50 protein-coding genes and 1 tRNA gene (2 of these 51 cut by a window edge) are annotated in these 57,671 nt (G+C 61.8%); 33 read left to right on the top strand and 18 right to left on the bottom strand.

From position 1 onward, the window contains the following. The 3 genes in view from kdpC to AC1DWZ_RS16540 are tightly spaced (at most 16 nt apart) and all read left to right on the top strand, a layout consistent with a single transcriptional unit that may run on beyond the window. On the top strand, positions 1-474 hold the 3' portion of the coding sequence (gene kdpC / locus AC1DWZ_RS16530) for a potassium-transporting ATPase subunit KdpC (RefSeq protein ID WP_477170017.1). The gene continues 96 nt to the left of window position 1, outside the view; only the last 474 of its 570 coding nucleotides appear in the window; its start codon lies off the left edge, out of view; the stop codon is at positions 472-474. A 16-nt stretch (positions 475-490) separates the two neighbouring features. Beyond that, positions 491-3,178, top strand: a complete 2,688-nt coding sequence (locus tag AC1DWZ_RS16535; RefSeq protein ID WP_477170018.1) for a DUF4118 domain-containing protein — start codon at positions 491-493, stop codon at positions 3,176-3,178. Further along, positions 3,175-3,870, top strand: a complete 696-nt coding sequence (locus tag AC1DWZ_RS16540; protein WP_477170019.1) for a response regulator transcription factor — start codon at positions 3,175-3,177, stop codon at positions 3,868-3,870. The genes AC1DWZ_RS16535 and AC1DWZ_RS16540 overlap by 4 nt, the downstream gene beginning before the upstream one ends. Before the next feature lie 37 nt (positions 3,871-3,907). Here AC1DWZ_RS16540 and AC1DWZ_RS16545 read toward each other — a convergent pair whose 3' ends face one another. Then, a complete protein-coding gene (locus AC1DWZ_RS16545; RefSeq protein ID WP_477170020.1) occupies positions 3,908-4,768 on the bottom strand; it encodes a TauD/TfdA dioxygenase family protein in 861 nt (286 codons plus the stop codon). Positions 4,769-4,783: 15 nt separating this feature from the next. After that, the gene (locus AC1DWZ_RS16550; protein WP_477170021.1) at positions 4,784-6,289 is read right to left on the bottom strand and encodes a xylulokinase; all 1,506 of its coding nucleotides are present in this window, start codon (positions 6,287-6,289) and stop codon (positions 4,784-4,786) included. Positions 6,290-6,444: 155 nt separating this feature from the next. Here AC1DWZ_RS16550 and AC1DWZ_RS16555 point away from each other — a divergent pair, with 155 nt between their 5' ends. From AC1DWZ_RS16555 to AC1DWZ_RS16575, 5 genes are read left to right on the top strand one after another with little or no spacing between them, the layout of a single operon-like run. Then, positions 6,445-7,077, top strand: coding sequence for a glucose-6-phosphate isomerase (locus AC1DWZ_RS16555; RefSeq protein ID WP_477170022.1), 633 nt, complete (start codon positions 6,445-6,447; stop codon positions 7,075-7,077). Then, positions 7,074-8,027, top strand: a complete 954-nt coding sequence (locus AC1DWZ_RS16560) for a shikimate dehydrogenase family protein (RefSeq protein WP_477170023.1) — start codon at positions 7,074-7,076, stop codon at positions 8,025-8,027. The genes AC1DWZ_RS16555 and AC1DWZ_RS16560 overlap by 4 nt, the downstream gene beginning before the upstream one ends. Positions 8,028-8,032: 5 nt before the next feature. Continuing rightward, on the top strand, positions 8,033-8,998 hold the full coding sequence (locus AC1DWZ_RS16565) for an NAD(P)-dependent oxidoreductase (RefSeq protein ID WP_477170024.1): 966 nt from the start codon (positions 8,033-8,035) through the stop codon (positions 8,996-8,998). Continuing rightward, complete coding sequence (locus tag AC1DWZ_RS16570) at positions 8,988-9,857, top strand: MBL fold metallo-hydrolase (RefSeq protein WP_477170025.1); 870 nt, start codon at positions 8,988-8,990, stop codon at positions 9,855-9,857. The genes AC1DWZ_RS16565 and AC1DWZ_RS16570 overlap by 11 nt, the downstream gene beginning before the upstream one ends. A 32-nt stretch (positions 9,858-9,889) precedes the next feature. After that, positions 9,890-10,750: an SIS domain-containing protein gene (locus AC1DWZ_RS16575; protein WP_477170026.1), complete on the top strand. Its 861-nt coding sequence runs from the start codon at positions 9,890-9,892 to the stop codon at positions 10,748-10,750. Here the strand turns inward: AC1DWZ_RS16575 and AC1DWZ_RS16580 are convergent. Continuing rightward, on the bottom strand, positions 10,747-11,415 hold the full coding sequence (locus AC1DWZ_RS16580; protein ID WP_477170027.1) for a cysteine hydrolase family protein: 669 nt from the start codon (positions 11,413-11,415) through the stop codon (positions 10,747-10,749). The two genes, AC1DWZ_RS16575 and AC1DWZ_RS16580, sit on opposite strands and share 4 nt — an antisense overlap. Next, positions 11,412-12,212 (bottom strand): N-formylglutamate amidohydrolase, encoded by an 801-nt coding sequence (locus AC1DWZ_RS16585; RefSeq protein WP_477170028.1) that lies wholly within the window; start codon positions 12,210-12,212, stop codon positions 11,412-11,414. Before AC1DWZ_RS16585 ends, AC1DWZ_RS16580 begins: the two co-directional genes overlap by 4 nt. Before the next feature lie 163 nt (positions 12,213-12,375). On the opposite strand from AC1DWZ_RS16585, the gene AC1DWZ_RS16590 reads away from it, so the two are divergent. From AC1DWZ_RS16590 to AC1DWZ_RS16600, 3 genes are read left to right on the top strand one after another with little or no spacing between them, the layout of a single operon-like run. Further along, positions 12,376-13,260 (top strand): MurR/RpiR family transcriptional regulator, encoded by an 885-nt coding sequence (locus AC1DWZ_RS16590; RefSeq protein WP_477170029.1) that lies wholly within the window; start codon positions 12,376-12,378, stop codon positions 13,258-13,260. Continuing rightward, entirely contained in the window at positions 13,257-14,576 is a 1,320-nt protein-coding gene (locus tag AC1DWZ_RS16595; protein WP_477170030.1) for a glutamine synthetase family protein, read from the top strand. The genes AC1DWZ_RS16590 and AC1DWZ_RS16595 overlap by 4 nt, the downstream gene beginning before the upstream one ends. Positions 14,577-14,606: 30 nt before the next feature. Next, positions 14,607-17,651, top strand: a complete 3,045-nt coding sequence (locus AC1DWZ_RS16600; protein WP_477170031.1) for an aminotransferase class III-fold pyridoxal phosphate-dependent enzyme — start codon at positions 14,607-14,609, stop codon at positions 17,649-17,651. Positions 17,652-17,812: 161 nt separating this feature from the next. On the opposite strand, the gene AC1DWZ_RS16605 is transcribed toward AC1DWZ_RS16600, so the two are convergent. Beyond that, positions 17,813-18,562, bottom strand: a complete 750-nt coding sequence (locus AC1DWZ_RS16605; protein ID WP_477170032.1) for a cupin domain-containing protein — start codon at positions 18,560-18,562, stop codon at positions 17,813-17,815. Between the two features lie 193 nt (positions 18,563-18,755). Here AC1DWZ_RS16605 and AC1DWZ_RS16610 point away from each other — a divergent pair, with 193 nt between their 5' ends. From AC1DWZ_RS16610 to mgrA, 3 genes are all read left to right on the top strand, one after another. Continuing rightward, positions 18,756-19,220 carry a nuclear transport factor 2 family protein gene (locus AC1DWZ_RS16610; protein ID WP_477170033.1) on the top strand — a complete coding sequence of 155 codons (465 nt, stop codon included), beginning with the start codon at positions 18,756-18,758 and terminating at the stop codon, positions 19,218-19,220. A gap of 285 nt (positions 19,221-19,505) precedes the next feature. Further along, complete coding sequence (locus tag AC1DWZ_RS16615) at positions 19,506-20,870, top strand: sensor histidine kinase (RefSeq protein WP_477170034.1); 1,365 nt, start codon at positions 19,506-19,508, stop codon at positions 20,868-20,870. Between the two features lie 84 nt (positions 20,871-20,954). Further along, the gene (mgrA, locus tag AC1DWZ_RS16620) at positions 20,955-21,992 is read left to right on the top strand and encodes an L-glyceraldehyde 3-phosphate reductase (protein WP_477170035.1); all 1,038 of its coding nucleotides are present in this window, start codon (positions 20,955-20,957) and stop codon (positions 21,990-21,992) included. Here the strand turns inward: mgrA and AC1DWZ_RS16625 are convergent, their stop codons facing one another. Both AC1DWZ_RS16625 and AC1DWZ_RS16630 read right to left on the bottom strand, forming a co-directional pair. Further along, a complete protein-coding gene (locus AC1DWZ_RS16625; protein ID WP_477170036.1) occupies positions 21,993-22,799 on the bottom strand; it encodes a DUF72 domain-containing protein in 807 nt (268 codons plus the stop codon). It lies immediately after the preceding gene. 35 nt (positions 22,800-22,834) lie between these two features. Beyond that, positions 22,835-23,479: a TetR/AcrR family transcriptional regulator gene (locus AC1DWZ_RS16630; protein ID WP_477170037.1), complete on the bottom strand. Its 645-nt coding sequence runs from the start codon at positions 23,477-23,479 to the stop codon at positions 22,835-22,837. A 178-nt stretch (positions 23,480-23,657) separates the two neighbouring features. Here AC1DWZ_RS16630 and AC1DWZ_RS16635 point away from each other — a divergent pair, with 178 nt between their 5' ends. The 11 genes from AC1DWZ_RS16635 (at position 23,658) to AC1DWZ_RS16685 (ending at position 38,272) form a co-directional block, all read left to right on the top strand. Further along, entirely contained in the window at positions 23,658-24,821 is a 1,164-nt protein-coding gene (locus AC1DWZ_RS16635) for an efflux RND transporter periplasmic adaptor subunit (protein ID WP_477170038.1), read from the top strand. A gap of 19 nt (positions 24,822-24,840) precedes the next feature. Continuing rightward, positions 24,841-27,993: an efflux RND transporter permease subunit gene (locus AC1DWZ_RS16640; RefSeq protein ID WP_477170039.1), complete on the top strand. Its 3,153-nt coding sequence runs from the start codon at positions 24,841-24,843 to the stop codon at positions 27,991-27,993. A 1-nt stretch (position 27,994) separates the two neighbouring features. After that, entirely contained in the window at positions 27,995-29,425 is a 1,431-nt protein-coding gene (gene adeC / locus AC1DWZ_RS16645; protein ID WP_477170040.1) for an AdeC/AdeK/OprM family multidrug efflux complex outer membrane factor, read from the top strand. Positions 29,426-29,578: 153 nt separating this feature from the next. Further along, entirely contained in the window at positions 29,579-30,718 is a 1,140-nt protein-coding gene (locus AC1DWZ_RS16650) for an MHYT domain-containing protein (protein ID WP_477170041.1), read from the top strand. 173 nt (positions 30,719-30,891) lie between these two features. Then, positions 30,892-31,764, top strand: a complete 873-nt coding sequence (locus AC1DWZ_RS16655; protein ID WP_477170042.1) for an FAD binding domain-containing protein — start codon at positions 30,892-30,894, stop codon at positions 31,762-31,764. 2 nt (positions 31,765-31,766) lie between these two features. Further along, complete coding sequence (locus AC1DWZ_RS16660) at positions 31,767-32,279, top strand: (2Fe-2S)-binding protein (protein ID WP_477170043.1); 513 nt, start codon at positions 31,767-31,769, stop codon at positions 32,277-32,279. Beyond that, positions 32,276-34,690 carry an aerobic carbon-monoxide dehydrogenase large subunit gene (locus AC1DWZ_RS16665; protein ID WP_477170044.1) on the top strand — a complete coding sequence of 805 codons (2,415 nt, stop codon included), beginning with the start codon at positions 32,276-32,278 and terminating at the stop codon, positions 34,688-34,690. The genes AC1DWZ_RS16660 and AC1DWZ_RS16665 overlap by 4 nt, the downstream gene beginning before the upstream one ends. Beyond that, positions 34,683-35,573: an AAA family ATPase gene (locus tag AC1DWZ_RS16670; RefSeq protein ID WP_477170045.1), complete on the top strand. Its 891-nt coding sequence runs from the start codon at positions 34,683-34,685 to the stop codon at positions 35,571-35,573. The genes AC1DWZ_RS16665 and AC1DWZ_RS16670 overlap by 8 nt, the downstream gene beginning before the upstream one ends. Position 35,574: 1 nt before the next feature. After that, positions 35,575-36,762, top strand: coding sequence for a vWA domain-containing protein (locus AC1DWZ_RS16675; protein WP_477170046.1), 1,188 nt, complete (start codon positions 35,575-35,577; stop codon positions 36,760-36,762). A gap of 11 nt (positions 36,763-36,773) precedes the next feature. After that, positions 36,774-37,604: an XdhC family protein gene (locus AC1DWZ_RS16680; RefSeq protein ID WP_477170047.1), complete on the top strand. Its 831-nt coding sequence runs from the start codon at positions 36,774-36,776 to the stop codon at positions 37,602-37,604. A 17-nt stretch (positions 37,605-37,621) separates the two neighbouring features. Then, positions 37,622-38,272, top strand: a complete 651-nt coding sequence (locus tag AC1DWZ_RS16685; protein ID WP_477170048.1) for a CoxG family protein — start codon at positions 37,622-37,624, stop codon at positions 38,270-38,272. Here the strand turns inward: AC1DWZ_RS16685 and AC1DWZ_RS16690 are convergent. Continuing rightward, complete coding sequence (locus AC1DWZ_RS16690) at positions 38,269-39,087, bottom strand: SDR family NAD(P)-dependent oxidoreductase (RefSeq protein WP_477170049.1); 819 nt, start codon at positions 39,085-39,087, stop codon at positions 38,269-38,271. The genes AC1DWZ_RS16685 and AC1DWZ_RS16690 overlap by 4 nt on opposite strands. Before the next feature lie 32 nt (positions 39,088-39,119). Then, positions 39,120-40,310: an acetyl-CoA C-acyltransferase gene (locus tag AC1DWZ_RS16695; protein WP_477170050.1), complete on the bottom strand. Its 1,191-nt coding sequence runs from the start codon at positions 40,308-40,310 to the stop codon at positions 39,120-39,122. Positions 40,311-40,464: 154 nt separating this feature from the next. On the opposite strand from AC1DWZ_RS16695, the gene AC1DWZ_RS16700 reads away from it, so the two are divergent. Beyond that, positions 40,465-41,028, top strand: coding sequence for a TetR/AcrR family transcriptional regulator (locus AC1DWZ_RS16700; protein WP_477170051.1), 564 nt, complete (start codon positions 40,465-40,467; stop codon positions 41,026-41,028). Here the strand turns inward: AC1DWZ_RS16700 and AC1DWZ_RS16705 are convergent. Beyond that, positions 41,025-41,921, bottom strand: coding sequence for a LysR family transcriptional regulator (locus AC1DWZ_RS16705; protein ID WP_477170052.1), 897 nt, complete (start codon positions 41,919-41,921; stop codon positions 41,025-41,027). The genes AC1DWZ_RS16700 and AC1DWZ_RS16705 overlap by 4 nt on opposite strands. A gap of 110 nt (positions 41,922-42,031) precedes the next feature. Between AC1DWZ_RS16705 and AC1DWZ_RS16710 the strand changes: the two genes are divergently transcribed. After that, positions 42,032-42,772: an SDR family oxidoreductase gene (locus AC1DWZ_RS16710; protein ID WP_477170053.1), complete on the top strand. Its 741-nt coding sequence runs from the start codon at positions 42,032-42,034 to the stop codon at positions 42,770-42,772. 62 nt (positions 42,773-42,834) lie between these two features. On the opposite strand, the gene AC1DWZ_RS16715 is transcribed toward AC1DWZ_RS16710, so the two are convergent. Continuing rightward, positions 42,835-44,997, bottom strand: coding sequence for a methyl-accepting chemotaxis protein (locus AC1DWZ_RS16715; RefSeq protein ID WP_477170054.1), 2,163 nt, complete (start codon positions 44,995-44,997; stop codon positions 42,835-42,837). 410 nt (positions 44,998-45,407) lie between these two features. On the opposite strand from AC1DWZ_RS16715, the gene AC1DWZ_RS16720 reads away from it, so the two are divergent. The 3 genes from AC1DWZ_RS16720 to AC1DWZ_RS16730 all read left to right on the top strand — a co-directional run bounded on the left by AC1DWZ_RS16720 (position 45,408) and on the right by AC1DWZ_RS16730 (position 47,812). After that, positions 45,408-46,466, top strand: a complete 1,059-nt coding sequence (locus AC1DWZ_RS16720; RefSeq protein WP_477170055.1) for an isopenicillin N synthase family dioxygenase — start codon at positions 45,408-45,410, stop codon at positions 46,464-46,466. A 200-nt stretch (positions 46,467-46,666) separates the two neighbouring features. Beyond that, on the top strand, positions 46,667-47,041 hold the full coding sequence (locus AC1DWZ_RS16725) for a hypothetical protein (protein WP_477170056.1): 375 nt from the start codon (positions 46,667-46,669) through the stop codon (positions 47,039-47,041). 219 nt (positions 47,042-47,260) lie between these two features. Further along, positions 47,261-47,812, top strand: a complete 552-nt coding sequence (locus tag AC1DWZ_RS16730; protein WP_477170057.1) for a Spy/CpxP family protein refolding chaperone — start codon at positions 47,261-47,263, stop codon at positions 47,810-47,812. Between the two features lie 3 nt (positions 47,813-47,815). On the opposite strand, the gene AC1DWZ_RS16735 is transcribed toward AC1DWZ_RS16730, so the two are convergent. Then, on the bottom strand, positions 47,816-48,046 hold the full coding sequence (locus AC1DWZ_RS16735) for a hypothetical protein (protein WP_477170090.1): 231 nt from the start codon (positions 48,044-48,046) through the stop codon (positions 47,816-47,818). On the opposite strand from AC1DWZ_RS16735, the gene AC1DWZ_RS16740 reads away from it, so the two are divergent. Further along, the gene (locus AC1DWZ_RS16740) at positions 47,989-48,189 is read left to right on the top strand and encodes a DUF2933 domain-containing protein (protein WP_477170088.1); all 201 of its coding nucleotides are present in this window, start codon (positions 47,989-47,991) and stop codon (positions 48,187-48,189) included. The two genes, AC1DWZ_RS16735 and AC1DWZ_RS16740, sit on opposite strands and share 58 nt — an antisense overlap. Then, positions 48,186-50,504, top strand: a complete 2,319-nt coding sequence (locus tag AC1DWZ_RS16745; protein WP_477170058.1) for a heavy metal translocating P-type ATPase — start codon at positions 48,186-48,188, stop codon at positions 50,502-50,504. The genes AC1DWZ_RS16740 and AC1DWZ_RS16745 overlap by 4 nt, the downstream gene beginning before the upstream one ends. A gap of 19 nt (positions 50,505-50,523) precedes the next feature. Here AC1DWZ_RS16745 and AC1DWZ_RS16750 read toward each other — a convergent pair whose 3' ends face one another. After that, the gene (locus AC1DWZ_RS16750; protein ID WP_477170059.1) at positions 50,524-50,952 is read right to left on the bottom strand and encodes a MerR family transcriptional regulator; all 429 of its coding nucleotides are present in this window, start codon (positions 50,950-50,952) and stop codon (positions 50,524-50,526) included. Between the two features lie 169 nt (positions 50,953-51,121). Here AC1DWZ_RS16750 and AC1DWZ_RS16755 point away from each other — a divergent pair, with 169 nt between their 5' ends. Then, positions 51,122-53,449, top strand: coding sequence for a heavy metal translocating P-type ATPase (locus AC1DWZ_RS16755; protein ID WP_477170060.1), 2,328 nt, complete (start codon positions 51,122-51,124; stop codon positions 53,447-53,449). A 76-nt stretch (positions 53,450-53,525) separates the two neighbouring features. Here AC1DWZ_RS16755 and AC1DWZ_RS16760 read toward each other — a convergent pair whose 3' ends face one another. The 5 genes from AC1DWZ_RS16760 to AC1DWZ_RS16780 form a co-directional block, all read right to left on the bottom strand. Continuing rightward, entirely contained in the window at positions 53,526-54,308 is a 783-nt protein-coding gene (locus AC1DWZ_RS16760) for a VWA domain-containing protein (RefSeq protein ID WP_477170061.1), read from the bottom strand. A gap of 9 nt (positions 54,309-54,317) precedes the next feature. Further along, on the bottom strand, positions 54,318-55,772 hold the full coding sequence (locus AC1DWZ_RS16765) for a TerD family protein (protein ID WP_477170062.1): 1,455 nt from the start codon (positions 55,770-55,772) through the stop codon (positions 54,318-54,320). A gap of 62 nt (positions 55,773-55,834) precedes the next feature. Then, on the bottom strand, positions 55,835-56,995 hold the full coding sequence (locus AC1DWZ_RS16770) for a hypothetical protein (RefSeq protein WP_477170063.1): 1,161 nt from the start codon (positions 56,993-56,995) through the stop codon (positions 55,835-55,837). A gap of 355 nt (positions 56,996-57,350) precedes the next feature. Continuing rightward, positions 57,351-57,442 (bottom strand) — tRNA-Ser (locus AC1DWZ_RS16775). Positions 57,443-57,587: 145 nt separating this feature from the next. After that, on the bottom strand, positions 57,588-57,671 hold the 3' end of the coding sequence (locus AC1DWZ_RS16780) for a glutathione binding-like protein (protein ID WP_477170064.1). It continues 624 nt past the right edge of the window; only the last 84 of its 708 coding nucleotides appear in the window; the start codon falls outside the window, past its right edge; it ends in the stop codon at positions 57,588-57,590.

The following is a 57,671-nucleotide window of genomic DNA, read 5'->3' on the forward strand; positions in this document are numbered from 1 at the left end:
CTGCTGTTTCCAACCAAGGCGGATGGCAGCCTCGTCACCCGTGATGGCAAGGTCATCGGTGCTGCGATGATCGGCCAAAAGTTTGCCAGCGCCACTTATTTCCACAGCCGCCCGTCGGCGGCAGGTGCCGATGGCTATGATGCCGCCGCCTCATCGGGCTCCAATCTTGGGCCGACCTCGAAGGCGCTCATTGACCGTATCGCGCAATCGACGGCGGCCGAGCAGGGCACGTCAACCGACAAGGTGCCGGTCGATCTGGTGACCACTTCCGGCAGCGGGCTCGATCCGGACATTACGCCCGCCGCCGCCTATTTCCAGGTGGACCGTGTGGCGACCGCACGCGGCATCGACGCGGCGAAGGTCCGGGAATTGGTTGATAGCCATGTTACCGGCCGCACCTTCGGTATTCTTGGCGAGCCGCGGGTCAATGTGCTAACGCTCAACCTGGCCCTGGACGACCTGGCGGCCAAATGATGGACCCATTGACCCGATGGCCAACGCGCCTGAACCGATAGGCAGACCGTCCGCCGACGCCCTTCTGGACTCGGCCAAGCGGGAACAACAGGGCCGCCTCAAGATTTTCCTGGGGGCGGCCCCTGGCGTTGGCAAGACCTATGAAATGCTGCTGGCGGCCAAGAAGCGGCGGGCTGACGGCGTCGATGTCGTCATCGGCATCGTCGAGACTCATGGCCGCGCCGAGACCGAGGCACTGATCGAGGGCGCCGAAATCATTCCGCGGCAATCGATCGTCTATCGCGGCCACGCTTTGCCGGAGATGGATATCGACGCGATCCTGGTGCGCAGGCCGCAACTGGTGCTGGTCGATGAACTGGCGCACACCAATGCCGAGGGCAGCCGTCACACCAAGCGCTATCAGGATGTCGAGGAATTGCTGGCGCATGGCATCGACGTCTATTCGACTCTTAACATCCAGCATCTGGAAAGCCTCAACGATGTCGTGGCGCAGATCACCCATGTGCGGGTGCGCGAGACCCTGCCCGACCGCATCGTCGACCGCGCCGATGAGGTCGAGCTCATCGATCTCACGCCCAAGGACCTCATCCAGCGCCTGAAGGAAGGCAAGGTCTATATGCGCGACGCCGCCGACCGCGCGTTGCAGCATTACTTCTCCGAAGGCAATCTCACGGCGCTGCGCGAGCTGGCCCTGCGCCGCACCGCCCAGCGCGTCGACGACCAGATGCTCAATTACATGCAGGCCCATGCCATCGCGGGGCCTTGGGCCGCCGGCGAGCGGGTGTTGGTGTGCATCAACGAGCATCCAGCATCCTTCGGCCTGGTGCGCTATGCCAAGCGCGCGGCCGACCGCATGCAGGCGCGCTGGACAGCCGTCTATGTCGAGACGGTGCGCTATCATCATCTGTCGGAGAAGGAGCGCGACCGGGTCGACGAAGCACTGCGCCTGGCGGAGCGGCTGGGTGGCGATGCTGTCACCCTGCCCGGCAACCAGATCGCCACCGACCTCATCGACTATGCGCGGGCCAACAACATCACCCAGATCATCATCGGCAAGTCGACACGGTCGCGCTGGTTCGAACTGCTGCACGGCTCCGTGGTGCGGGACCTGGTACGCGCCTCCGGCAATATCGGCATCCATGTCGTGGCCGGCGCGCAGGTGAAGGAGGAAGGCCAGGCGCGCGATGTGGCTGAGGCGACGGCGTCCTTCTCCCTCACACCCTATGTCGGCAGTGCGGTCACCGTGGGGCTGGCGCTGATTGCCAGTCTCGCCATCGATCATTTCATCGATCTTCCCAACATTTCGATGATGTTCCTGGCAGCGGTCCTGTTCTCGGCCGTGCAATATGGCCTGCTGCCCTCGCTCTTCGCGTCGATCCTCAGCACCTTGGCCTATAACTATTTCTTCCTGGACCCGATCCACACCTTCACGGTGGCCGATCCTTCCAATGTCATCGCCCTGTTCTTCTTCCTGATGGTGGCGATCCTTACCAGCAACCTCACGGCCAAGGTCCGGGCCGAAGCACGCGCCTCGCGCCAGCGTGCTGCTTCCACCACCGCGCTCTATAATTTCAGCCGCAAGGTGGCAGCGATCGGTGAGATGGACGATCTCCTTTGGGCAGTCGCGCATCAGATCGCGCTCATGCTGCGGGTCCATGTCATCCTGCTGCTGCCGGATGAGGCGGGCGAGATCATTGTCAGGATCGGCTACCCGCCGGATGACGAACTCAACGATGCCGACCTCGCCGCGGCGAAATGGGCTTGGGACCATGGCAAACCGGCCGGCCGCGGTGCCGGCACCCTGCCCGGCGCCAAGCGCCTGTTCATCCCGCTTGCCACCGAGCGCGGCAAGATCGGCGTCATGGGGTTGGACCAGGAAGAGACCGGTCCGATGTTCACGCCGGACCAGAAACGACTATTGGATGCGCTCTGCGATCAGGCGGCGGTGGCCATCGAGCGCATCAGCCTGATGCAGGATATCGACAAGGCGCGGGTGGTGAGCGAGACTGAACAGCTGCGCAATGCACTTTTGAATTCGATCTCTCATGATTTCCGCACGCCACTTGCCTCGATCATCGGATCGGTCTCGAGCTTGCGATCGTTGTGGCAGAAATTTCCCGAAGAGACGCGGGAAGAGCTGCTGCGCACGACCCAGGACGAGGCCGAACGGCTCAACCGCTTCATCGGCAATATCCTCGACATGACACGGCTGGAAGCTGGCGCATTGGCGCCACGCAAGCAGCCGGCCGATCTCGGCGACATTGTCGCCGGTGCCCTGGGCCAGGCGAAACCGCTGCTCTCGCAGCATCAGATGAAGGTCGAGATCGCCAAGGATCTGCCGATGCTCGCGATCGATGCCACCTTGACCGGGCAGATATTGATCAACATGCTCGATAACGCGGCGAAATATGCCCCGGCAGGAAGCGAGATCGGCTTGCGCATCGGACAGGATCAGGACGGCATCACGGTAAGCGTGCGCGACGAAGGCCCCGGTATCCCAGCGGCTGACTTGACACGCATCTTCGACCGCTTCTTCCGTGTCGAGGGGGGCGATCGGCGCCGGGCCGGGACCGGATTGGGCCTGGCTATCTGCCGCGGCTTTGCCGAGGCGATGGGCGCCAGCATTCTTGCCGCCAACCGCACCGACCGCAGCGGCGCTCTTTTTACGCTGCGATTTCCGAAAGGCCTGCAGGTGACGGCGTGAGCGGACCTCCGGAAATCCTGGTGATCGACGACGAGCCGGCAATCCGCCGCTTCCTCAAAAGCAGCCTGCTCGCCCATGATTTCGCGGTGACCGAGGCGGAAACCGGCAAGGCGGCACTTGCGGCGCTCAGCCGCGGGAATTTCGTTCTCGCCGTGGTCGATCTGGGTCTGCCTGACATGGACGGCCATGAATTGGTGCAGGCCATCCGCGCGCTGTCGCCCATCCCCATCATCGTGCTGTCGGTGCGCGACGATGAGGCCGGCAAGGTAGCGGCCCTCGATGGTGGTGCCGACGATTACGTGACCAAGCCGTTCGGCATCGAGGAATTCATGGCGCGCATCCGCGCCGCGCTCCGGCACCGGCTGCAGCAGCAGGGCCGTGCCGCCTTGTTCCGGAATGGTGATCTTTCCATCGACATACTGGCGCGCGAGGTGAAGGTGCGCGGGGAAACGGTCAAGCTGTCACGGCGTGAGTTCGACCTGCTGCTCTATCTTGCGGAACATGTCGGCAAGGTGGTGACCCACGGCCAAGCCCTCTCCCACGTTTGGGGTGCGGCACATGGCGAGGATGTCGAATATCTCCGTGTCTATGTCCGCCAGCTCCGGCAGAAGGTTGAGGCCGATCCACAGCAGCCAGCGATGATCCTGACCGAAGCGGGCGTGGGATATCGGATGAAGCTGGTGGAACCCTAATCGTCATGGTTGGCGAAGGCCGACCATGACGAATCGGTTACACCACCCCTACTGGCACAGTGCCCTTCACGGTGGTCCGGTGCAGCAGGCGGCGATGGCCGTCATAATCGTTGATCGCGAGATGCATGGTGCTGCGATTGTCCCACATCACCAGCATGCCATCCTGCCATTTGAGGCGGCACTGGAATTCCGGCCGCGTGCAGTGGGTATGCAGGAAATCCAGCAGCGGTTTCGATTCCGCGGCACTCATGTCAGCAAAGCGCTGGGTATAGACCGGGTTGACGAAGAGTGCCTTGCGGCCCGTCACCGGATGCACGCGCACCACCGGGTGCAGCACTTCCTGATCCGCGCTGGGATCGTTGCGGGTCATCTTGATCGAGCGGCTGACGGCAGCATCTGGTCCGGGACCCATCGTGCCATGCGGCCAACCGGTATGAACCGCGCGCAACGGGTCGAGCAGCTTCTGTAGGCCAGCGGACAAGGATTCATAGGCGAGATACTGATTGGCCCAGATCGTGTCGCCACCCACCGGCGGCAATTCGATCGCCTGCAGCAGAGTGGCATCCGGCGGTTCGGGCAGAAATGAGAAATCCGTGTGCCAGGTACCGCCGAAGGTCGAAATGCGCTTTTCATCCGCCTGTTTCAGCACGGCGATAATGTCGGGATGGCTGTCCATGCCCTTCACATAAGGGACACGGAGCACATCGCCGAAGCGACCGGTCACATAGAGGAGTTCGTCCGGCGCCAGCTTCTGGTCCGGGAAGAATAGCACCGAATGATCGGCAAATGCCGCTCGCACCGTGTCCATCATCGTCTCCGGCGCATCGCGGAGGTCGATGCCGGTCACTTCGGCGCCGAGATGCGGCGTGATGGGGCGGATATGAAGGTCGTTTCTCATGATCCCCTACCCTAATCAGTCCACAGCCAGTCTGTCGAGATCGTCATAAAGTGATTGGGCATAGACATACAGCTTGTCGAACACCGGCTGCATACGGGCATAAGTATCGGCCCAGATGGGATCGGGCAGAATTTCGCCAGCATATTGGACGAAGGCGGCGGCGGCATCGGCAGCCTGTGCGAAACGGCCGGTCGCTGCAGCAGCCATGGCGGCGCAACCGACGATGCCACACTCGGCTTCCTGCGGTACCAGGATCGGGATGTTATAGGCGCTGGCCTTGATCTTCATCCACAGCTCTGTCTTGACGCCGCCCCCCGACGCGATGACGCGTTCCAGCTTGCGACCCGCTGCCTGCTCCATGATGCGCATCTGCCGTGTGACCGCAAAGGCAACCCCCTCCATCACCGCGCGGTGCAGATGGGACAGGCCATGTTCCGCCGTGATACCGAAGAACTGGGCGCGGGAATTGCGATGCTCGCCGAACCGTTCACCGGTGAGATAGGGCAGGAAGAACAGGCGATCGGCGCCCGCCGGCGCCAAAACCGCCTTGGCCACGATCTCCTCATAGCTGAGCGCCCTTTCATGAAAGGCGCGGCGTGCCCAGCGCATGGAATCGCCACCAGATTCCAGCAGCACGAAGCCACCCCAGCCGCCTTCAACCGTGCCGATATTGGAAATCTCGGCATCGAGCAATGGTGCATCGGCCACCACGGTGATGATGCTGGAGGTGCCGGTGATGTCGGAACAAAGGCCTGCACGGGACACACCGGACCCGAGCAGCGCCACCGGAAAATCACCAGCTCCTACCAGCACCGGAATGCCGGCGAGCAACCCCGTCTCGGCAGCAGCGGCGGCCGTGACATGGCCGACGATATCGGTGGGGTTGCGGATCGGCGCCAGCTTGGCAATGTCGAGGCCGAGGAGATCGCACATATGGGGTGACCAAGCACCGGTCGTGGGGTCCATCAGGAAACTGCAAGCCGCCTCGGTCCGATCCATCGCGATCTCGCTGGTCAGGCGGAAGTTCACATAATCCTTTGGCATCACCACGGAAGCGGCAGCGTTGTAGGCGGCAGGATCCTGGTCGCGCAGCCATTGCAGCTTGAAGCCCGGCCAGGCCGGCGTCGCTGGGTTGGCTGATTTCTTCAGATAGTCCGCTGGGCGATGCGCGGCTTCGAAAGTCTTCACCAGGCCAGCCGTACGCTTGTCGTTCCACAACGGCACCGTCGCTCGCGTCAATCGGCCGTTGGTATCGAGAAGCACGGTGCCATGCATCTGCCCGCAGGCGCAGATGGCGGCGATGCGAGCGCCGGCACCCACCTCCTTCGCCAGGAGTGCGCGGATAGCGGCAACGACGCCCGACCACCAATCATCCGCCCTCTGCTCCGACCAGCCATATTGCGGAACGATCTGGTCATATTCCTGGGCGGCGATTGCCTGGATGCGGCCAGCCAGGTCCACCAGCGCCGCGCGGGCACTGCCGGTGCCGATATCGATCGCGAGATAGAGATCCTTGGACAAGGTAGCTTCCGCAGTTAGAGGCCGAATAGGTAGCATAATTACCTATTTTAGCACGTCAATGAGCAATTTTGGTGCATCGCAGCATGATTTTGGCCAATCCGGTTGATTTCTCTTCTCTCAATATGTAGCATTACTACGTAACTGAGGAGCCTATCATGTCTTTACGCGATCCTTCTCACTGCCAGGTGGATGTCAGCGGCGGCACCATGTCGGGGGCGACGGGGCGCTATCAAAAGCGCCTGGGCGATCTTGCCGGCCTTTATGCCGATACTGCGGCTTTCGCTGCCTTGCTCGCAACGAGCAGCAACCCGGTGGTCTATGAGGTCGCCGATTTTCGCCCCTCCGCCGAGAACGGCGATCTCATCTTCGGTGTCACCCGCATGTCGCCGGGAAAAGTCGGTGACGAGTTCTTCCTCACCCGCGGGCATATCCATGCCAAGGCCGACCGGCCGGAGATCTATTACGGCCAGCAGGGGCGTGGCCTCATGCAACTGGAATCGCCCGACGGCGAAACCCGCGTCGTGGCAATGGGGCCACAGACCATCTGCTATGTGCCACCGTTCTGGATTCATCGTTCAGTCAACACGGGGACGGAAGATCTGGTGATGGTCTTCTCCTATCCCGCCGATGCAGGACAGGATTACGGCATCATCGAACAATCGAACGGCATGCGACACCGCGTCATGAGCGACGGCAAGGATGGCTGGCAGTTGGTCGAGAACGCCGCCTATCGCGGCCGGTCGGACAGTACCATCGCCGGCCTGCTGCAGCAGGGGGCATCGCGGTGACCGCCTATCGACCCGCCACCAGGCCAACCCTCTATTTCATTGGTGTCACCACCACCAAAAGCTCAATCATGCAGGTATTTCCGGCCTGGGCAGAGCATCTTGGCCTCGGGCACGCGGCCATCGTCGGCATCGATTTCCCGCTGCATGCGGACCGGGCCGCCTATCGCGAAGCGGTTTCCTTCATCAAGCAGGATCCCTTGTCGCTGGGCGCACTGGTAACGACGCACAAAATTGACCTTCATGCTGCCTGCCGTGACCTCTTCGATGCCTTCGATCCCTATGCCGAACTGATGGGCGAGACCAGTTGCATCTCGAAACGCGATGGCAAGCTGGTCAGCCATGCCAAGGACCCCATCTCATCCGGCCTGACCCTGAACGGCTTCCTGCCGCCGGATCACTTCAAGAAGACAGGCGCGGAGCTGTTTGTGATCGGTGCCGGCGGATCGGCGATCGCCATCACTTGGTATCTGATGAACCGCAAGCGCGGTGCCAATGTGCCGAGCCGGATCATCATTACCGATCGCGACCAGCATCGCTTGGACGAGATCGCACGCATTCATAAGGAGATCGGTGCTGGCGTGCCTGTCGAATATGTGAAGGTCGCCAACGTAGCTGCCAATGACGTCATCCTCAGCCATCTCAGCCCCCATGCGCTGGTGATCAACGCCACCGGCCTTGGCAAGGATGCGCCAGGGTCGCCGTTGACCGATGCCGCCGTCTTCCCGCGATCAGGGATCGTCTGGGATCTCAATTACCGGGGCGAGCTCGTCTTCCTCGACCAGGCTCGACGGCAAAGCGTGGCGCAAGACCTGCAGATCGAGAATGGCTGGACCTATTTCCTCCACGGCTGGACGCAAATCATCGCCGAAGTATTCCAGATCGAGATCCCCACCTCAGGTCCTGGATTCGAAGATATTTCCCGCATCGCTCGGAACGCGGCGAAAGGATAAGTCACATGACAGGTCGCATTCTCATCACGCCACGCTCATTGACCTCCGGTCCGCATCCGCAGATCGATCGCCTGCGCCACGCCGGTTTTGAGATCGCCACTTGCACGCCCAATACCTTGCCCACGGAAGAAGAGCTCATCTCCCTGCTGCCCGGCTGCACCGGCTGGCTCGCTGGGATCGAGCCGGTCTCGGTGAAGGCGATCAACGCAGCGCGCGATCTTCGGATCATCAGCCGCAACGGCACCGGTGTCGACAATCTGCCGATGGATGTCCTCGTCAAGAAGAACATCAAGGTCGCCATCGCCGGCGGCGCCAATGCAGCGGGTGTCGCCGAACTGGCGATCGCCCTCATCTTTAGCGCGCTCCGGCACATTCCGGCGGCCGATGCGGGTATCAAGGATGGTGCCTGGCCACGGCGGCGTGGGCGAGAATTGCGCGACCGGACAGTGGCCGTCATCGGTTGTGGTGCCATCGGCGGCGAAGTGGCACGCCTGCTCACGGCGCTGGGCGCCAAGGTGCTGGCCTTCGATCCGGCATGTCCCAACATCAATCTTGCCCCGGACAAATTCCCTCCTGAAAAATTCCGGTGGGTCGATCTGCCGACCGCGTTCCGCGAGGCGGATATCGTCACTTTGCATTGCCCCTTGCAGCGCGATGGCCGGCCGATGCTGGATTGGGTCGCCCTCAACAGCCTGCGGCGCGGTGCCATCATCGTCAACACGGCACGCGCTGCCCTGATCGACGAGGCTGCCTTGCTGGCGGCCCTCATCGTCGGCACGATCGATGGCTATGCGACCGACGTGTTCGACCAGGAACCACCCAAGGATCTCACGCTGGCGCGCCATGAACGCGTCATCGCCACCAGCCATATCGGCGGCTTCACCGATGAAAGCGTCGACCGTGCGACGTCGATCGCCGTTGATCATCTGCTGGAAGCGCTGCAACCCGCCACCCGTGCCCATGTCGGCTGAACCTGGGTCGGCGCTCGCGGCGATATCTTTCGACGGCACACTCGCTGCGCGACTGGCGCAAGCGCCGCTGGATCGCCCGTCGCTCTATTGGCTCGGTCAGGCGGGATTCGTACTGGATGCCGGCGGCAAGCGGCTGGTGATCGACCCCTATCTGTCGGATTCCTTGGCCGAGAAGTATCGCGGCCGGCTCTATCCGCATCAGCGCATGATGTCGGCTCCCATCACGACCGACAGTCTGGGTCGGGTCGACCTGGTGCTGAGCACACATCAGCATACCGATCATATGGACCCGGCGACCCTGCAGCCGCTGCTGGCCGCGCGACCCGGCGTGAAATTGGTGGCGCCCTTGGCGGCGGAGGGCGAGGCGTCGAAACGATCCGGCGTCACGCCGGACCGGTTGCTGCTGGTGGATGCCGGCCAGCGCATCCAGCCCTTGCCGGACATCTTTGTGACGGCGACGCGTGCGGCCCATGAAACGCTCGAGCGCGACGAGGCAGGGCATTATCGCTTCCTCGGTTATCTCATCGAGATCGCGGGTCTGCGGATCTGGCACTCCGGCGACACGATCCCGTTCGATGGCATGGTAGCGGAGGTCACGGCCTTGCACCCGGATGTTGTGCTATTGCCGGTCAATGGCCGCAGCGCCGAGCTGCTGGCCAATGGCGTGCCGGGCAATCTCGCCCTCGACGAGGCCATCAGTTTGGCGCGCGCCGTTGGGGCGAAGGCCCTGATCGCCCATCATTTCGGCATGTTCGACTTCAATACCGCCGATCCGGCTATGATCGACGGCCTGGCTGCCCGGACAGCGACACCGCGCCTGTTTCGCGCAGCTCTCAACACGGTCTATCATTGGGGATGAACCAATCGAGAATCGGACCCGAGAATCAGGTCATGAACGCCGAAGCGCCACAGCAGAATATTCTTGAGGTCGTGCGTCTGGCGCGTGAGTCGTTGCGGAAATCCGATCGCAAGGTGGCCGATGTCGTGCTGGCCGATCCGCGCCGGTTCCTCAGTGCCACCGTTGCCGACACGGCCGTCATGGCCGATGTCAGCCAGCCCACGGTCATTCGCTTCTGCACCGCCATCGGCTGCGAAGGCTTCCAGGATTTCAAGCTGCGCCTCGCCAAGAGCCTGGCCCTGGGGACACCCGCCACGCATTCCGTGCTGCTGGACAGCGACGGGCCGGAGACGGTGTTCGACAAGATCTTCGATTACACTATCACCAGCCTGGATTGGGCACGCAATCGCATCGACAAGCGTTCCCTCGCCCGCGCGGTCGATCTGCTGGTTGCGGCCAAAGGCATCGAATTCTTCGGCTTCGGGGCCTCAGGCATTGTGGCGCAGGATGCGCAACAGAAATTCCCCCTGTTTGGTGTCCCTTGCGGGGCACAGATGGATGCGCATCAGCAGATCATGGTGGCCTCGCTGATGGGGCCGGACCATGTCGCCGTGGTCATCTCCAACACCGGCGCCACCACTTCGATCATCGAGATCGCCGATATCGCACGTGCCAATGGTGCCAAAGTGATCGGTCTCATCGGCATGGACTCGCCGCTGACCCAGCATTGCGACGTGCCGATCCTCATTGAGACGCTGGACAATACCAACATCTACACGCCGACCATCTCGCGCATCGCGGCCCTGACCGTGATTGACGTGCTGTCGACGGCGGTGGCACTGCGGCGTGACCCGGCCCAGCAGACCCGTGTCGCTGCCATGAAGCAGCAATTGCGCGACCTTCGCAGTTCCTAGAGAGTCGCGAATTCGGCCAGCAATTCGTCGGTCGAGCGTTGCCGGCAATAGCCCTTGATCGCCTGCTCGGAAAAGACCTGCCGCTCCGGCGTGTAAGTAGCGCAGGCATCGGGCACCAGGGTCACCAGATAGCCAAGATCGCCGGCACCCCGCACCGTGTTCTCAACGCATTGATCGGAGAGCACGCCAAAGACGATGAGATACTCAAAGCCCATGTTGCGGAGGATGTAGTCGAGATTAGTGGTCCCGAACGGACCGGACGCTGTCTTGCGGACGATGATATCGTCTGCTGCAGGCGCCACCTCGTCGATCACCTTGGCATCCCACGACCCGCGCGGATTGTTGATGAAGGAAGCTTTGTGATCGATGCCGCGGTCACGACCATCCAAAGTCAGGCTTTCGATGATGATGTAGATGTTCTCGATCCCGAGCTTGCGGGCCGCCAGCTGCAGGCGCTGCTGGTTGGGAATCGTGACGGCATCCAGCCGGTCGTAGAAATAATGATACTTTTCGGTGCCGGGCGCGCGGTCGCGACGTTTCGTGGCGGCGCAGTCGGCATTCTGCATGTCGACGCTGATGAGCGCGGTCTTGGCCGGCACGATACGCTGCTGGCGGTAGGCAGGACCCAGAATCTCGGGACTGTCGGGAAGAGACGGCTTTGTCATGATGGCAGGCTGTCCTTTGCAAGGCGGTCGATATCGGGCATCAGGCGATGCAACAGATTCGTGAGGCGATCTGCCCAGAGAGAGATCCCGGCCTCCGTCGCCAGCGTATCCTGCCGTACCTCAATGAGGACATGCGGCAAGCCGCGAGTTTCAGCATGGAACGGGATCGTATGGTCGGTCTCATCGACGGCATAAGGCAGATTGTCGCCGACCACAATGTCAGGAATAGAGATGCGCGTCAGGAGCAGCTCGGCCAGGCGGCGGTCATGGCGCGAGGCAAAATCGATATGCCAAGGCCGCACCTCGCCCGGATAGTCAGGCGTGAAGCTATGGATGGAGAGGATCGCCGTCGGCTGGCGTCGTGCCGATCGCCGATCCAAAAGGTCAGTGATGGCGCGGTGGTAAGGATGGAACAGCACATCCTGGCGGTCACGGATCGCGGCAGCAGACAGGTGCCGGTTGGCGGTGATACCGATACCGGCGCTCACCTCCGGTACCGAGCCGGCAGCATCCAGCGGGCGGTTGCAATCGATCACCAGGCGCGAATAGCCGGTCGACGCCAGGGGTGCTGCGAAATTCAGCGCAAGTTTTCGGGCAAGGCCGGCCGCCCCGATATCCCAGCCGATATGCGTCTCGATCGCAGCGCTACCGAGACCCAGATCGCGCAAGCTCCACGGTATGCGGTTGCTGGCATGATCGCACAGGAAAACCAGTGTCGAGCCGCTATCTGCGTTGACGAGGTCATAGGCCGCCGGCTCGTCCGGCGCCAGCAAGGCCGTGGGCTGTGTGTTGATCATGCTGAGGCGCCATCTTTTGCGTACCGTGCAATATAGCAGATAATTCTTTCTTGCTGTCAATCGGCGTTTCTGTAGTATCTGCTACACAGTCGCGCGGGAGGCGAAGACGTCCAAAGCAGCCGCACATCCGGTCACCAAGCATCCGGGCACGATCGAACAGCGTGTGCGTGCCTTGCTGCCGCAATTGACGCCAGCGGAGAAACGCGTGGCGCGCGCGTTGCTGGCGGCCTATCCGATCGCGGCTTTGGGCACAATCGCCGAGCTGACCACGCGCGCCAATGCCAGCGCTCCTACCATCCTGCGCCTCACGGCCAAGCTCGGCTGCGACGGCTATTCGCACTTTCAGCGCCAGGTGCGCGAGGAGGTGCAGGAGAAGATGCATTCGCCGCTGTCGCTCATGGACAGCGCGCCGCGCATGCCCACCGCCAAGCGCGGCTTCTTCGGTACCTTTGTCGAAGACGTGACAGCGGCCCTTCACCGCACCCAGCGCCTGCTCGACAATGACGTGCTCGAAGAAGCCATCGCGACCTTGGCCGATCCGGCCAAGCGGATTTACGCGCTAGGCGGCCGCAGCACCCATGTGCTGGCAAAGCATTTGGTGTTTCATCTCCATCAGTTGCGCCCGGGCGTACAAGAGATCGCCGGCGGGTCGGTGCCGATCTATCATCAATCCGCCGATATGAACCGCACCGCGGTGATCGTCGTCTTCGACTTTCGCCGCTATGAGCGCCAGACCATCGACTTCTGCCAGCAGGCAGTGAAACGCGGCGCCCGGATCATCCTGGTGACCGACCCATTCCTGTCGCCGATCGCGGAAATCGCCCATTGGGTGCTGCCAGTTGAAGTCGAGGTACCTTCGCCCTTCGACAGCGCCATGGCCGCCGTGGCGGTGGTGGAAGTCATGATGGCCGGAACCCTCGCGCGCCTCGGCACCGCCGCCCGCACGCGCATGGCGCGGGTGGAAGAAGGTGCGGGCTTTGATAAGGTCATCGGCGGCACCGAGATGCGCGAGCTGCAAAAATCTTCGGAACGGAGAAAATCACGGTGAGCAAACCATCCGACCTTGCGATCTTCCTCACCAACGACCTCACAGGCATCAGCCGCGGCCGCGCCTTTCCGGCGGCGGATCTCGCTGAGCGCCGGCATGCCGGTGTCGGCTGGGTCCCGGCCAATGTGGCGCTGACACCGTTTGGCGCCATCGGCGCCAATCCGTTCGGGCCGCTCGGCGATCTGCGGCTGCAGCCGGATGAGGGCAGCGCCGGCTTTCGCCTCACCGGTCTCGGCGACGAACCGGACCTGCAGGCCTTTCTGTGCGATATCGTCGAAACCGACGGCACGCCCTGGGGTGGTTGCGGGCGTGGCTTTGCCAAGAAGGCGCTTGCGGACCTCGGCCGCGAATTCGGCCTCACCGTCAAGGCGTCGTTCGAGCATGAATTCTTCCTGCTGGGCGATGACCGGCTGGGGAATGCCGCCTTCACCTTGCAGGATTTCCGCAGCCAGCAGGGTTTTCTGGGCGCGCTGATCGCCGCCCTTACCACCGCTGGCGTCGATCCGGAAATGATCCTGCGTGAGTATGGGCCGAAGCAGTTCGAGGTCACCATGAAGCCAGCGCGCGGGCTGCTGGCGGCCGATCGCGCCGTTATTCTGCGCGACATCACCCGCGACATCGCCCGTCAGTTCAAGCTGCAGGCCTGTTTTGCACCGATCATCGACCCGATGTCGGTCGGCAGCGGCGTCCATGTGCATTTCAGCCTCGAGATGCTGGACGGCAAGCCCGTGACACATGATCCGGCACAGCCAGGTGGCATCAGCAGTCAAGCCGGTAGTTTCGTCGCAGGCATCCTCAGGCATATGCCAGCCTTGTGCGCCCTCACCGCCCCCAGCGCCATCTCCTACCTGCGCCTCACGCCCCATCGCTGGAGCGCCGGCTATAATTGCTTCGGTTATCGCAATCGCGAGGCGGGGGTGCGTATCTGCCCGGTCGATGACACGCCAGGGCATGATATCTCGAAGCAGGTGCATCTCGAATTCCGTGCCAGCGACGCAACCGCCAGTCCTTATATGGTGCTGGGTGCCTTGCTGCGCGCCGGCATCGAGGGACTGCACGGGAAGTTGCCGGCGCCGCCCTTGGTTGCGGGCGATCCCGCGGACCTCACATCAGCGCAATTGGCCGCCATGAATGTCCGACGCTTGCCGGATTCCTTGCCCGCCGCCTTGCATGAGTTGGATAGCGACGCGACCGTATCGTCCTGGCTGCCCAAGCCGCTCACCGATGGGTATCGCGCCTTGAAGACAGCGGAGATCGAGAGGACCGCCGACCTCGACGCCGCCCAGCAATGCGCCCTCTATGCCAAATATTATTGATCACGCACCCCAGCCAGATTGAAAGAGACCATGTCCGTCCTCACCGTTCTGCCACCGACCTTCGCCCTGGCGAAAGTGGAAGCCATCGTCCGTGACCTCTATGGGATCGGCGGGAAGTTCACACCACTCGACAGCGAGCGCGACCAGAATTTCCGCCTGCTGGAGCCCAGCGGTCAAGGCTGGGTGGTGAAAATCGCCAACCAGGCTGAAGACCTGGAAGCCCTGGAGTTCCAGGCGGGCTTGCTGCGCCATGTGGCGGAGATCGATCCTGCTTTGCCCCTGCCGCATCTGAAGACCACGCTGTCGGGCGACATCCTCGGCCAGTGCAAGGCCGTGGATGGCAGCGTCCATTTCGTGCGTGTCGTCAACTATCTGCCTGGCAAGCCTTTCGCCAAGGGTCAGAAATCGCCAGCCTTGATGGCGAATTTCGGCGCGGTACTGGGACGCCTTACGCTGGCGCTGCAGGGCTTCGGCCATGCCGGCGCCGTCCGCGTCTTCGATTGGGACTTGGTGCGCGCCGGCAAGTCACGTGCGCGGCTGGCCTTCATCGACGATCCGGTGCAACGCGAGATCCTGGAATATTTCCTGGGCCGTTTCGACAGGATCGTGGCGCCCGCCCTTAAGCGCTGCCGGGCGCAGGTCATTCACGGCGATGCCAACGACTATAACGTGCTGGTAGACGAAGCGACGGGCGAAAGCATTGCCGGCCTCATCGATTTCGGGGACGCGATCCAATCACCCTTGATCAATGAACTTGCCGTCGCTGCCGCCTACGCGATCATGGACCGCGCGGCACCGATTGACGATGCCGGCGCCATGGCAGCTGCATTCCACAAGATCAATCCGCTGCTGCCTCATGAGATCGACCTTCTCTATGATCTCATCGCTTTGCGTCTCGTGATCAGCGTCACCATCTCCGCCTCGCGCCGCGATCGCAGCAAGGACAATGCTTACCTGAGCATCAGCGAGGCGCCGGCCTGGAATCTGCTGAAGCGCCTGCGCGCCATGGACCCAATGATCGCTGCCGGCGTCCTGCGTCAAGCCTGTGGCTTTGAAGCAGCGCCCGGCGCCCGCGCGCTCATAGCCTGGGTTGACGACAATCACCACACATTTGCACCTGTCCTCGACCGTGCGCCAGCCTTGCAAGCCAAGGCCCTGGTGCCCTTCGGCGACAAGCAACATCAGATCGCGATCGCCTCTGCCGCCCGCAGGCCGGACGAAGCCGAAAAATTATGGCTGGAGATGGCGGCCCGAGAAGGTGTCGAGCTTGGCATCGGACCCTGGGGCGAAGACCGGCCGGTCTATACCGCCGATGCCTTCGCCTCGACCCTCGTCACCGGCCAGCGTCGCTCTTTGCATCTCGGTCTCGATCTCTTCCTGGATGCGGGATCGAACGTGCGCACGCCGATACCGGGTCGTGTCATCGAAATCTACATGTCCGATCTGCCGCTCGATTACGGCCATGCGATCCTGCTGGAGCATCGACCCACCCCCGATCTCACCTTTTACAGCCTATGGGGTCATCTCAGTGCCGGTACCGCCAAGGCGCGCCGGTTGGGCGAGGAGCTGAAGGCCGGCGATATCGTCGGCCAACTCGGTGGCAATAAGGAGAATGGGGGCTGGCAGCCGCATGTACATCTGCAGCTCCTCACCTATCGCCCTGCGGGCGCCGCCGATGTGATCGGTGCCGGCGAGCCAGACTATCGCGCCGTCTGGGCCGAACTGTTCCCGGATGCTGCCCGCTTTGCCAATGTGCCACCGGAAACCTTCGCCCAGGCGGGCCGTCCCAAGGACGCGCTGCTGAAAATCCGCCAGGAAAAGCTCATCCGCAACCTCTCCATTTCCTACAAGACACCGATGAAGATGGTGCGGGGCGAAGGCGTCTTTCTCTATGACGATCGCGGCCGTGCCTATCTCGATTGCTACAATAATGTGGCGCATCTGGGTCACGCCAATCCGGAGATCGTGGCGGTGCTGGCGCGCCAGGCCGGCATCCTCAACACCAACACCCGCTATCTCCATGACAATATCATCGCCTATGCCGAGAGGCTGACCGGCACATTGCCGAAGAACCTCACAGTCGCGGCGTTTGTATGCAGCGGCAGTGAGGCCAATGACCTCGCCCTGCGCATGGCGCGCAATCACACGAATGCCCAGGGCGTCGTGGCGCTGGATTGGGCCTATCACGGCCACGCCACCTCCCTGATCGAGGTCAGCCCCTATAAATACAAGCGCAAGGGCGGCAAGGGTCGCCCGGCCACGACCGGCGAAGCCATGCTGCCGGACGCTTACCGCGCACCAGCCGATTGGCCCAAGGCCGAGATTGCCCAGCGCTATGCTGCCTCTGTCACCGCGGCGGTCGCACAGCTGGCAGCCGGTGGCCACAAAGCGGCGGCCTTCATCGCCGAATCGCTGCCGAGTTCCGCAGGACAGATCGTGCTGCCCGAAGGCTATCTGCCGGCCGCCTATGCAGCGGCACGCGCGGCCGGTGCGGTGGTGATCGCCGATGAGGTGCAGATCGGTTTCGGCCGTATCGGGTCCCATATGTGGGCATTCGAGGCGGAGGGGGCCACGCCCGATATCGTCACCATGGGCAAGCCGATCGGCAACGCCCACCCGATGGCGGCCCTGGTCACGACCCGCGAGATCGCCGACAGCTTTTACAACGGCATGGAATATTTCAACACGTTCGGCGGCAACCCGGTTTCCTGTGCCGTCGGCCTCAAAGTGCTGGAAATCCTGGAACGCGATCAGTTGCGGGCCAATGCTCAGCGGCTTGGCAACGCGCTCCTCGCTGGCATGAAAAAGTTGATGGAAAAGCATCCGCGCATCGGCGACGTGCGTGGCCGCGGCCTGATGCTGGGGATTGAACTGGTCGAGGATCGGCAGAGCAAGGTGCCGGCCACCGCCTATGCCGGACGCATCGTCGAGAAATGCCGGCAACTCGGCGTGCTGCTCGGCACGGACGGCCCCCACGACAATGTCATCAAGATGCGCCCCGCGATGGTGTTCACCGATGCCCATGCCGATCTGCTGATGCAGATCCTGGAGACAGCGTTTGCGGAGGTCGAATGAACGATACCCCCCCGACCCTCCCCCTCAAGAGGGGAGGGAGCTTCTATCGAGTTGATCGGAAACTCGCTCTAGTCCTCTCCCCCGCCTGCCGACGCATGTCGGCATTCGCCGACGGTGAGGGGGAGAGTTAGAGAGGGGGGCAACTGCTCGCTATCGCCTCATCATCCCTTCGGAATCATGATGCAGTAGTATTTCCTGACATATTCCGTGCTCAGCCATTCAACATTGGCGCCCATCGGTACAAAGAAAGTGTCGCCGGCACGATAGGTTTCCTGCCAGCCGTCCGGACTGGACAAGGTGACCGAGCCTTCGAGCAGATGCATCAGCTCGTGGCGTGGAAACGGGATTGCCTTGCGGCGATAGGGGGTCGAATCCCAGACACCCATGGTCCATTGCTTGCTTCCATCCTCGAACCAGTTGCGGCCGCTCTGCTTTGGGCTGGGGCCGATGAGAAGGTTTGCCGCGGGTGATTCTGTCGGTGTGCGATCCAGCGAGGTGTCGATCTTCAAGACCTGCTGCGCACTGGCCTTGGCTGGATCGGCGCCAGACATGTCATCGAAGATCACATAATACTTCTTGATGTAGCCTTCCTGTTTCCATTGGCACACGATGCCTTTGGGAATGACAAAGCTTTCGCCAGCAGACACCTTGGTCTCGCGGCCAGTCGCTTCGACCATGGTGACGCTGCCTTCCAGCACGATCATGAATTCGTTGACTGGATAGGGTCCCATCTTGGTGGTGAAAGCGGTGCAATCCCAGACACCTGCCGTCAGGCCGATCCTGGGGTCGCTGAAATATTCGATGCCGCGCTGGGTTGGTTTGCCGGCGACAAGTTCTGCTGCCGGAATGTCGCTCATCGGCGCCAGACCTTGATTATTTAGGCCGTTCGCGGCGAATTTGATGACCTGCATATCTGAAATATCCCTCTCCCCTGCCCACCACGGCGCGCATTTGACGCGGGAACAAGATCGCGATCAACCCCAGAGTATGAAGGGAATCCGCTTGAATCGACGAGGCGCAGATGGAGATCGACTTTCCAATCGTCACCGCCCGCAAGGCCGGCTAAGCTTTGTTCTTTCATGTTGTCCTTAAGGAGTGTCCACCATGGACCGGCCGCCCTTGCCGCCCTTCACTGCCGAGACTGCAGCGCAGAAAGCGCGGCTTGCCGAAGACGCCTGGAATAGCCGCGATCCGGCCCGCGTGGCGCTCGCTTACACTACCGACAGCCGCTGGCGGAACCGTGCCGAATTTCTGCAGGGGCGCGATGCCATCGAGGCGTTCCTTACCCGCAAATGGCAGCGTGAACTCGACTATCGTCTGATCAAGCAATTGTGGGCCTTCCATGACAATCGGATCGCCGTCCGCTTTGCCTACGAATGGCATGACGATAGCGGCCAATGGTTCCGGTCCTACGGCAATGAGAATTGGGAGTTCGACGAACATGGGCTGATGCGCCTGCGCATCGCCAGCATCAACGATGCGCCCATCAAGGAAGCCGAGCGCAAATATCATTGGCCGCTCGGCCGCCGGCCGGATGACCACCCATCGCTGAGCGATCTGGGATTTTAGGCGCAAGGTCTCCAGGATTAATATCCCAACTCCTAGCTGAGAATTGGTAAGTTTCTCCGCTTTTAGCTGTGCCGATTCAAAGGCCTAGCAGAGATTTTGACGCGACTCAAATTTAAGGTTAATACTTTATTAAGTGATTTGAGCCGTTCTAACACGATCTGGCCCGCCAACTGACAAGCGAGGCCACTGGCAATCTGGGGCAATTTGGGCAAGCGCGCCGGGATCGCGATTTGGGACACTCTGCTTGGACGCACATCTTAACCCAGTTTGAGTGACGCATCGGCGATGAGCACTGCGCGCAGGTATTGGCTGGTCGTCATCGTCGTCATTACCTTTCTGGCCGCCCTCGGCGTCAGCGTGCAGATCCTGATTTCGAGTGCCGTCGACGGGCATCGCAGTTTGAAGAACGTCGCCTGGGCAGCGGCCCAGCTGGAAATCGAATATCTGCAATTCAAGCATGCCTTCGACAGTTACGCCGGGACGGCGCAATCCGTGCCAGCGAGCTTCGTGGCGACGCGTTTTTCCGTGTTCCAGAATCGCATCCGCGTCCTCAAAAAGGAAACCGACCCGACCGAGCTTGCTGCCGATCCCAGCTACGATAAGCTGATAACGGATCTGGAAAAGGCCATCGCTACCGATTCACCGATCCGCCAGGCGATGACGAGCGGGGCCGAGGATGCACGCGACATCGCCCGCAACCGCGTTGCACAGCTCGACTCACCCATTCGCTCCTGGGTGCAGGATGTCATGCTGCATAGCAACCCGGACCGCCAGAAGGAAGAATTGATCGAGGCGGAATTGAAGGCAGCGGCCGTGATGGCAGTGGCTGTCCTGGCGGGAATCGCCCTCATCTTCATCCTGTTGCGCAGCATCAAGCGGCTGGAAGCTTCGCGCGAGCGCGAGCGCGAAGCACGCCTGCGCGTTGATCATGCGAGCCGCGTCAAAGATACCTTCCTTGCGGTCGTGACTCATGAATTGCGCACGCCGCTCAATGCCGTCATCGGCTTTTCCGAACTGATGAAGTCCCGCGCCGGCAAGACCCAGGACAAGGAACTGGTGGCCTGGACCGACGAGGTACTGCTGGCCGGCAAGCATCTCCTGACCCTCGTCAACCAGACCATCGACATGTCGAAGATTTCCGCCGGCAAGCTCGCTCTGTCCCCGGCCGTGTTCGACCTCCGCATCCTGGTTGCCGACAGCGTCACCAGCATCAAGCGGCAAATGAGCGGCGAGGCAAGCCAGGATACGCTTCTGCCCCTCGGCACCAGCCTGCCGGCACAGGACCTGATGATCTGCGCCGACGAGGCCTGGCTGCGACAGGCGCTCCTCAACACCATTCTGCATGGCCGCAAGAATTCGCTCGGTGCCAAGCCCATCACCGTCGCCGTCTCGCGCGACAACGGCCAGGCGACGATCGATATCGGCAATGCCCACGAGGTCGGCACGGACAATCGCGGTCACGACATGGACGGCATGATCGACCCCTTCCTGCAGGGTGAGTTTGGCCACAATCGCGGGACCTATGGTCTCGGCCTGGAACTGCCGATCGCCAAGGCGATCGTCGAAGCCCATGACGGTGTGCTGCGGTACAAGGCTTCGGCCGACGCATTCCGGGTCCTTATCCAGCTGCCGATTAATCTTCCCGCCTGATTTTCCACGCAGCGATTGAGGTCAGCCATGACACTCCTTATGATAGCGCTGTCATCGAACCGATTTGAGCCATGAGGAATTGAAATGCCCTACGTTGCCGCCGAAGACCGCTATGAAAAACTGCCCTATCGCCGCAGCGGCCGACATGGGCTGAAACTGCCCGCCATTTCCTTAGGGCTCTGGCAGAATTTCGGTGGGGTCGACGCGCTGGAAACGCAACGCGCGATCGTCCGCCGCGCCTTCGATCTCGGCGTCACGCATTTCGACCTTGCCAACAATTACGGCCCGCCGCCGGGCTCGGCCGAGGAGAATTTCGGCAAGATCTATGCCCAGGATCTGAAGCCCTACCGTGACGAGATCCTGGTCTCGACCAAGGCCGGGTACCTCATGTGGCCCGGGCCCTATGGCGAATGGGGATCGCGCAAATATGTGCTGGCGAGTCTCGATCAGAGCCTCAAGCGCATGGGCCTGGATTACGTCGACATCTTCTATTCGCACCGCCTCGATCCCGAGACGCCGCTCGAAGAAACCATGATGGCACTCGATCATGCAGTGCGGTCCGGCAAGGCGCTTTATGTCGGCATCTCGTCTTACTCGCCCGAGGCCACAAGGAAGGCGCAGGCGATCCTCAAGGATCTCGGCACCCCTTGCCTCATCCACCAGCCCTCTTATTCGCTGCTCAACCGCTGGGTCGAGGACGGCCTGCTGGACACGCTGGGCGAACTCGGCATTGGGTGTATCGCCTTCTCACCGCTGGCGCAGGGATTTCTCAGCAGCAAGTATCTGAACGGCGTGCCGGCAGATTCGCGCGCGGCGCAGAACGGCTCGTTCCAGCAGAGCTTCCTCACCGACGCCAACCTGCAGCGCATCCGCGGCCTGAACGCCATTGCCGAGAAGCGCGGCCAGTCCTTGGCGCAGATGGCCATCGCCTGGGTGCTGAAGGACCCGCGCATCACCTCTGCCCTGATCGGCGCCCGCAACGTGGCGCAGCTGGAAGATTCACTGGGTGCGTTGAAGAAGCTCACCTTCAGCGCCGAAGAGCTCAAGGAGATTCATGCGCTCGCCACCGATGGCGGGATCGATTTGTGGCGCAAGGGCTCCAGCGACAAGCCGCTGCTGTAACTATGTGAGGCGCTCGGCAATCGCCATGGCGGCCGCAGGGTTTGCAACCTTGTGGCCGCTGATGACGTAAAGAAAGACATCGCGCGCGGTCTTGCCGGCCTTTTGATCGACCACCGTTTCCAACCCCTCCGGCACGCCGCCCGAGCCCCAAGCAAGGGCGCGCTTGGCCCAGAGGTCGAGCGCCTTCTTCCCGTAACCGAGCTTCTCGCCTTCTTTTGTTCCCATGATGCGGGCATAGACGAAGGGCGCGGTGACATCGGCGATCTGCGGATAATCGGAATCAGCTGCGGTGATCACCGCCACGCCATATGATTTGGCGAGCGCGATGAAGTCCGGTGTCTTGAAGCTGTCGTGCCGGACTTCGACCGCATGGCGCAGCTTGCGCCCCTCGACGCTGTCCGGCAGCAGCTTCAGGAAAGCTTCAAAATCAGTGGGGTCGAATTTCTTGGTGCCCATGAATTGCCAGTTGATGGGACCGAGCTTGTTCTTGAGTTCGGTGATCCCGCTGGTGAGAAATCTCTCGATCGACGATCCAGCTTCCGCGAGCACGCGGCGGTTGGTGGCAAAGCGCGGACCTTTGAGGGCGAAGACAAAATCGTCCGGCGTCTCGTCATGCCATTTGGCAAAGCTTTCCGGCTTCTGCGATCCGTAATAGGTGCCGTTGACCTCGATCGAGCTGAGCTTGCTGCTGGCATATTCCAGCTCGCGCTTCTGGGCGAGCCCATCGGGATAGAAGGCGCCGCGCCAGGGCTCGAACGTCCAGCCGCCGATGCCGACACGAATTTGCGCAGTCTGTTGTTTCGCCACGTCAGTCTCTCTTCCATCGGAATGGGGCTGGTATCCTAATCTGCCGCAGTGCCTTCGCCAATCAGCACATAGCGGATGAGGCGCCGGACTTCCGCGATCACGGCCTCGCGCGGAAAGTTGGGATTTCGGACGAGGCGCATCTCCAATCCATCAAACATCGCCCCTATCACCTCCATCCGCGCTTCCAGTTGCCCTTCCGTAAAAGGCGCCCTGCCGCTCTTGAAGATCGTCTCGCGGACGATGTCGTGCACCTTCTTGTCCGCATCCTGCAGCACCTTGCGCACCGTTGGGTTGCGTGCCGCTTCGGCGAAAATCTCCGCTGACAAGGTCGGCCCCTTGCCATCCAGGATGCGCTGAACGATCACGCCCGCATGGTCGACCATGGCGGCCACGATATCCGGACTGCGGCCGATCTCGGCGAACTCGCTTGAGAAGTGCTGCACATCCTCATCGATGATCGCCGCAACGATGGCGTCCTTGTTCTCGAAGTAATGATAGATGTGGCCGACGCTCATGCCGGCTGCCGCCGATATCTCCGCCATGCTGGCGCCATGGAAACCGTGTCGCCGGAAGCATCCCTGGGCTGCATCTAGAACCTGCTGCCGCCTGGCGGCCGTTCGGTCTTCCCGCTGGGGCTTCTGTCCCGGTCCCTGCTTAGGCAGCACCTGATTCTCTGTCACCAACCCCTCCATCCACCCACGTCGCGCGCCGCACTGTCGCAAAAGGGCGGTCAAAAAAACAGCTAGAAATTAGAGCGATCATTCTATATTAATAGATCGAGCGTTCATTCTACAATTGGAAACAAATGGCCCCGAACTGCGTTTGACGCGCCCAGGCGGTCCCTTGATGAGAGTACTTATGATTAATTTCAATATGTTACTTATTATCGGCACAGCCATCCTGCTGGCCGCGTGCGATCAGCCAGCGGCCAGCGTGCCGGTCCAGACGGCGGCACCGGCCGTCGGGGTCCACCTCATCCAGCCGCAGAAAGTGGCGGTCACGGCGGAAATGCCAGGACGCACCTCGGCCTTTCTGGTGTCGGAAGTCCGGCCGCAGGTGGGTGGCATCATCCAGAAGCGGCTCTTTACCGAAGGCACCGATATCGAGGCCGGGCAGGTGCTCTATGAAATCGACCCCGCCACCTATCAGGCGACCCTGGAGAGCGCCCGAGCCGTGCATGCCAAGGCCAAGGCGACTGTCGCCTCGCTGCAATCCAAGGCCAAGCGATATGAGGAACTGGTCGGCATCGACGCAGTCGCGCGGCAGGATTACGATGACGCCTTGTCCTCCCTGAAGGCCGCGCAGGCTGAGATTGCCTATAGCGCTGCCGAGGTGAAGTCCGCCGAAATCAACCTCGCTTATACCAAGATCACCGCGCCGATTTCCGGCCGCATCGGCAAGTCCAGCGTCACCGAAGGCGCCCTGGTGACGGCCAGCCAGACGACGGCGCTCGCCACCATTCAGGATCTGGATGAAATCTATGTCGATGTCACCCAGACAAGTGCCGAATATCTGCGCCTGAAGCGCGACCTGGCGAGCGGCCGGATCACGCGCAGTGGCGCCGACCGAGCTGACGTGACCCTGATGCTGGAAGATGGCAGCGTCTATTCGTCCAAAGGTGTGCTGCAATTTTCCGGCGTCACCGTCGATCAGACGACCGGCAGCATCACCCTGCGTGCCATCTTCCCCAACCCCACACACGAACTGCTGCCCGGCATGTATGTGCGCGCCGTGCTCGACGAAGGCAGCACCGATCGGGCGATCCTGGCACCGCAGCAGGGGATCATGCGCGACGCCAAGGGCGAACCCTACGCGCTCGTCGTAGGTCCGGATGACAAGGTTGAACAGCGCACGCTCAAGACCGATCGCACGATCGGCGACCAATGGCTGGTGAGCGACGGCCTCAAATCCGGCGACCGGCTGATCGTCGACGGCCTGCAGAACATCCGTCCCGGCATCGTCGTCAGGCCGCTCGATCCGGCGCAGCAAGCCGCCGGCGGCAGCGCCGTGGTACAGCCGTAAGCTCAAAGGAGCCATCGCCATGGCGCACTTCTTCATCGACCGCCCGATCTTCGCCTGGGTGATCGCCATCGTCATCATGCTGGCAGGCGCAGCTGCAATCCTGACCCTGCCAGTGGCGCAATATCCGCAGATCGCCCTGCCCTCTGTCTCGATCAGTGCCACCTATCCCGGCGCTTCCGCCAAGACGCTGGAGGATACGGTGACGCAGGTCATCGAGCAGAAGATGAAGGGCATCGACAACCTCGTCTATTTCTCCTCGACCAGCGGTTCCGACGGCAGTGCCAATATTACCCTGACCTTCGCCGCCGGCACCGACGCCGATATTGCGCAGGTCCAGGTCCAGAACAAGCTGCAGCTTGCCACATCCTTGCTGCCCAGCGCCGTTCAGCAGCAGGGCATCACGGTAACCAAGTCGGCCAGCAATTTCCTGATGGTGATGGGCCTCGTCTCCAGCGACGACACGCTCACCCAGGCCGATCTCTCCGATTACGCCGCATCCAATTTGCAGGACCAAATCGCGCGCGTCGACGGCGTGGGCGATGTCAGCATCTTCGGCGCGCAATACGCCATGCGCATCTGGCTCGACCCGGACAAGCTCAACAATTACAAACTGACGCCGGCCGATGTCAGTACGGCGATCACAGCACAGAATGCCCAGGTGGCTGCTGGCCAGATCGGCGGCACCCCCAATGTCAGCGGCCAGCAGCTCAACGCCACGATCACGGCGCAGAGCCGGCTGCAGACGCCGGCGCAGTTCCGCAACATCCTGCTGCGGACCAATACCGATGGTTCGGCCGTACGGCTTGCCGATGTGGCCCGGGTGGAAATCGGCTCGGAAAGCTATGACCTCGTCTCGCGCTTCAATGGCAAGCCGGCAACCGGCATCGCCATCAAGCTCGCGACCGGCGCCAACGCACTCGAGACAGCCACCGCCATCAAGGCGCGAGTAGCCGAACTGTCAGCCTTCTTTCCAACCGGCATGTCGGTGGTCTATCCCTATGACACGACACCGTTCGTGCGGATCTCGATCGAGGAAGTCGTCAAGACGCTGCTGGAAGCCATCGCCCTTGTCTTCCTGGTGATGTACGTCTTCCTACAGAACTTCCGCGCAACGCTCATTCCCACCATCACCGTTCCAGTGGTCCTGCTCGGCACCTTCGGTATCCTTTCCGCCTTCGGCTACTCGATCAACACGCTGACCATGTTCGCCATGGTGCTGGCTATCGGCCTGCTGGTCGACGATGCCATCGTCGTGGTCGAAAATGTCGAACGCGTGATGGCCGAGGAAGGCCTGCCGCCACGCCAGGCGACGCGAAAATCAATGCAGCAGATCACCGGTGCCCTGATCGGCATCGCCCTGGTCCTCTCCGCCGTCTTTGTACCGATGGCGTTCTTCGGCGGCTCGACCGGTGTCATTTACCGGCAATTCTCGGTCACCATCGTGGCAGCCATGGCCCTGTCCGTCCTTATGGCCCTGGTGCTGACGCCAGCGCTTTGCGCGACGCTGCTGAAGCCTGCCGCACAGGGTCATCTGGCCGCGCAGCGCGGGCCATTCGGCTGGTTCAACCGGACTTTTGACGCCGGCAACCGGCACTATCAATCCGCGGTCGGCGGCATCCTCAACCGCGCCAAGCGCTTCCTGGCCATCTATCTGGCGATCGCCGCGGCCATGGCCGTTCTGTTCATGGACCTTCCCACCGCTTTCCTGCCGGAAGAAGACCAGGGCATCCTGTTCGCCCAGGTTCAATTGCCGGTCGGCGCCACTCAGCAGCGCACCCTGCAGGTTCTGCAGCAGGTCGAGCAGCACTTCCTGCAGGATCAGTCGGAAGCCGTAGCTTCTGTCTTCTCGGTTGCTGGCTTCGGCTTTGGCGGCAGCGGTCAGAATAACGGGACGGCGTTCATCAGCCTGAAGGATTGGGATGAGCGCGACCGTGCGGACCTGCGGGCACCCGCCATCATCGGCAAGGCCATGCAGGCATTTGCGAAAATCCGCGACGGCCGGGTGTTCGCCTTCGCACCGCCAGCTGTCCAGGAACTCGGGAATGCCAGCGGCTTTGATCTTGAACTGCAGGATCGCGGTGGCCTCGGCCACGAGGCTCTGCTCGCGGCGCGAAACCAGTTCCTCGGCCTTGCGGCGCAAGATCCGGCCCTATCAGCAGTGCGACCGAACGGACAGGATGACACGCCGGAATTCCAGATCGATGTCGATCTGGCCAAGGCCGGCGCCCTGGGCGTGTCGTCAGCAGATATCAATGCGACCATCAGCACCAGTTGGGGCGGCAGCTATGTCGACGATTTCCTCGACCGCGGCCGTGTGAAGAAGGTCCATCTGCAGGCGGATGCGCCCTTCCGCATGGCGCCGGAAGATATTGGTCGCTGGTATGTGCGCAACAGCGAAGGCGAGATGGTTCCCTTCTCGGCCTTCGCCACGGCGCACTGGGCCCAAGGCTCGCCGCGTCTCGAACGCTACAATGGCATGTCCGCCGTCGAGATTATGGGCCAGCCCGCCACTGGCCATTCATCCGGCGATGCCATGGCTGCGGTCGAACGGATCGCAGCGCAGCTGCCGGCAGGCATCGGCTACGAATGGACCGGGCTTTCCTATCAGGAAAGACTGTCCGGCTCACAGGCGCCGGCGCTTTATGCGATCTCCTTGCTGGTCGTGTTCCTGTGCCTTGCAGCGCTCTACGAGAGCTGGTCGATCCCGGCAGCTGTCATGCTGGTGGTGCCGCTTGGTGTCTTCGGCGCCTTGCTCGCAGCGAAACTGACCGGATTGTCCAACGACATCTACTTTCAGGTGGGACTGCTGACGACCGTCGGTCTGTCGGCCAAGAACGCCATTCTGATCGTCGAGTTCGCAAAGGACCTGCAGGATCGTGGCGCCGATCTCGTCAGCGCGACGCTGGAGGCCGTTCGCCTGCGGCTGCGACCGATTCTGATGACTTCGCTGGCCTTCCTGCTCGGCGTCCTGCCCTTGGCGATCAGCAATGGTGCCGGATCGGGCAGCCAAAATGCCATCGGCATCAGCGTCATGGGCGGCACTTTCTCAGCGACCCTGCTTGGTATCTTTTTCGTACCGCTCTTCTTCGTTCTCGTCCGGCACATCTTCAAGGGCCGCGATCGGGCAACCGACGAGCCGCACAGCGTGCTTGCCGTTGGAAAGGTTGAATGACATGAGACATCTCGTCATCGTCTTGGCGGGCGCGTTCGCGTTGGCCGGCTGCACCATGATTCCCGATTATTTCCGGCCGGACTCGCCGGCCGCGGAAACCTGGCCTACCGGGCCGTCCTATCTGCCGGCAAGCAAGGCCACCAGCATCAAGATCGCAGACATCGCCTGGCAGGATTATTTCGCCGATGCGAAATTGCGCCAACTGATCGGCCTGTCGCTGGCAAACAATCGCGACCTGCGCGTGGCGGTGCTTAATATCGAAAAGGCGCAGGCCGAATATCGCATCTCGCAGGCCGATCTGTTCCCCACCATCAACGCGGGCGGCAGTGCTGACATCACGCGGACCGGCCGGCGCAATACGACGACCGGCAGTGCGGAAACCACGCGCAGCTATTCGGCCAGCGTCACTGTCAGCGCCTATGAACTGGACCTGTTCGGGCGCATCCGCAGCCTCAATGAACAGGCGCTGGAGGAATACTTCTCGACGGTGGAAACCATGCGCTCAACGCAGATCAGCTTGATCGGCGAAGTGGCAACCGCCTATCTGACGCTACAGGCCGACCAGGAGCAGCTGAAACTGGCGCGCGATACGCTGGACAGCCAGCAGCATTCCCTGGACCTGACGCAGCAGACCTTCGAGAAGGGCATCGCCTCGGCGCTCGACGTTCGGCAGGCGGAAACCAGCGTCGACACGGCGCGGCTCGACATCGCACAGTTCACCACGTCTGTGGCGCAGGATCTCAATGCCTTGACCCTGCTGGTCGGTTCCTCGGTTCCGGAATATCTTTTGCCGGACGGCGTGCTCGGCAACGTCACCGCGATGACCGATGTTCCGGGCGATCTCCCCTCCGAGGTGCTGCAGGCACGGCCGGACGTGGTGGCCGCCGAACACAGTCTGAAGGCTGCCAACGCCAATATCGGTGCTGCCCGCGCCGCCTTCTTTCCCAAGATCACATTGACCGCCAGCAATGGCAGTGTCAGCGATGCCATGTCCACCTTGTTCAAGGCCGGCACCGGCGGGTGGAGCTTTGCCCCGGACATCGTTCTGCCGATCTTCGATATGGGATCGAATCAGGCCAACCTGGATGCGGCAAAGGTCGACAAGAGCATCGAGATTGCCACCTATGAAAAGACCATCCAGACTGCGTTCCGCGAAGTGGCGGACGCGCTGGCGCAGCGCGGCACGATCGACGAGCAGCTCGCCGCCCAGCAATCACTGGTCGATTCCACGGCAGCCAGCTATCACCTTTCGACCGAGCGCTATAAGAAGGGTGTCTCCAGCTATCTCGATGTCCTCGATTCACAGCGGTCGCTCTACACGGCCGAGCAGGACCTCATCAACATCCGCCTCGACAAGCAGGCCAATCTGATCACGCTCTACAAGGTGCTGGGCGGCGGCTGGAAACAGCCGGCACTAGCCGATGCCCGCTGAGTCTTGTCCAGCGTCGATCTGGATCATTAAATTGCTGCCGAAACAATGCGTTAATACCTGAATTGTTCGCGTGCAAAGCCTGGGCTAGAGTTAGGGTCAGCCGGAACGAGATGTCGTTCAGACACGAGCCGGTCAAACGGAGGAAATGCACCCGTGGTCCCCGCACACGAGCCCTGGCTCGTCGCACTTTCTTTGCTGGTCGCATTCCAAGGCAGCTATGTCGGGCTGCACCTTGCCCGTCAGATTCGGACCGCGCGCGGCGGGTCGCAACGCACTCTCATCACCGGATCGGCGCTGACCCTGGCGCTGGGTATCTGGACCATGCATTTCGTCGGCATGCTGGCCGTGCAATTGCCGGTCGCGGTCGATTTCCTGGTCCTGCCCACGCTGCTCTCCTTCCTCGTCTGCGTGCTGGTGGTGGGTTTTGCCGTCTTTGCCGTTGGTACCGGTGCGCCCAATCGCCTGCGCGCCTCGCTGGCAGCGATCTTCATGGGGGGCGGTATCGTCAGCATGCATTATCTCGGCATGTATGCACTCCATGCCAGCGCGCATATGACCCATGATCCATTCCGGGTAGCCGCCAGTGTCGTCATCGGCGTCGGCGCTTCCGGTATCTCGCTCTGGTTCGGCTTCGGCGTCGGCGCCAACCGGCCGGTCCTGGTGCCGGCGATCATCATGGCGCTGGCCATTTCGGCCATGCACTACACGGCCATGGCGGGGCTGACGCTGCACCTTCATGGCGGCATGGTGCAGCCCGGCATGCCGGCCTTGTCGCCTGGCCTCCTCGCCATTGTGGTCTCGGTGGTGGCCTTCGTGGTCTCCGGCCTCTTCCTCCTCACCCTGGTGCCAGCACCTACGCAGGCCGAGACGGTGGCGGAGATCCACGAGGTACCGGCCTCAACGTCCGTCGAGACCCTGCCGCTGCCGCTCACCCCAGCACCCTTGCCGCACCGCACCCTGCCGGTGGAAAAGGATGGGCGGCGCCTCCATCTCGACATCGCGCGCCTCGTCGCGGTCCAGGCCCAGGCGCATTACACCAGCCTGTTCGATGGCGAGACCATCTGGTTCTGCCCGCTGCCCATCTCCGAAGTCGAGGCGGTGCTCGATCCGCTGGTCTTCGCCCGTGTCCATCGCAGCCATATCGTCAACCTCGATCGCATTGCGGCGGTGCGGAAAGCAGCCGATTCGGATGTGGTCGCGATGGCGGCCAAGACGCCCTATCAGGCACCGGTCAGCCGCTCGCGGCGCAGCTGGCTGAAGCAGCGCCTGGATGAACGGGCGAGCGCTGCCTAGATGCCCCTGAATGGGGCAGATTATTTGACGCACTTCGTACAGCCAAACCGCCATTCGTGCACGGAACCGCCATTCCGTGCACGTCGCGTTGTCGCCACATCACAGCCGTTTCTATCGTTGGAACAATAAGAAGAGTTGCTACCCAACCGGCAGCCAGTTCCACGGAGGAAACATTGATCCCGGGACCCTTTATCTATCATCGCCCGTCCAGCGTTGCTGAGGCGGTCGCGGTGCTCGCGGCCCATGGTGACGAGGCACGTCCCCTCGCGGGTGGCCACAGTCTTATCCCCATGATGAAATTGCGCATGGCGACGCCGGAGCATCTGGTGGACCTCGGTGCCATCAAGGAGCTTTCCGGCATCCGTGCCGATGGATCGGACATCGTCATCGGCGCCACCACGACCCAGGCGGAGATGATCAAATCCGATCTGCTGTCGACGCAATTGCCTCTCATTCGCGAGGCCGCCTTGCAGATCGCGGACCCGCAAATCAGGTCCAAAGGGACGCTCGGCGGCAACGTCGCCAATGGCGATCCGGGCAACGACATGCCGGCCGTCATGCAATGTCTGAATGCCCGCTATGTGCTCCAGGGCAAGGGGGGCGAACGCATCGTGGCAGCGCGCGACTTCTACCAGGGCGCCTATTTTACCGCCTTGCAGCAGGACGAGATCCTGGTCGCGGTCCGCATTCCGACCCCGCCGGCCAGGCATGGATTCGCTTATGAGAAGCTGAAGCGGAAGATCGGCGATTACGCGACGGCAGCGGCGGCCGTGATCCTCACCGTCAGCGGTGGCAAGGTGGCCACAGCCGCCATCACCCTCACCAATGTCGCCGCGACACCTTTGGTGGCGGAAGCAGCGAGCAAACTGGTGATCGGCAGCAATTGCGATGCCACCACGGTGAAGCGTGCCGCGGAAGCGGCCAAGGCGATCACCGATCCAGCCACCGATGGCCGGGGAACGGCCGCCTATCGTCGCGAAATGGCCGGCGTGATGACCGTCCGCGCCCTTGTCAAAGCCTTCGCCCGCGCCAAGACCGGAGCCTAACCATGACAGACACGATCGAGCAGGTGGCGGTTGCCGTCACCGTCAACGGCAAGCGCGTGAAGCGTTTCGTCGATCCGCGCACCCTCCTCATCCATTTCCTGCGCGAGGAAATGAACCTGACTGGCTCGCATATCGGCTGCGAGACCAGCCATTGCGGCGCCTGCACGGTGGAAATGGACGGCCTCTCCGTGAAATCCTGCACGGTCTTTGCGGTCCAGGCGAATGACACGGCGGTCAACACGGTCGAGGGCCTGGCCAACGCCGACGGCACGCTCCATGCGCTGCAGGAAGGTTTCCGGCAGATGCATGGGTTGCAATGCGGCTTCTGCACACCGGGCATGCTGATGCGCGCCAAGGTGCTGCTGGCCGAAAACCCCGATCCATCCGAGGATGAGATCCGCTTCGGCATCGCCGGCAACCTCTGTCGTTGCACTGGCTACCAGAACATCGTCAAAGCCATCCAGTACGCCGCCGCCAAATTGAACGGCCGTACCTTCAAGGAGGCCGCCGAATGAACGACATGACCCCCACACCGGAACAACGCGAAGCCCGCCTCGAAGGAGTGGGGTGCAAGAGGAAGCGTGTCGAGGATGTCCGCTTCACCCAGGGCAAGGGCAATTATGTCGACGACATCAAGATGCCCGGCATGCTGCACGGCGATTTCGTGCGCTCACAATATGCCCATGCCAGGATCAAGAAGATCGATGCCAGCCGGGCCAAGGCTTTGCCCGGCGTTATCGCAATCCTCACCGCCGAGGATCTGAAGCCCCTGGGCCTCCATTGGATGCCGACGCTGGCCGGCGACGTGCAGGCCGTGCTGGCGGATGGCAAGGTTTGTTTCCAGAACCAGGAAATCGCCTTCGTCATCGCCACCGACCGCTACATCACCGATGATGCCATCCAGCTGATCGATGTCGAATATGAAGAGCTGCCGGTGGTGATCGATCCCTTTAAGGCGATGCTGCCGGATGCGCCCGTCCTGCGCCCGGACCTCGACGGCAAGATGACCGGGTCCCATGGCGCCAGGAAGCACCACAATCATATTTTCGAATGGACCATCGGCGACAAGGAGGAAACGGACATCGCCTTTTCCAAGGCCGAGGTCACGATCAAGGAACTGATCTCGTATCACCGCACGCATCCCTCACCGCTTGAGACCTGCCAATGCCTGGCCAGCTTCGACAAGATCAAGGGCGAGCTGACCGTCTATGGCACGTTCCAGGCACCGCATGTGATCCGCACGGTGGCTTCGCTCCTGTCGAAGATCCCGGAGCATAAAATCCACGTCATCGCCCCGGATATCGGCGGCGGCTTCGGCAATAAGGTCGGCGCCTATGCCGGCTATATATGCTCGATCGTGGCCTCTATCGTCACCGGCGTGCCAGTGAAATGGGTCGAGGACCGGATGGAGAACCTCTCCACCACCTCTTTCGCCCGCGACTATCACATGACGACCGAAATCGCCGCCACCAAGGAAGGCAAGGTCACCGGCCTGCGCGTCCATGTGTTGGCCGACCACGGAGCATTCGATGCCTGTGCCGATCCCTCCAAATGGCCGGCCGGCTTCTTCAACATCGTAACCGGCTCCTATGATTTCCCGGTGGCTCATGTCGCCGTTGACGGCGTCTATACCAACAAGGCGCCGGGTGGCGTCGCCTATCGCTGCTCCTTCCGCGTCACGGAAGCCGCCTATTGCATCGAGCGGGCGATGGACATATTGGCGCAGAAGCTCGGCATAGATCCCGCCGATCTCAGGATGAAGAACTTCATCCGCCGCGAACAATTCCCCTATCAGTCCGCCTTGGGCTGGGAATATGACAGCGGCGACTACCACCTCGCCATGCAGAAGGCGATGGATGCGATCGGCTACAAGGCGCTGCGTGCGGAGCAGAAGGCAAAGCAGGCGGCGTTCAAGCGCGGCGAAACGCGCGAGATCATGGGATTGGGCGTCAGCTTCTTCACTGAGATCGTCGGCGCCGGACCTTCCAAGAATTGCGACATCCTCGGAATCGCCATGTTCGACTCGGCCGAGATCCGCATCCACCCCACCGGCTCGATCATCGCCCGCATGGGATCGAAGAGCCAGGGTCAGGGGCATGAAACGACCTGGGCGCAGATTATCGCGACCGAACTCGGCATTCCGTCCGATGACATCATGATCGAGGAAGGCAATACCGATACGGCGCCCTATGGTCTTGGCACCTATGGCTCACGCTCGACGCCGGTCGCAGGTGCCGCCATCGCCATGGCGGCGCGCAAGATCAAGAACAAGGCGCAGATGATCGCTGCACACCTGCTGGAGGTGTCGGAATACGATCTCGAATGGGATATCGACGGCTTCCGGGTCAAAGGAAATCCCAGCCGCGCCAAGACCATGAAGGAAATCGCCTGGGCGGCCTATAATTCGCCGCCGCCCGGTTTGGAGCCGGGCTTGGAAGCGGTCAATTATTACGACCCACCTAACATGACCTATCCCTTCGGGGCCTATTTCTGCGTCATGGATATCGATGTCGATACCGGTGTCGCAAAAACACGGCGCTTTTATGCGCTGGACGATTGCGGCACGCGGATCAACCCCATGATCATCGAGGGCCAGGTGCATGGCGGCTTGACCGAGGCCTTCGCCATCGCCATGGGCCAGGAGATCAAATATGACGAGATGGGGAATGTGATGGGGGCGTCCTTCATGGACTTCTTCATCCCAACCGCCGTCGAGACGCCAAAATGGGAGACCGATTTCACCGTGACCCCGTCGCCGCATCACCCGATCGGCGCCAAGGGCGTCGGCGAAAGCCCCAATGTGGGCGGTGTCCCGGCTTTCTCCAACGCCGTCAACGATGCTTTCCAGTTCTTAGGGAGCACCCACATCCAGATGCCGCATGATGCCTGGCGCATCTGGGAAGTCGGCCAGAAGCTCGGTGCCTGACCCTCGACTGATGGAGCAGAAGCAGGACATCGCGGACCGCCTCGCCGCCATCGGCTATATCGCCGATGGCGAGCTGGCGACAGCCCTTGTCTTGATGGACATGCTGAAGCGCCCGCTGCTGGTGGAAGGTCCGGCCGGTGTCGGCAAGACCGAGATTGCAAAGGCCCTGGCCGCCATGCACGGGACTGAGCTTATCCGGCTGCAATGCTATGAGGGGCTGGATCGCAGTGACGCCCTTTATGAATGGAATTACCAGCGTCAGCTCCTCGCCATCAAGGCGCGCGAGGGGCAGGATGCCGAGGCAACCGAGGCCCATGTCTTCTCGGAAGCCTATCTGATGGAGCGGCCTTTGCTGGCCGCGATCCGCCGACCGGTAGCGCCCGTGCTGCTCATTGACGAGATCGATCGCGCCGATGAGGAATTCGAGGCCTTCCTGCTGGAGATCCTCTCCGACTTCCAGGTGTCGATCCCGGAACTGGGGACGATCAAGGCACTCACCATCCCGCGCGTGGTGCTGACCTCCAATGACACGCGCGAGCTCTCCGACGCGCTGCGCCGGCGCTGCCTCTATCACGCGCTGGATTTCCCGGAGGTGGATCGGGAAGCTCGCATCCTGCTCACCCGCCTGCCCGGCATTGACACGAATCTGGCGCTGCAGATCGCGCGCCTGATGCAGGAGATCCGGTGCCAGGAATTAAGCAAGATGCCCGGCATCGCCGAGACGCTGGATTGGGCCGCGGCCCTGGTCGGACTCAAGGTAACCAGGCTCGAGGAAGATCGCGCGGCCGTTTACGAGACGCTGAGCTGCGTGTTGAAGACCCGCGAGGATCGCGCGCGCATCAGCCGCGAGGTGGCTGAGCGTCTCATCGGCAAGGTGGCGTGAGATGAGCTTGCGGACGGCAGAAGATCTTGGCCCCGCTGCGCGGCAGAGGCTCGCCGGCTTCGTCCGCACCCTGCGCGACAATGGGTTCAAGGTGGGCCTTGCCGAGAGCGCCGATGCGTTGCGCATATTGTCGGAGAACGGCATCGACCGTGCGGCAAAGGCGCGGCCGGCCTTGAAGGCGCTGCTCTGTGGCCGCCGCTCGGATTGGCAGGCGTTCGATATCCTGTTTGACGCCTATTGGAGCGGGCGCAACGTCAAGATTCGCATACCGATTTCCGGCAACGCAGCACTCGCCAATCAGCGAACCATCAAGACCCTCTCCGAGCAAGCGACGCAGAGTGGCGAAACCAGCCTGCCCAGCGATGTCGAGCGGCACGAAGACGATGCAAAGGAAGATGCCGCGCCTGCGGGAAAACGCGAGGGCGCCAGCCGGTTTGAGACTCTGGCGCACACAGATTTCCGCAAGATTGCCGATCCCGATGCCATCGCGGCAGCGCATAAATTGGCGGAACGCCTGTCGCGCAAGATGCGGACCCACCTCACCCGGCGTGAGCGGATCGCCAAACGCGGCCGCCGCATCGATTTACGGCGCACCATCCATGCCAGCCTCGGCACCGGTGGGACACCATTGCATCTCGTCTTCCGGAAACCGCGACATAAGCCGCTGCGCCTTGTGATCCTGCTCGATGCCTCCGGCTCGATGAGCCTCTATACCGCCGTGTTCGTGCGCTTCGTCCATGGCGTGCTGGACCATTTCCGTGAGGCAGAGGCCTTCCTGTTCCATACGCGACTCATCCATGTCTCTGATGCGCTGCGTGAAAAGGATACCGGACGTGCCCTTGACCGATTGGGGCTGATGGCCGAGGGAGTGGGGGGTGGCACGCGGGTCGGTGAATCCCTAGCGACCTTCAATCGCTGGCACGCCGCCCGCGTCGTCCATTCCAGGACCTGCGTCATGATCTTCTCGGACGGCTATGACACGAGCGATCCGGACCTGCTCGACGCCGAGATGGCGCATCTCAGACGCCGTTGCCGGCGCATCGTCTGGCTCAATCCGCTGATCGGCTGGGAAGGCTATGAGCCATCGGCACGTGGCATGGCGGCTGCCCTGCCCCACATCGATCTGTTTGCACCTGCCCACACGCTGGCGAGCCTGGCCGCCCTCGAACCCTATCTTGCGCGTTTGTGACGGAGGATCTGATGATGCCGACACATCCCGAAATCCTCGACCTCGTCGCCAGCCTCAAGGCCAAGGGCGAAGTATTTGTGCTGGCAACGGTGGTGCGTACCGTCTCGGTCACCGCCGCCAAGGCCGGCGCGAAGGCCGTCATTCGCGCCGACGGCGCCATTTCCGACGGTTGGATCGGCGGTGGCTGCGCGCGGGCGGCGGTATTGAAGGCCGCCAAGGAATCGCTGGCCGATGGGCGGCCGCGGCTGGTCTCGATCCAGCCCAAGGATCTGCTCGCAGAACAGGGCCTGCGCCCGGGCGAGGAGCGCAACGGCGTCCGTTTTGCCCGCAACGTCTGCCCCAGCCAGGGAACCATGGATGTGTTCGTCGAACCGATGCTGCCGCGTCCCAACCTCATCGTCATGGGGGCAAGCCCCGTGGCCGTGGCACTCGCTGAACTGGCGCCGAGGTTTGGCTATCAACTGACCGTCTGCGCCATGCCCGAAGACCAGCATCTTTTTGCCGAGGCCGACCGACGGGTCGACGGTTTCACCCTGCCGCCCAGCAATGAGCCACAGGCCTATATCGTCGTCTCGACACAGGGGCGTGATGACGAGGTGGCCCTGAAGGCGGCCGTCCTCAGCACGGCAGGCCATATCGGTTTTGTCGGCAGCCGGCGCAAGATTGCGGCGATCACCGAAACTCTTATAGCCGAAGGCGTGCCGGCCGAACGACTCGCCCGCGTCAAAGGACCCGCCGGGCTCGATATCGGTGCCATCACGGCGGATGAGATCGCGCTTTCCATCATTGCTGAAATCATCGCGCTGCGCCGCAAGGGCGACCGTGCGACCATCACGAATTGAGGGACCAGACCATGCAGATGAGTGACAGCCAACGCATCCCCGCACCCCGCGACAAGGTGTGGGCCGCGCTCAATGATCCCGCCATCCTGCAGGCCTGCATTCCCGGTTGCGAAAGCCTGGAGATGACCTCGCCCACCGACATGGTTGCCAAGGTGACCTTGAAAGTGGGACCGGTGAAGGCGAGTTTCGGTGGCAAGGTAACCTTGTCCGAAATCGACGCCCCCAACGGCTATCGCATCGCCGGCGAAGGATCCGGCGGTGTCGCCGGCTTTGCCAAGGGTGGCGCCACCATCAAGCTTGTGGCCGATGGCGACGATGCGACCATCCTTTCCTATGATGCCGACGCCCAGATCGGCGGCAAGCTTGCGCAATTGGGCAGCCGGCTCATTGATTCGACGGCGCGGAAGCTCGCCGGCGATTTCTTCGCAAGCTTTGCGGCGGCCCTCGGTCCGGTTCCCACTGCAGTGTCGGCTGAGCCGGGCGCCGCCGCCAATGAGGCCGAGGAGAAAAAGGGTTGGCTCAAGAGCCTGTTTACCAAGGCTGACGTGGTCGTGCCGGTTCTAGTTCTCTTGGCCGTGGGCGTGGTTGCCGCCCATGTCTGCTGCATCGGGCCAGCCCATGCTGCCATGGACTTCCCGATTTGCAGCGGAGGCAATTTGGGCGTTTAACCGACCGCCGCGGTATGGAGCGACGCCGTCCGGTAGCGTGCAGCCGGCTTGTCCTTGGAGAGATTGGGGCCCAAGGCCAGACGAGCGGCACTGGCTGCTTGCCAATCTGCGGCATCGGCCAGTGACGGAATGGTGACGACTTCACCTTGGTCCAGGCCGACCAGGGCGGCGTCGACCAGATCGCCCACATCCATCACCATCGTCTGGTCGAGCTTGGCAATGTCATGGCCTGCGCGCTCGAAGATTTCGGTGCGGGTATAGCCGGGCAGCACAGCCTGCAGGCGTACGCCGCTCTTGGCCGCTTCCCCCTGGAGGGCCAAGGTCAGGTTGAGCACAAAAGCCTTGGTGCCGCTATAGGTGCCGCTGAAAATTTCCGGCACCAGCGCCACGGCGGAGGCAATGTTGATGATGGTGCCCTTGCCGCGCCCGGCAAAGACGGTGGCGGCAGCCACAGCAAGCCTGTTGAGCGCGGTGATGTTGACCGCGATCATCTGATCGAGCAGCGTGATATCGGCGCCCACCAGCGGACCCGCCGGCCCGATGCCGGCATTGTTGACGATGAGCGAGACATTGCCGTCCGTGCGCAGGCGTTGTTCGACCTTCAGAAGATCCGCATGATTGCCGAGATCTGCGGGCAACACATCGACCTTGACGCCCGTCTGGCTGCGCAGGCGCTGTGCCAGGGCTTCAAGACGCTGCTGATCGCGCGCCACCAGGATGAGATCATGGCCACGTCGCGCCAGGCGGTCGGCATAGGTGGCACCGATGCCAGATGATGCCCCGGTGACGAGTGCGGTACCCTTGGAATGGCTCATGCGTGTCTCCTGATGGAAGATTGTCTGGATAATTAGGTCGAGCGTTCGATGCTGATCGCGGTCGCTTCGCCACCGCCGATACAGAGGGCAGCCACACCGCGACGCAGGCCGTGACGCTGCAGCGCATGCAGCAAGGTGACGATGAGCCTGGCACCCGTGGCACCGATTGGATGCCCCAGCGCACAGGCGCCACCATGGATGTTGAGCTTGTCGCGCGGGATGTTGAGATCGCGCGCTGCCGCCATGGCAACGACAGCGAAGGCTTCGTTGATTTCGAAGAGATCGACCTCGCCCACCGACCAGCCGGTCTTCTCCAGCACCTTGCGAATGGCCGGGATCGGCGCCGTCGTGTACCAGGCGGGCTCCTGGGCATGCGTGGCGTGGGCCTTGATTTCCGCCAGGATCGGCAGGCCTTCTCGTTCCGCCCGCGACCTTGTGGTGAGAATAAGGGCCGCGGCACCGTCGGCGTTGGCCGAAGCGCTGGCCGCCGTGATCGTGCCGTCGGCGCGGAAGGCCGGCTTCAATGTCGGGATCTTCTCGGCCGAGACCTTGCCCGGATGCTCGTCATCCTTGACCAGCACATCGCCGCCCTTGGCCGGAACCGCAACCGGCACGATCTCCGCTGTGAAAGCACCGTCGGCAATCGCCTGTTTGGCGCGCGTCAAGGTCTCGATGGCATAGGCATCCTGATCGGCCCGGGTGAATTGGAAGGCCTGCACCGCCGCCTCGCCGAAATCGCCCATGGGACGACCGGCTTCATAGGCGTCCTCGAGCCCATCCAGCATCATGTGATCGAAGATGCGGTCATGGCCGGCGCGGTAGCCACCGCGCCCCTTCATCAGCAGATAGGGCGCGTTCGACATCGATTCCATGCCGCCGGTGAGCACGATCTCCGCCGACCCGGCGCGCAACAGATCATGGCCCAGCATGGTGGCCTTCATGCCCGACCCGCACACCTTGTTGACTGTAGTGGCACCCGTGGCATCCGGCAGGCCGGCTTTGCGTGCCGCCTGCCGTGCCGGCGCCTGGCCCTGCCCCGCCGGCAGCACGCAGCCGAACAGCACCTCGTCGATCCGCTCAGGCGCAAGGCCAGCGCGCGTGAGGGCCGCACCCATCGCCTGCGCCCCCAACATCGGGGCGGTAAGGCCGGCAAGCGCCCCCTGGAAGCGGCCAAGCGGCGTCCGGGCCGCCGCAACGATGACAATGGGATCAGTGATCGACATGAACCGGTTTCCTTATGGCAAGTGAACTGGATGGCGGATGAACTGGCGCCATCCTGGGCGCACCTGCTATATATGACGACCGTAATGTTTGATTATATGACGACCATCATTTATATTGTCAAGACGCGACGCTAAAAAATTGGAGCACGAGATCATGAAGGTCAGCCGGGAACAGGCCGCCAAGAACCGGGAACGCATCCTGGATGAAGCAGCAATGCAGTTCCGCGCCCAGGGCTTCGGCGGCATCGGTCTCTCCGATCTCATGAAGAATATCGGCCTGACCCATGGCGGGTTTTACGGCCATTTCAGCTCGAAGGACGATTTGATGGTGGCGGCCTGCAACCGCGCCGCCGACAGCACGCTGGCCGAGTGGGAACGGCGCGCGCTAGGTGCCAAGGATCCCCTGGCTGCCATTACAGCGGCCTATCTGTCGCCAGCCCATCGCGACCATCCGGAGCAAGGCTGCCTGATGGCGGCCCTGGGCCCGGAAGTCTCCCGCCAAGGGCCAGCCGTGCGCCGCGCTGTCACAGATCGTTTTTCGGCCATCATCGGCATGCTCACCAAATTCATGCCCGGTACTGCCAGGGCCGCGAAACGCAGGAAGGCTCTGGCGACGTTCGCAGGGATGGTCGGTGCCATGGTGCTGGCCCGCGCGGTCGACGATCCGGAACTCTCGGAAGAAATCCTGCAGGCGGTGGCGGCGTCGACCGCCGCCTAGACAGCGGACTGCGCGCCGAAGTTCCGCACCAGCCAGTCGATGAACACGCGCACCCGCGGCGAGAGCTGGCGGTTGCGCGGATAAAGCAGGGAAACCGGCGTCGGTGCCGGGTCGAACGCGCCCAGCACGCGCACCAGATTGCCCAGATTGAGGTCGTTTTCGACATGATAGCGCGGCACCTGGATCAGCCCCAGGCCCAGCCGTGCCGCCGCCACATAGCTTTCCGCCCCATTCACCGAGACCGTCGCCGGCAAGGTCACGGCACGCGCCACGCCGTCGACGGTGAATTCGAACGGCATCAACGATCCTGTCGCGGTCGAGTGAAAACCGACCATGTGATGGCCGTCGAGATCATCGACGCTGGTTGGCGTGCCGTGGTGGTCGAGATAAATAGGGGCAGCACAGGTGATCTCATCGAGCAGCGCCACGCGCCGCGCCACCATGTCGCTGTCCGCGAGATTGCCAACCCGCAGGACACAATCGATGCCCTCGCGGATGAGATCGACCAGCCGGTCGCCCTCGCTCATGTAGAGCTGGATGTCAGGATAGTTGGCGAGGAAGTCCGGCAGATGCGGCAGCACGAAGTGGCGCGCCAGCGTCCCATGAACGTCGACCCGCAACAGCCCCTTGGGCTTCGCGCCGCCAAACGCCGCTTCGGCATCCTCAAGATCGGCAATGAGCGACAGACAGCGGCGATGATAGGCCTCGCCGTCCAGGGTCGGGCTGACATGGCGCGTCGTCCGCTGCAAAAGGCGGACACCGAGCCGGGCCTCCAGCTGCTTCACCGCGTCGGTCACCGTCGAGCGCGGCAGGCCAAGATCCTGCGCCGCCAGCGTGAAGCTGCGCCGCTCCACGATCCGGGTGAACACGCGCATGGCGTCGAATCGATCCATGGTTATTATTCGCAAATTTCGGATAGTAATGCCAATTTATATAACATTATCCGGCCATGAGATAAATCCATCTTCATCTCATCAACAACGTCCTGATGAGGAGACTGAAGATGACCCAGCAGACGAATAAAGTCGCGATCGTGACCGGCGCTTCCCGGGGCATCGGCGCTGCAGTGGCCGAACGTCTGGCCGAGGATGGCTTTACGGTGGTGATCAACTATTCGGGCGACGCGGCCCCCGCCGAGGCCCTTGCCCGCAAGATCGAAACCCGTGGCGGCAAGGCGCTGACCGCCAAGGCCGATGTCAGCGACCCACAGGCCGTCCGCGGCATGTTCGATGCGGCCGAGGCAGCCTTTGGCGGGGTCGACGTGCTGGTCAACAATGCCGGTGTCATGGCGCTCTCCACCATCGCCGAGACCGACGATGCGGCCTATGAGCGGCAGATGAACGTGAACCTCAAGGGCAGCTTCAACACATTGCGTGAAGCGGCCAAGCGCCTGCGCGACAATGGCCGCATCATCAACTTCTCTTCGAGCGTGGTCGGTCTGCTGCAGCCGACCTACGGCGTCTATGCTGCGACCAAGGCTGCCATCGAAGCCATGACCAGCGTGCTTGCCAAGGAGCTGCGCGGCCGTGCCATCACGGTCAATGCCGTGGCGCCCGGGCCGACCGCGACCGATCTGTTCTTGAAAGGGAAACCGCAGGAAGTGGTCGACCGCCTGGCAAAGCTCGCCCCGCTCGAACGATTGGGCCAACCCACGGATATTGCCGCAACCGTTGCCTTTCTCGCCGGCCCTGACGGTGCCTGGATCAACGGCCAGACGCTCCGCGCCAATGGCGGCATCATCTGAATGAAAAGCCCGCGCCGATCAGGAACGACCGGCGCGGGCCCTTTTTCAAAGGCGCAGAGATGTTAGCCAGCGCGGACTTTGGCGATGAAACCATCGACTTCGCTGGCCAAGGCATGGGACTGGCGGGAGAGATCACCCGCCGCGTTCAGCACCTGGGACGAGGCACTGCCGGCATTTTCCGATGCCCGGCTGACACCGCTGATGTTGCGGTTGACCTCGTCGGTGCCATTGGCTGCTTGCTGGGCATTGTTGGAAATTTCCTGCGTCGCCGCCGATTGCTCCTCGACCGCGGCCGCGATACCGGACGAAATCTCGTTGATGCGGCCGATCGTACCGCGGATCTCCGACATCGCGCCCACCGCAGCGCGGGTGACGTTCTGCATGCCGGAAATCTGGCTGGAGATTTCTTCCGTCGCCTTGGAGGTCTGCGTGGCGAGGTTCTTCACCTCGGACGCCACCACCGCGAAGCCCTTGCCAGCATCGCCGGCGCGGGCAGCTTCGATGGTCGCATTCAGGGCCAGGAGATTGGTCTGGCTGGCGATGTCGTTGATCAGCTGCACGATACCGCCGATCTTTTCCGCCGCCACCGCCAGGCTTTCGACGGTTTCGCCGGTCCTGGCCACTTCCTCGACCGCAACGCGGGTGATGTTGCTGCTCTCAGCCACCTGCCGGCTGATCTCGCTGATTGAGCTCGACAGTTCCTCGGACGCCGCGGCGACCGTCGTGACATTGGCCGAAGCTTCGGTGGCGGCCGTTGCCACCGCCGTCGCCTGCCGGGCGCTTTCCTCGGCCACCGCCGACATGGACTGGGCATTGGCCTCGAGCTGGGTCGCAGCACTGGAGACTGTCTGCACGATGCCCTTCACGCTGGCTTCGAAACCGTCAGCAAGCTGCAGCATGGCACGACGGCGTTCCTCGGCGGCATTCTTCTCGATGTCAGCTTGGCGTACGCGCAGCTCATCGACCTCGATCAGCTTCTGGCGGAAAAATTCGACCGCCTTCGCCATGACTCCCATTTCGTCGCCGCGGTTGGTCATCGGCACGGCGACATTGGTGTCGCCGCCGGCCAGCGTCTCGACCGCCTGGGTCAGCGCCTTGACCGGGCGTGCGGCAACGATGCGCACCAGCACCATGATCACGATGGCAAGCAATGCAACGACGACGGCAGCAATGATCGAGTTAACCCAGATCACTTCCCTGACCGGCGCCATGATCTTGTCCTGCGGCAGGTTCAGCAATACCGACCAGGGTTTTTCAACATCGCCGATCTTGAGCGGCACGAAGATGCGCGTGACGTCGGTCTGCAGGGAATTCGACCAATCGGTGATCGAGAAGCTTTCGCCGGCCTGGGCACGCGGCAGCGCATCCTTAAAGCTGGGGCTGAGCGTCACGAACTGCTTGCCGAGATTCTTGGGATCGATCGAGGCCGCCATCAGGCCGCCGCTCGAGACGACACCGATCGAGCCGGTACCATAGGGGCGCACACTCAGCAAATCCGCATTCATCTGCTCCAGCGACATGTCGATGCCGATGACGCCAATCACCTTACCGTCGACCTTGACCGGCGTCGCCAGGCTGACCAGCAGCGTGTCCTTGCCGGCAAGCGCATAAATATAGGGCTCCAGCACCGTGTCCTGGCCGCTCTTGAACGGGATCTGATAGAAATCGCCGCTGGCATCCTGATTGTCGACCGACTTCATCGGGTCGAGCTTGATGGCGCCCTGATCAGGATAGGCATAGGGCACGTAGCGGCCGGTCGCATTGGCGCCTTCCGTGCCGATCGCCGCCTGGTCATTGCCGTCGAAGGCATTGGGTTCGAAGCCGGCCCAGACGCCGACCAAGTCCGGATTGGCCTTGAGGGCCGCGCGCAAGGCGGCGGTGAAGGACGCGCGGTTGAGGGCGTTTTCGCTGCGCATGCCGACATAGGTGTCGCGCAGACTTTGGGCGATCTGGAAATTGGCATTGAACATCGCCTGCATTTCGGCAGAGCGCGCCTCGGCCATCTGTTCACCCTGCGACAGCGCAAGATCGTTGACGATCTTGCCGCTGCGGTCCGACGAGATCCAGGTCGAAGCGGCATAGCCCACCGCCACCGCCAGGACGATCGGCAGCAGAATCTTCAGCGACAGCGGCATGCGCGAGGCAAGACCCGGCCGCGCTGGCTTCTCTGGTGCAAAACCGACACGATTCGACCCAATCCGATTCGACGCGGAAATCTCTTTCATGGAAGAACATCCCTCAGTGACGCGAAATGACGAAGATGTGACAAGGCGAAGGCAGGACTACGCTGGCGTGACCATCACAGCATGGCGGCGTAGCGGCCCTCTTATGCAATTGGCTCCATGAAAAAAATCTTAAGAAATATCGCTGCGATCACATACCAACCATGCGGGCATGCAACCGTCTTTTGACTGAAGCATGTCGGATTCAGACAAGCGCCTTGCCTGAGGTCCAACCCAAAGAATAATGGCAAAATGCCGGCAATCGATCGGCGTCGGGCACGACGGACGAGAAACACGCGCTTGACCGCGCGAAACGACGGATCAACTCTGGAGCCGGCGCCAAACCGGGCTGGAAAAATGTGTCCTGGTCATTTGTCGTCGGCATGCAATCAGGACCTGAAGGAATCGCACAGATGAATGCGCCAGTACCCATCAGAACATTGCCGGTCCTGGATTTCCGGGAGATCGACGGCCCCGCGCCGATGCGCGCGGCGTTCCTGGGGAAGCTGCGGATGGCCGCCCGTGAAACCGGCTTCTTCTATCTCATCGGCCATGGCATCGAGACGCCGTTCGTCGAGGACCTTTTCAGGCAGGCCCGCCGCTTCTTCGATTTACCGGAGCCCGCGAAGCTCGCGGTCGAGATGGTGAACTCGCCGCATTTCCGAGGCTATACGCGCGTCGGCTGGGAACATACCCGCGGGCAGCGCGATTGGCGCGAGCAGTTGGACGTCGGCGCCGAACGGGAACGCCTTCCCGTCGGAGCCGGCGACCCAGCCTGGGCGCGCCTGCAGGGACCCAATCAATGGCCTGAGGCACTCCCCGACCTGCGGCCCGCTATTCTGCGCTGGCAGGCGGATGCGACAAATCTCGCCATCCGGCTGACACGGGCCTTTGCGGCCAGCCTTGGCCAACCGGAAGATGTTTTCGAACCGATCTATGCCGAGAAGCCGAACCAGTTGGTGAAGATCATTCGCTATCCGGGGCGCGAAGCGACCGCGAGTGACCAGGGCGTCGATGCGCATAAGGATAGCAGCTTCGTCACCATCCTGGCTCAACACCAGCAAAGCGGGCTGCAGGTTGAAGGCCCACATGGCTGGATCGACGCCCCGCCCCTGCCTGGCAGCTTCATCATCAATGTCGGCGAGTTGCTGGAGATGGCGTCCAACGGCTATCTCCGCGCCACGGTGCACCGTGTGATCACACCACCCGCCGGCACGGATCGCCTGTCGATTGCCTTCTTCCTTGGCGCCAGGCTCGATTCGACCGTGCCGGTCCTCTCTTTGTCGCCTGACCTTGCAGCGGAAGCGCAAGGCATCGCCCAGGACCCGCTCAACCCGCTCTTCCGCGAGGTAGGCAAGAATTATCTGAAAGGACGCCTGCGATCCCACCCGGACGTGGCGCGTCGCCATTATGCAGACCAGCTCACGGCGGAGGAACTGGCCGGCGCCGCAGGGCCGGGTACAGCCTATTAAGGCCGTTTTCTGCGAACTTGAGAGAAATCGCCGAATCCACGCTGCAAACATCCAGCAGGATATCGACACCGGCCTGTATCGCACTGAGACTTTGCTCAGGCAGGCATTAACCTGCATTTCCGCCGGTTGATCCAAATCAATGCATTCCGACGCGCTTTCGTGGAGCCTGTCATCTTGAGCAAGGAAGGCAATCCGACCCCATGCCGAAGATCGACGATCCGGAGACATTCGTTAAGGGCGCGGCAGGTTGGTGCCGTCCACTGGCGGTTCTGTGTTTGCTGGTCGCTTTGACATCGGCGTTGATCATCGGTCACGCCCAAGCGAGCACGGCCGATCATTCAGGTTACGTCTCGGTTGCCACAGCTCAGGATGATCATCCCTGTGACGCCGGCCATGCCTTGTGCGCCGAACATTGCCACATGGGCTCCGGATGCTCGCTGAACGCAGCCCCTACCACCGGTCTCTCCATCTTTGGCATGGTTCCAGAGCATCATTGGTCAAGAGAAGCGGTCTTTTGCTTCGGCCAAGCTGTCGACCCGCAGATCAGGCCCCCGCAGCCCCCACCTCTTGCCTGACTAGGATTGGTCCTCTATCCGCCGATCTGTGCTGGTCAGGACACCTGATCGAGCGTCTTGCAGAAAAACCGCGTCATTGCCGCCCGCTCTCGCCATGAGCCCTGGCGTCTATGGTGCGTGCTGCAAGGGAACGCAGCCACGTCAGGGTCAGTGCCCGATAGAAGCGACCGATTCCGCCTATCCCAGGCCACTCACCCGCAACCCAAGGAGACCCACGCCATGACTTCTCTACGGAATTTGATTCTGATTAGTGCTCTGCTGGCGGTCACAACGCCGGCATTGGCCGAAGATGCACACCATCCCGTGGTCGACCCCGCCGCCACTGTGTTCGACCCCGTCTTCCAACCCGAGATGATGGGTTCCGGCATGATGAGTCCAGGCATGATGGGCATGATGGGCATGATGAAGTCGATGTCGGCGATGATGGATCCGGTGCATATGGAAGGTCGCTTAGCCTTCCTGCAGACGGAGCTTAAGATTACTGATGCTCAACAGTCCTTGTGGGAAACCTTTGCAGACGTTGCGCGCAAAACCACCCACGATCAGCAGGCCATAATGCAGAAGATGCAGATGGGTATGATGTCAAATCAAATGCCCGCCCACGGAAATCTGCTCCGGCAGATGGATCGCCATGAACAGATGATGTCGCTCCGGCTCGACCAGTTGCGTCGGATGAAGGCTGCTCTGGCACCACTCTATGAAGCCCTTGACGACGCGCAGAAGCACACCGCCGACGACCTGCTCATGCCCTATGGAATGGGAGCAATGTAGCTTTTAGGCACCAATATGCATCGCGCTGGCGCTGCCGCGCACGAAAGAAGATGAGCACCATGCCAATTGCACATCCATCTGATGATCTGCCGTCATCCCAACGTCATGACAGGCAGCCTTCGCCCCATAAAAGACCGCCCAATCAGCCAAGGCTCTGGAAATTAAAAGCGACAATCGTGCTGATTGGGTTCGCAGCAATTGCGGCAATCCTGCTGCTACCTGAACATCGAGCACACATACTTGGTGCTGTTCCTTACCTGCTCATCCTGGCGTGCCCACTGATGCATCTCTTCATGCATCACAGGCGGGATGGTCGCCACGGCCACAAAGGAATGCAGGACGAATCCGAACCACCTGTGGGTGGAGGCCGATCATGAATGATCAAATTGCTGCGCCGGAGACCAGAGATCCTGTGTGCGGCATGAAAGTCGATCCGCAACGGACCGCGTATCGTCACGAACGTGCTGGACGGCTCATCCACTTCTGCAGCGCTTCCTGTAAAGCCAAATTTGTCGCGGAACCCCAAAAATACCTGCAGCCTGAGGTCCACGCCTCCGCATCGCCAGCCGATGCGGAGGTGATCTATACATGTCCGATGCATCCCCAAATTCGGCAAACAGGGCCGGGGGCTTGCCCTATTTGCGGTATGGCTCTTGAGCGTCTAGCACCCGCGGCCGAGGAGGGTCCGAATCTCGAGCTCATCGATATGTCCCGGCGTTTCTGGATCGGACTGGTTCTCACGCTCCCGCTGTTCCTCATGGAAATGGGTGGTCATGTTCCGTGGTTGAACATTCATGCGATGCTCTCGCCCAACGTCTCGAACTGGTTGCAGTTTGTCTTGGCGACGCCCGTCGTCTTATGGGCGGGCTGGCCCTTCTTCGATCGCGCCGGGGCATCCGTCGTCAATCGCAGCCTCAACATGTTCAGCTTGATCGCACTCGGAACGGGAGCTGCCTATCTCTTCAGCCTGGTGGCGACCGTGGCGCCGCAACTGTTTCCGGCGGGTTTCAGAACCACGGAGGGCGCTGTCGCCGTCTATTACGAAGCCGCCGCCGTGATCACGGTCCTCGTCCTGCTGGGGCAAGTCCTGGAATTGCGTGCGCGCGAAAGAACCGGCGGGGCTATCCGGGCGCTGCTCGATCTCGCACCGAAAACGGGCCGGCGAATTCGCGCCGATGGCACTGATGAAGAAGTCGCCATCGAGACTGTGCAGCTAGGTGACCGGCTTCGCGTCCGGCCGGGCGAGAGCATTCCGGTCGATGGCGAGGTCGTGGAAGGCCGCAGCGCCGTGGATGAATCCATGGTCACGGGCGAGTCGCTTCCCGTTGAGAAAACGCCGCAGACGAAGGTCATCGGCGGCACGTTGAATGGAACCGGCAGCCTCGTCATCAAGGCGATGAAAATAGGTGCCGATAGCATGTTGTCCCAGATCGTCGGCATGGTTGCCGAAGCACAGCGCAGCCGGGCACCCATCCAGAGATTGGCAGATATGGTGTCCGGCTGGTTTGTTCCGGCGGTCATGCTCATATCTGTCATCGCCTTCATTGCCTGGGCATTCTCCGGGGTCGAACAACCCCTCGCCCACGGATTGGTCGCAGCCGTTTCTGTCCTCATCATCGCCTGCCCCTGCGCCCTTGGCTTGGCAACGCCCATGTCCATCATGGTGGGCGTCGGCAAAGGTGCGACCGCCGGCGTATTGATTAAGGATGCCGCCGCGTTGGAACGCCTGGAAAAGGTCGATACGCTTGTTGTCGATAAGACGGGGACCCTCACCGAAGGGAAGCCAAAGGTTACCGCAATCCTGACAATGGGCGGCTTCATGGAAGACGATATATTGGCCATGGCCGCAAGCCTGGAAAAATCCAGCGAGCATCCCCTGGCCGCCGCCATTGTCGGCGCGGCGCGAGATAGAAATCTTCCAGAACATGCTGTCGAGGATTTCGCCTCGGTCACCGGAAAAGGTGTGACCGGCCTGACGAACAAGCGCCGCGTCGCCCTCGGCAACGCCAAGATGATGCTGGAGGCGGGCGTTGTACTTGGTGACCTGGCGACGCGTGCCGATGAACTCAGGAAGGACGGTGCCACTGCATTGTTTATCGCCGTTGACGACAAAGCCGCGGGGAGCATTGCTGTCGCCGATCCGATCAAGGCGACAACGCTGGATGCCCTGAAAGCGTTTCATGCGAGCGGCCTCAAGATCGTGATGCTGACGGGCGACAACAAGACCACGGCGATGGCTGTAGCCCGGAAACTTGGCATCGATACCGTCGAAGCTGAGGTCCTCCCACAAGACAAGAACCAGATCGTGAAAAGGATGCGCCGGGAAGGGCATGTGGTCGCAATGGCCGGCGACGGGGTCAACGACGCGCCGGCACTCGCCGAAGCGGACATCGGCATCGCCATGGGAACAGGTACCGATATTGCCATTCGCAGTGCGGGCGTGACGCTCGTCAAAGGAGATCTGTCCGGCATCGTGCGCGCACGCGCACTCAGCAGGGCAACCATGCGCAATATTCGGCAGAATCTGTTCCTGGCGTTCGTCTATAACGCCCTGGGCGTCCCCGTCGCCGCCGGTCTGCTCTATCCGACCTTCGGCATTGTCTTGTCGCCGATCATTGCCGCGGCCGCGATGGCGCTGAGTTCCGTATCTGTGGTCGGCAATGCGCTTCGCCTGCGACTAACAGTTCTATGATCCGAATACGGCACACGGCCTAGTGAGACGGGTGCATACATTTGCCGTGATCTGCCAGCACTTCGATGACGCGGCATTCGGAGAGCCGACCATGGCGGCATTGCTCGACCATCACTTCCAGCTCAGCTTTCAGTGCCGTGAGACTGGCAATGCGCTGCTCGACCTCGATAAGGCGCGCGCGGGCGATCGCGTCGGCCGCACCGCAGGACTGGTGAAGATCGTCTTGTAGAGTCAGCAAGGTCCGGATCGAAGGTACCTCGAATCCCAATTCGCGGGCATGGCGGATGAAGGCCAGCCGGCGCAGGTCATCGACACCATAGGTCCGCCTGTTGCCTTCGGATCGCAAAGGCGCCGCCAGCAAGCCAATCTGCTCATAATAGCGAATTGTCGGGACCTTCACGCCGCTGGCCCGCGAGGCCTCGCCGATCGAAATATCCTGTCTTTTCATAGGCCACTCCTCTAGTCGCTAGAGAATTTAGGTCATTTGCAGGCCGATTCAAGGGCGGGCCCGGAGCCCGCTTTCCGGAAACTATTCCGAGGACGTCAAACAATGGCTTGCTCCTATAGCGACTAGAGGAGGTAGAAAGACATATCGACGACAGTTCTGAGGATTGGTCATGGCAAACGCATCGCTCCAAAGTCGCTATCGCATCGGCGGTATGGATTGCGCGTCCTGTGCGACGAAGATCGACACGGCGGTACGGCGCCTGCCGGGCGTCGAGGAGGTCTCCGTATCGGTGTCTGCGGGGACCATGCTGGTCCACCATGGTGACAATGCCGACCTCGCGCCAGCCATTGAAAAGCAGGTCACCGGGCTCGGCTATGACCTCACCCTCATCTCGGGCAAATCGGCGCCGTCGGCTGCGCCTGCGGATGGCTGCGGGCACGATCATGATCATCATGGGCACGACCACGCCAAGCACGATCATGGTGACCACGGGCATGATGACCACGGGCACGATCATGGGCACGATCACGCCAAGCACGATCATCACGCAGCTCATCGTCATGGTCATGAGAATCACGGTCACGCTGACGAGGCTGCCGGCTTCCATGGGCATGTTCACGATCACGGGCCGATGACCGGTCCCTGGTGGAAGTCGCGCAAGGGCAAGTTGACGATCGCGTGCGGCGTCGCGCTGGCCGCGGCTTATGGCCTCGGCAAGCTGGTACCGGAACTGGATCCCTGGATTTTCATTGCCGCCATGCTGGTTGGTCTCGTGCCGATCGGGCGCCGCGCCGTCATGGCCGCCCTCGCCGGCACGCCTTTCTCTATCGAGATGTTGATGACGATTGCCGCGGTCGGTGCCGTCATCATTGGCGCCAGCGAGGAAGCTGCAGCGGTCGTCTTTCTGTTCCTGATCGGCGAATTGCTGGAAGGTGTCGCGGCCGGCAAAGCCCGTGCCAGCATCCACGCGCTGACCAATCTGGTGCCAAAGACCGCTCTGCTCGAACAGGATGGCCAGACCCGCGAGGTTCCGGCTGAGACACTTGCGGTCGGGTCCGTGATTCTGGTGGGCCCCGGCGACCGGATCTCCGCCGACGGCATCATCATCTCGGGCGAGAGCTCGATTGACGAGGCATCGGTCACCGGCGAAAGCACGCCGGTTCGCAAGGGCGTTGATGCCAGCGTTTTCGCAGGCACCGTCAATGGCGATGCGGCCATTCGCCTTCGTGTGACCGCGGCCGCGGCGGACAACACGATTGCCCGGGTCGTCAAGCTTGTCGAAGAGGCGCAGGAATCCAAGGCGCCGACCGAACGCTTCATCGACCGGTTCTCGCGCTACTATACGCCGGGCGTGGTCCTGGTTGCCGCGCTGGTCGCGGCGATACCGCCGCTGTTGCTTGGCGGCAGCTGGGGCGAATGGGTGTACAAGGGCCTGGCCATCCTGCTGATCGGCTGCCCCTGCGCCCTCGTGATTTCGACGCCGGCTGCGATTGCGGCATCTCTTTCGGCCGGCGCCCGGCGCGGCCTGCTGCTCAAGGGCGGTGCGGTGCTGGAAGCCTTGCGTACGATAACCGCCGTTGCCTTCGATAAAACAGGCACGTTGACCGAGGGCAAGCCGCTGGTGACGGATGTGGTCGAGTTTGGCCATTCCACTGCAGATATCCTCCGGCTCGCCGCAGCGCTGGAAACCGGTTCCGGCCATCCGTTGGCCAAGGCGATCCTGCAGCGGGCCATGATGGACAATATCCCGGTGCAGCAGATCACCGATGCGATGTCCATCGGTGGCAAGGGCATCACCGGAACGGTGAATGGCACGCAGGCATTTCTCGGTTCGACCCAAGCCGCCGGGGAAAGAGCCGGGCTTACTGCCGAACAGCTTGCCCGCATTGCAACCCTCAATGACGAAGGCAAGATCGTCTCGGTCCTCATCGCCGACGGCAAAGTGGCCGGCGTCATCGCCATGCGCGATGAGCCCCGCGCGGATGCCAGAGCCGGCCTGAAAGCCTTGCATGATGTGGGCATCAAAACGGTGATGCTCACTGGTGACAATCAGCGCACGGCGGAGGCCATCGGCAAGCATCTCGACATCGAGGTCCGCGCCGGGCTTTTGCCGCAAGACAAACTGCGAATCGTCGGTGAATTGAAAGCGCAAGGCTTCGCCGTTGCCAAGGTCGGCGATGGCATCAACGATGCACCGGCACTCGCAGCCGCGGACATCGGCATTGCGATGGGTGGCGGTACCGACGTGGCGCTCGACACGGCCGACGCAGCGACGCTTCACGGACGCGTCGGCGATATCGCGGATATGATCGATCTATCCAACAGAACGATGGCGAACATCCGCCAGAACATCACCATTGCCCTCGGGCTGAAGGTCGTATTCCTGGTCACGACAGTCGTCGGCATCACCGGCCTGTGGCCGGCAATCCTCGCCGACACCGGTGCCACGGTCCTCGTGACCATGAACGCCCTGCGGTTGCTGCGCGCGCGCAGCTAGGCGACATATCTGACGTGAGACGGACGGCGACCACCGCCGCCGTCTCCGTCAAACAAATCGTCTCGATTCGCCTATTTCAGGCTTTCAGCCAGTTGATGAGTTCCGGCCCGAGCAGTTCGGCACTGATCTCTTCGTCCGATTTCTCGACGAAGCCCTCCAGATCGCGAATGATCACGACACCGGTGTTCTTGAATTTGCTGGCAATTGTCTTGATGAACTTGAAGTCGACATTGTGCTCGCAAGCGCCAATGAAGAGAAAATAGACATTGTCTCCGCGTTCTTGTGACTCCCGGAGGACGCTCATCGTCCTGGTTTCATCGCTGGCATTGTTTTCGCCATCCGTTACGAAGATGACGATCGAGCGCTTCTTTTCATGGACATGGGTTTCCTTGGCACCGCCGAAGAAGCGGCTGAAGAATCCGCCGATGCCATGATAGGCATCGCACGGCAGCCAGCCGAAATGCTGGAGATTCTTCTCCAGGACGTGGCTGTATTCGGTGCCGCCCTTCCAGCCGGGGACGCGGTCAACCACTTCACGCGTAATGTATCCCTCCGCTGTTGCCGGGGTCACCGTACCGACATGATGGGCGGCAGATTTGCCGTCGCTGAAGGTGAAGACGTCCATGAAGCCGTCCGGATCCAGCACCATGCCATAAGGCACCAGGCGCTGGATGAGTGTGCTGGTGGTGCCTTCTTCATGTTCGTGCTCGAAGGAGCCGGAGACATCGATATCGAAGATGATTTCCGCTTTGATGTCCGCTGCAACGCCGGCCTTGTCAAGCGACAGGCGCAGAGTTTGAGCGGCCTTGTTGAGGTCGAGCGAAAGTGGGGCCTTCCTGGCCGAATTATGTTCACTCATTCTGAGCTCCTATGTCGCTAGTCGGTTGATGATGTCTCGAAGCTTGTAATTCAACTCGCCGGCTTCGGTCCGAGAGAGGCTGGCTTTCCTCGCTGCAAGTGAAACAACCGTCGCAATGCTGGTCAAAAAATCCGGCATCGATACCAGCACCACGGTCTGGATGGCACTGACCATGCGCAAGGGATGCTCGATCTGGATTTCCCGGATCGCGCCATTCTCCCTGATCTGTGCCAGCGTTTGCGTGAGACTCATGCTGCGTTCCGTGAAACGCTCGGCCACCGCGGCACGATCTTTTTGCAGATACTGCGCGAGGAACAGGGCCGCAAGCGACCCGGCCTCAGCCCCCTCCGCAATTTCCTCAAGCTTGCTCATGTGCCGATCGAGCTTATCCTTGAGATCGAGCAATTCCTTGAGCGCACTGCTCATATACTTGACGAGTTGGTCAAGCTCGACCAGCACTGCGGCCAATTCCTCGGGCCGGTCGATTTTCGAGTTGATACCTTTGAAATAGCCGGCGAGGCCGCCATCGTCGTGACCGCAGACCGCCAGGATATCGACCGACTGGAGAAGACCTATCATGCGGTCGAGATAGCCCTCCACCTTGCGCAGGACCGGCGATTGCGACAGCACGAGCGTCTCGGCCACGAGGTCGCTATACGATTGCTGGAGCTCATGCCCCCACAGAATCGCCCGGCGTTCTGAGGCCTTCTCAACAACGAAACCAGCAAGAAGGCGAAGCGCCGCGTCGACCACATGCGCGCTGGTTCCCGGTGTCAGTTTTCTGAGATCGCGCGCTTCGACATCGATCCGCTTCCGTTCGACACCGGCAATCATGGTCGGCTTGGCCACAGCCGGGGGGGGCGCGTATTCCCAAGCGCCACTCTCGGTCAACATGATGCTGCCGAGCTGGACGACGTTGAATTCGCCGAACTCATCCGGCAGTTTGTAGAAAGCGAGCTCCTTGCCGGATTCGTCGGCAATCGACACCGTGCAGATCTCGATATCAGCGAAGGCCGCTTCCTCATCACTGTCGTGATCGCCCTCATGCTCGTCGCCATGGTCGGCCTTGTGAACGGTCGCCAGCAGCGGGATCTCATTGACGCCTGCTGGAATCCGGGAACCGTCGACGGTGATTTCCTCGAAGTTCCCTTGGATGCGGACATCGCCGGAATGGGTAAGGCCACCGGAAGGCGTCGCAAATGAGCCGTCGGCATTGTTGGGCAGAACACCGCCCTTGGGGTTCATCTTCTTGGTGTTGTAGGTCGACAACACGCTTTCGAGACTGGTGACCCGCGCGCCACTGCCCGCATTGCTGGCCTCAAGCGCATGGACGTCGACATCATCCTGATGGTCAGCCTCGCACTCCCAGGCGATCTTCACCGTAAAGCGGGCGCCCTTGTTAAGCGAAAGCTGCAGCTTCTTTGGCGCCTGCACGCCGGGTTTCTCAAGAGAAAGAGTGAGCATCCTCTATTTCCTTACCGTCTGAATGATATCCTGAGGCAATGCGCTGGGCGCAGACTTTGCCGTTACGTCGAACTGAGTGCCGCAAGCTCTGCCCGGGCCTGCGCGAACTTCTGCCGCGCCGTCTCGAAATTCGCTTCCGTCTCCCGCTTGGCCGTCTCGACAAGGCCGTGAATCTCGCGCGTCGAAATGACGATCTGCTCGATCTGCTGCGCCTGCGCCAACCGGTTCTCGCCAGGCGCTTTGGCAGCGGACACAGCCACGTCCTTCAGAGTCGCCTGCCGCAACTTGGTCAGCTGCTCATCCATGCGCGCCTGGCGCTCCGTGATCTGCTGGACGCTTTTCACCGCGAAGGCACCGTGGAGCGACAGCAGCGTCATCTTGATGGAGGCAAAGCGGGACGCGATCGTGGTCGCGGTTTCCTGCAACGTGGTAATGCCCGCCTGTTCGATCTGCTGAATAACCATCTGGTCGGCAGGCAACCGCGTATAGGTCCCCTCCAGCGCCAGTGCACGGCTTTCCAGCAGCCGCAATTTATCCTGCAGCTCACGCACACGGGCCTGCGCCACGACGTCGGCGGCATTTGTAGCGGCTTGTTCGCCAGCGACTGCCGTCTTCGCCTTTTCCAGGAAGGCCCGGGCGGTGGCCGCCTCGAGCGCGAACTCGCTGAAATGCGTGGCGTAGGACTTCTTCAGGGTTTCAAGCACCCGAAGCTCGGTGAAGAGCTTCTGCATTTCGGTGGAAAGCTCGCCCTCCACGCGCGCCATTTCATCGGCGAGCGTCTTGGTGCGGCCGGCGATGAGATCGCCTACCTCTTCCATGAACTCGCGAATGAGCTCCTCTGCCGACTTGCCACGCAACTTCGCCAGCAGGCCCTCGAAGAATCCCGGCTTCTCGCCATTCTGGATTCGCTCAAGAATCTCGGGCAGCTTCGCATCGTCGACGCCCTTCTCCAATCGACCGAAGAGCTCGAAGACCTTCGCCGCTGTCTTCTTGTCGAGGCGGGCAAGGAAGCCATCGAGGGTCTGTTGCAGGGCCTGTTCGGCACCAAGGCCCAGCTTGATGATGTCGCCGGAAGGTATGGCCGAAAAATCAAGTTCAGCGAGCGCTTGCTCGGCTTTTGGCAACTGCTCTGGGCTAAGCACGACGGCGCCCGTATTGAGGTGGTTGGCCGGCGTGGGCATATCTGTGGCACCCCTTGATGTCGCGGCTGTCATGATCTTCATGTGTCTCGTTTTCCAGCCTGGATCGTAGATATTGTATCGTCGGCGCATTCGTCAATGAGTTGTTTTCATGACAGCCTTTGCTGCTCCTGGGGGTGGTGGTTGCTCAAAAGAAAGGCACCGGACGCCCGTCATCTCACGCCGGCCAGCCTTTCGCGGCGCCTGAATTGCGGGCATGAAATACACCAGAAGCGCCCTTTCCAGGCGGCCTGTTGTCGTCGAAAATATGGATGATGTGATCGCGACCCATGAGGCCGGAGCGAGGGCAAAAAATGCCCCGGAGATACGATCCGGCCGAATCCTTAAACTCTGCTGGATCAAGTCTCAAGTTATTGAAATTTCAGTGATAAACGGAAATTGGCGGAGGGGATGGGATTCGAACCCACGATAGGGTTTAACCCCTATAACGGTTTAGCAAACCGTCGCCTTCAGCCACTCGGCCACCCCTCCGCGCTCCGTAAACAATCGAGTGGCGCGTTTTCACGACGTATGCGGGGCCTTTACTAAAGGGGGGGCACCCGAATGTCAAACCATCTGCTGAAGGCTGGCTGCGCAGGCGAAACTGCCCGCCAGATCAAATAGTTGACAATGATGCCTAGGAGCGGCGCTCAAACTGCTTCGACCCGAACAGGATTTCGCGCTCCTGGTCGGTGAAGGGCTTGGTGCGGCTGCGATCGGC

The organism is Dongia sp. P2_B8 (genome assembly GCF_056404715.1).

Excerpts from the sequence above, each read along its gene's own strand:
- AC1DWZ_RS16535 (WP_477170018.1), top strand. The coding sequence starts at position 491 with ATGGCCAACGCGCCTGAACCGATAGGCAGACCGTCCGCCGACGCCCTT.
- AC1DWZ_RS16545 (WP_477170020.1), bottom strand. The coding sequence starts at position 4,768 with ATGAGAAACGACCTTCATATCCGCCCCATCACGCCGCATCTCGGCGCC.
- AC1DWZ_RS16555 (WP_477170022.1), top strand. The coding sequence starts at position 6,445 with ATGTCTTTACGCGATCCTTCTCACTGCCAGGTGGATGTCAGCGGCGGC.
- AC1DWZ_RS16565 (WP_477170024.1), top strand. The coding sequence starts at position 8,033 with ATGACAGGTCGCATTCTCATCACGCCACGCTCATTGACCTCCGGTCCG.
- AC1DWZ_RS16570 (WP_477170025.1), top strand. The coding sequence starts at position 8,988 with ATGTCGGCTGAACCTGGGTCGGCGCTCGCGGCGATATCTTTCGACGGC.
- AC1DWZ_RS16575 (WP_477170026.1), top strand. The coding sequence starts at position 9,890 with ATGAACGCCGAAGCGCCACAGCAGAATATTCTTGAGGTCGTGCGTCTG.
- AC1DWZ_RS16580 (WP_477170027.1), bottom strand. The coding sequence starts at position 11,415 with ATGACAAAGCCGTCTCTTCCCGACAGTCCCGAGATTCTGGGTCCTGCC.
- AC1DWZ_RS16585 (WP_477170028.1), bottom strand. The coding sequence starts at position 12,212 with ATGATCAACACACAGCCCACGGCCTTGCTGGCGCCGGACGAGCCGGCG.
- AC1DWZ_RS16600 (WP_477170031.1), top strand. The coding sequence starts at position 14,607 with ATGTCCGTCCTCACCGTTCTGCCACCGACCTTCGCCCTGGCGAAAGTG.
- AC1DWZ_RS16605 (WP_477170032.1), bottom strand. The coding sequence starts at position 18,562 with ATGCAGGTCATCAAATTCGCCGCGAACGGCCTAAATAATCAAGGTCTG.
- AC1DWZ_RS16610 (WP_477170033.1), top strand. The coding sequence starts at position 18,756 with ATGGACCGGCCGCCCTTGCCGCCCTTCACTGCCGAGACTGCAGCGCAG.
- AC1DWZ_RS16615 (WP_477170034.1), top strand. The coding sequence starts at position 19,506 with ATGAGCACTGCGCGCAGGTATTGGCTGGTCGTCATCGTCGTCATTACC.
- mgrA (WP_477170035.1), top strand. The coding sequence starts at position 20,955 with ATGCCCTACGTTGCCGCCGAAGACCGCTATGAAAAACTGCCCTATCGC.
- AC1DWZ_RS16635 (WP_477170038.1), top strand. The coding sequence starts at position 23,658 with ATGATTAATTTCAATATGTTACTTATTATCGGCACAGCCATCCTGCTG.
- AC1DWZ_RS16640 (WP_477170039.1), top strand. The coding sequence starts at position 24,841 with ATGGCGCACTTCTTCATCGACCGCCCGATCTTCGCCTGGGTGATCGCC.
- adeC (WP_477170040.1), top strand. The coding sequence starts at position 27,995 with ATGAGACATCTCGTCATCGTCTTGGCGGGCGCGTTCGCGTTGGCCGGC.
- AC1DWZ_RS16660 (WP_477170043.1), top strand. The coding sequence starts at position 31,767 with ATGACAGACACGATCGAGCAGGTGGCGGTTGCCGTCACCGTCAACGGC.
- AC1DWZ_RS16665 (WP_477170044.1), top strand. The coding sequence starts at position 32,276 with ATGAACGACATGACCCCCACACCGGAACAACGCGAAGCCCGCCTCGAA.
- AC1DWZ_RS16675 (WP_477170046.1), top strand. The coding sequence starts at position 35,575 with ATGAGCTTGCGGACGGCAGAAGATCTTGGCCCCGCTGCGCGGCAGAGG.
- AC1DWZ_RS16680 (WP_477170047.1), top strand. The coding sequence starts at position 36,774 with ATGATGCCGACACATCCCGAAATCCTCGACCTCGTCGCCAGCCTCAAG.
- AC1DWZ_RS16685 (WP_477170048.1), top strand. The coding sequence starts at position 37,622 with ATGAGTGACAGCCAACGCATCCCCGCACCCCGCGACAAGGTGTGGGCC.
- AC1DWZ_RS16690 (WP_477170049.1), bottom strand. The coding sequence starts at position 39,087 with ATGAGCCATTCCAAGGGTACCGCACTCGTCACCGGGGCATCATCTGGC.
- AC1DWZ_RS16695 (WP_477170050.1), bottom strand. The coding sequence starts at position 40,310 with ATGTCGATCACTGATCCCATTGTCATCGTTGCGGCGGCCCGGACGCCG.
- AC1DWZ_RS16700 (WP_477170051.1), top strand. The coding sequence starts at position 40,465 with ATGAAGGTCAGCCGGGAACAGGCCGCCAAGAACCGGGAACGCATCCTG.
- AC1DWZ_RS16705 (WP_477170052.1), bottom strand. The coding sequence starts at position 41,921 with ATGGATCGATTCGACGCCATGCGCGTGTTCACCCGGATCGTGGAGCGG.
- AC1DWZ_RS16710 (WP_477170053.1), top strand. The coding sequence starts at position 42,032 with ATGACCCAGCAGACGAATAAAGTCGCGATCGTGACCGGCGCTTCCCGG.
- AC1DWZ_RS16715 (WP_477170054.1), bottom strand. The coding sequence starts at position 44,997 with ATGAAAGAGATTTCCGCGTCGAATCGGATTGGGTCGAATCGTGTCGGT.
- AC1DWZ_RS16720 (WP_477170055.1), top strand. The coding sequence starts at position 45,408 with ATGAATGCGCCAGTACCCATCAGAACATTGCCGGTCCTGGATTTCCGG.
- AC1DWZ_RS16725 (WP_477170056.1), top strand. The coding sequence starts at position 46,667 with ATGCCGAAGATCGACGATCCGGAGACATTCGTTAAGGGCGCGGCAGGT.
- AC1DWZ_RS16730 (WP_477170057.1), top strand. The coding sequence starts at position 47,261 with ATGACTTCTCTACGGAATTTGATTCTGATTAGTGCTCTGCTGGCGGTC.
- AC1DWZ_RS16745 (WP_477170058.1), top strand. The coding sequence starts at position 48,186 with ATGAATGATCAAATTGCTGCGCCGGAGACCAGAGATCCTGTGTGCGGC.
- AC1DWZ_RS16750 (WP_477170059.1), bottom strand. The coding sequence starts at position 50,952 with ATGAAAAGACAGGATATTTCGATCGGCGAGGCCTCGCGGGCCAGCGGC.
- AC1DWZ_RS16755 (WP_477170060.1), top strand. The coding sequence starts at position 51,122 with ATGGCAAACGCATCGCTCCAAAGTCGCTATCGCATCGGCGGTATGGAT.
- AC1DWZ_RS16760 (WP_477170061.1), bottom strand. The coding sequence starts at position 54,308 with ATGAGTGAACATAATTCGGCCAGGAAGGCCCCACTTTCGCTCGACCTC.
- AC1DWZ_RS16765 (WP_477170062.1), bottom strand. The coding sequence starts at position 55,772 with ATGCTCACTCTTTCTCTTGAGAAACCCGGCGTGCAGGCGCCAAAGAAG.
- AC1DWZ_RS16770 (WP_477170063.1), bottom strand. The coding sequence starts at position 56,995 with ATGAAGATCATGACAGCCGCGACATCAAGGGGTGCCACAGATATGCCC.